Below are 54,373 nucleotides of genomic sequence, written 5' to 3'. Positions count from 1 at the left end.
GAACGCCAGCTTCACCCTGGACTACGTGGTCCACAACACCGCCTGGGTGCCGGGCCACTTCCACCTGCAGGTGGCGAGCCTCGTCACCCTCACCGCCATGGGCTCCCTCTACTGGCTCCTCCCCAACCTCACGGGCAAGCCCATCGCTGACGGGCAGAGGCGGCTCGGCCTGGCGGTGGTGTGGCTCTGGTTCCTCGGCATGATGCTGATGGCGGTGGGCCTCCATTGGGCGGGGCTTCTGGGGGTCCCCCGGCGGGCCCATATCGCCCAGGTGCCGGACGCCTACCCCCAGGCCGCCCTCCCCATGGTCTTCAACGCGGTGGCGGGCATCGTCTTGCTGGTGGCCCTCCTCCTCTTCGTCTACGGCTTCTTCAGCGTCCTTTTGGGCCGGGAAAGGCGCCCCGAGCTCGCCCACGCTCCCCTTCCCTTTGCCGAGGTCCTCTCCGGCCCCGAGGACCGGAGGCTCGTCCGGGCCATGGACCGCATCGGGTTCTGGTTTGCCCTGGCCGCGGTCCTGGTGGTGCTGGCCTATGGGCCCACCCTGGTCCAGCTCTTCAGCCATATGAACCCGGTCCCCGGCCTAAGGCTCTGGTAGGGAAGCCGGGTGTCCCTTGATCCCCTCCCTCTGGGAGGGGGAGACTTTTGAGGATGAGGCTTCTTTCCCGCGCTCCCCAGGTGGCGGCCTTAGAGCTTCTGCCCTTCCTCCTCCAGTTCCTGGGCTTGGGCCTCTCCGAGAGCCTAGGGCCGGGGCTTTGCGGGAGCGCCCTCGGAGTCTCGGAGGCCCAGGCCGTCCGGTACGGACTCGTCTCCGAATACTACGTTTACGGGCAAGTCTTCTTGGGGTTTCTCGCCCTGAAGGCCACCTACGCCTTTGGGCTCCTCCTCCTCCACTTCATGTACCCCGAGGAGGACCCGCCCTTCGCCCCCCTGGTCGGGAAGGCGGGCGTGGGGCTTTCCCTAGCCTTTCTTCTCCTTTTCGCCCTCACCCGGACCCTTCCCCTTCCTTTCCCCACCGCCCAAGGCCCCGCCCTCCTCGCCCCAGCCCCCCTGGACCCCCTTTCCCTTCTCATGGTGTTGCCCGAGCCTTTTTTGCTTAGGCTTTTCTGGAGGTAGCGGCCGTGAGACTTCCCCCCTTGGTCTACCTGCTGGGCCTCGTGAGCTTCCTCATGGACGTGGCCAGCGAGATGGTCTACCCCCTCCTCCCCCTCTTCCTTTCGGGCCTGGGGGCAGGGCCTGGGGTCATCGGCCTGGTGGAGGGCGTGGCCGAGGCCACGGCGAGCCTGTTCAAGGTGGTGGGGGGGAGGGTTTCGGACCGGCTAGGAAGGAGGCGGCCCCTCCTCCTTTTGGGCTACGGCCTACCCGCCCTCTTCCGCCCCATCCTGGCCCTGGCGCAAAGCCCCTGGCAGGTGCTCCTCTACCGCTTCTTAGACCGCACGGGGAAGGGCCTCCGCACCGCCCCCAGGGACGCCCTCATCGCCGAAAGCGTCCCTAGGGAGGCCTTGGGCCGGGCCTACGGCCTCCACCGGGGCCTGGACACCCTGGGAGCCACCCTCGGCCCCCTCCTGGCCTTTCTCCTCCTGCCCTGGGTGGGGGTGCGGGGGGTGTTCTGGCTTTCTGCCGTCCCCGCCCTCCTCGCTGCCTCCCTTCTCCTCGCCTTGCGGGAGCCTCCGAGGCCCCAAAGGGTCCTTCCCCCTTTGCGGCTTTCCCGGATGGACCGGGGCTACCGCCGGTTCCTTCTGGTCTCGGGCCTTTTTGCCCTGGCCCTTTCCTCCAACGCCTTTGTGCTGCTGCGGCTTAAAGGGCTGGGCCTCGAGGAGCGGGCGGTCACCTTGGCCTACACCCTTTACAACCTGCTTTACGCCCTCCTCTCCTACCCCCTTGGCGGCCTGGCGGACCGGGTGGGGCTGAGGCGGGTGGTGGCCCTGGGGTATGGCCTCTACGCCCTGGTCTACCTGGGCTTCGCCCTGGCGCCCTCGGCCCCCTTTGGGGTGGCCTTCCTCCTCCTTTACGCCCTCTACTCTGCGGCCTTTGAAGGGGCGAGCCGGGCCTACCTGGCCACCTTGGTGCCCGCGGAGGAAAGGGCGAGCGCCATTGGCCTCTACCATACCCTCACGGGGCTTCTCCTCCTCCCGGCAAGCCTCCTCTTCGGCCTCCTGTGGCAAGCCCTGGGCCCCCGGGCCGCCTTCGGCACGGGGGCGGGCCTCGCCCTCCTGGCCCTTCTCCTCTTCCTGGTTGACGGGGGGAAGCGGGCCGCCTATCCTGGGTAAGGCCTTCGGGGTGGACCCGGGGCCTCTGAGGAGGAAGGGGCCTTAGCGCCTTCCCCCCTGACGGAGGAGAAGATGCCCATCGCCAAAGAAGAGAAGGAGAAGATCATCCAGGAGTTCGCCCGCTTCCCCGGGGACACGGGGAGCACCGAGGTCCAGGTGGCCTTGCTCACCTTGAGGATCAACCGCCTTTCCGAGCACCTCAAGGCCCACAAGCACGACCATCACTCCCACCGGGGCCTCCTCATGCTGGTGGGAAAGCGGCGGAGGCTCCTCCGCTATCTGGAGCGGGAAGACCCCGAGCGGTACAGGGCCCTGGTTGAGAAGTTGGGCCTTAGGAAGTAAACTGAAGGGCAGGTCGGGGGCGGGGCCATAGGGCTCCGCCCTTCGCTTGAGGAGCGCCATGCCGCAAGCCACACCCCACACCCCAGCAGGCTATCGCTACGAGACGGAGATCGCCGGGCGCAGGCTGGTCCTGGAGACGGGCAAGTACGCCAAGCAGGCCTCGGGTTCGGTCCTGGTGCGCTACGGGGACACGGTGGTCCTCGCCACGGCCCAGGCCTCGGAAAGGCCGGTGGAGGCGGACTTCCTCCCCCTCACGGTGGAGTTTGAGGAGCGCCACTACGCGGCCGGCAAGATCCCGGGAAGCTTCATGCGCCGGGAGGGCCGCCCGGGGGAGAAGGCCATCCTCTCGGCCCGCATGACGGACCGCCCCATAAGGCCCCTCTTCCCCAAGGGCTTCCGCCACGAGGTGCAGGTGATCGTCACCGTGCTCTCCGCCGACCAGAAAAACCCCCCGGACATCCTGGGCCCCATCGCGGCGAGCGCCGCCCTGATGCTTTCCGAGATCCCTTGGGAAGGGCCCATCGCCGCTGTGCGCGTGGGGCTCCTTGGGGGCCAGCTGGTCCTGAACCCCACCCTCGAGGCGCTGGAGGAGAGCGCCCTGGACCTGGTGGTGGCGGGAAGCCGGGAGGCCATCCTCATGGTGGAGGCCGGGGCCAGGGAGGTGGACGAGGAGCTCCTGGTCCAGGCCCTGGAGTTCGCCCACCAAAAGATGCAGCCCATCCTGGAGCTAGAGGAGCAGATGGCCCGGGACCTGGCCAAGCCCAAGATGGCCTGGACGCCCCCGGAGAGCCTCTCCGAGGAGGCGAAGGAGGCCCTTTACCGGCTGGCCCTGGAGCGGGGCCTCTCCCAGGTGCTCCAGACCGCGAGCAAGGGGGAGCGAAGCCGGGCCCTTTCGGCCTTCGCCGAGGCCCTGATCGCCGAGGCCCTGCCCAAGAAGGAGGACGGCACCCCGGACGAGAGCCAAAAGCCCCTCTACCAAAGCGCCTTTGAGGAGGTGGTGCGGAAGGAGCTCAGGCGCCTCGTTCTGGAGGAGGGCCGGCGGGCGGATGGCCGGGGCCCCCAGGACCTGAGGCCCATCTGGATAGAGGTGGATGTCCTGCCCCGGGCCCATGGCTCCGCCGTCTTCACCCGGGGGGAGACCCAGGTGCTGGGCACCGTGACCCTGGGCACAGGCCGGGACGAGCAGATCATTGACGACCTGGGCATAGACGAAACGGAGAAGTTCCTGGTGCACTACAACTTCCCCCCCTTCTCCACCGGGGAGGTGAAGCGCCTCCGGGGCCCCTCGAGGCGGGAGGTGGGCCACGGGAACCTGGCCAAGCGGGCCCTCAAGGCGGTGATGCCCGAGGAGGACGCCTTCCCCTACACGGTGCGGGTGGTGGGGGACGTCCTGGAGTCCAACGGCTCTAGCTCCATGGCCACCGTTTGCGCCGGGTGCCTCGCCCTGATGGACGCGGGAGTGCCCATCCGGGCCCCCGTGGCCGGGGTGGCCATGGGCCTTGTCTGGGAGGGGAACCGGGCGGTGGTCCTCACGGACATCCTGGGCCTGGAGGACGCCCTTGGGGACATGGACTTCAAGGTAGCGGGCACCCGCAAGGGCGTCACCGCCCTGCAGATGGACAACAAGGTGGGCGGGCTTCCCCGCGAGGTGCTCAAGGAGGCCCTGCTTCAGGCGAGGGAGGCCAGGCTCAAGATCCTGGACCTGATGGAGACGGTCCTCCCCGCCCCCCGCCCCGAGCTCAAGCCCTTCGCCCCCAGGATCCTCGCCCTCAAGGTCCCCGTGGAGAAGATCGGCCTGGTCATCGGCCCCGGGGGCAAGAACGTCCGGGCCCTAGAGGAGCTCGGGGTAGAGGTGGACATCGCGGAGGACGGAACGGTGCGCATCTACTCCAGCGACCTCGAGGCGGCCGAGAAGGCCAAAAGGCGCATAGAGGAGCTCACCCGCGAGGCCAAGGTGGGCGAGGTCTACGAGGGCACGGTCACCCGGATCACCCCCTTCGGGGCCTTCATCAGCCTCTTCCCCGGCACCGAAGGGCTTCTCCACATCAGCCAGATCGCCCCGGGCCGGGTGGAGCGGGTGGAGGACCACTTGAAGGTGGGGGACGTGATCAAGGTCAAGGTCCACCGGATTGACGAAAAGGGCAAGATTGACCTGATCCGCCCCGAGCTGGAGGGCAAGATCCCCCCGAGGCGGCGCTAACCCCGGGGGCTTGCCGAAACCCACCCGGACCCGCCGGGAAAAGGAGGCCTATGGAGAACCAGGAACGGAGACCCAGAAAAAGGCGGCGCCGGCGCCCGCACGAGGGGCAGCCCCCTGGGGGGGGAGGCCCAGACCCCGTGGAGATCATCCCCCTAGGGGGGATGGGGGAAATCGGCAAGAACATCACCGCCTTCCGCTACCGGGACGAGATCTTCGTCCTGGACGGAGGCTTGGCCTTCCCCGGCGAGGGGATGCCGGGGGTGGATCTCCTCATTCCCCGGGTGGACTACCTCCTGGAGCACCGCCACCTCATCAAGGCCTGGGTGCTGACCCACGGCCACGAGGACCACATCGGGGGGCTTCCCTTCCTCCTCCCCATGGTCTTCGGCAAGGAGAGCCCCGTGCCCATCTACGGGGCCCGGCTCACCCTGGGGCTTCTTCGGGGCAAGCTGGAGGAGTTCGGGCTAAGGCCAGGGAGCTTCCAGCTCAAGGAGGTCTCCCCCGACGACCGCATCCAGGTCGGTCGGTACTTTACCCTGGATTTATTCCGGATGACTCACTCCATCCCCGACAACTCCGGGGTGGTCATCCGCACCCCCATCGGCACCATCGTGCACACGGGGGACTTCAAGCTGGACCCCACCCCCATTGACGGCCAGGTCTCCCATCTGGCCAAGGTGGCCCAGGCGGGGGCGGAGGGGGTCTTGCTCCTCATCGCCGACGCCACCAACGCGGAGAGGCCGGGGTACACCCCGAGCGAGATGGAGATCGCCAAGGAGCTGGACCGGGTCATCGGCCGCGCCCCGGGTAGGGTCTTCGTCACCACCTTCGCCAGCCACATCCACCGCATCCAGTCGGTGATCTGGGCGGCGGAGAAGTACGGGCGCAAGGTGGCCATGGAGGGGCGGAGCATGGTGCGGTTCAGCCGGATCGCCATGGAGCTGGGCTACCTCAAGGTGAGGGAGCGGCTTTACACCCTCGAGGAGGTCATGGACCTTCCCGACCACCAGGTCCTGATCCTGGCCACGGGGAGCCAAGGCCAGCCCATGTCCGTCCTCCACCGCCTGGCCTTTGAGGGGCACGCCAAGATGGCCATCAAACCCGGGGACACGGTGATCCTCTCCAGTAGCCCCATCCCCGGCAACGAGGAGGCGGTGAACCGGGTCATCAACCGCCTGTACGCCCTGGGCGCCTATGTCCTCTACCCCCCCACCTACCGGGTCCACGCCTCGGGCCATGCCTCCCAGGAGGAGCTGAAGCTGATCCTGAACCTCACCACGCCCAAGTTCTTCCTCCCCTGGCACGGCGAGGTGCGCCACCAGATCAACCTCAAGTGGCTGGCGGAGGGGATGAGCCGCCCCCCGGAGAAGACCCTGATCGGGGAGAACGGGGCCATCTACCGCCTCACCCGCGACACCTTTGACAAGGTGGGGAGCGTGCCCCATGGGGTCCTCTACGTGGACGGCCTGGGGGTGGGGGACATCACCGAGGAGATCCTGGCCGACCGCCGCCATATGGCGGAGGAAGGGCTCGTGGTCATCACCGCCCTGGCGGGGGAGGACCCGGTGGTGGAGGTGGTCTCCCGGGGCTTCGTCAAGGCGGGGGAGAGGCTTCTTGGCGAGGTGCGCCGGATGGCCCTCGAGGCCCTCCTCTCCGGAATCCGGGAGAAAAAGCCCCTGGAGCGCATCCGGGACGACATCTACTACCCGGTGAAGAAGTTCTTGAAGAAGGCCACAGGCCGCGACCCCATGATCCTTCCGGTGGTCATAGAGGGCTGAGGCCGCCTTGCCCAGGCGCCCGCCCCCCTTGCCGAGGGGAGGGGGTTCCGGATACCCTGGGGCCATGCTCCAGTACCCCGAGCTTCCCCTGGAAAGCCCCCTCATAGACGCCGAGCTCCCCGACCCCCGGGGCGGGCGCTATAGGCTTTCCCAGTTCCCGGAGCCCCTTTTGGCCGTGGTCTTCATGTGCAACCACTGCCCCTACGTGAAGGGCTCCATCGGCGAGCTCGTAGCCCTGGCGGAACGGTACCGGGGCAGGGTGGCCTTCGTGGGCATCAACCCCAACGACTACGAGCGCTACCCCGAGGACCGCCCCGAGGCCATGGTGGCCTTTGCCGAGGCGCACAAGATCCCCTTCCCCTACCTTCTGGACGAGACCCAGGAGGTGGCCAAGGCCTACCGGGCCCTGCGCACCCCCGAGGTCTTCCTCTTTGACGAGAGGAGGCGGCTCCGCTACCACGGCCGGGTGAACGACAGCCCCAAGTTTCCCGAAAAGGTGCAAAGCCACGACCTCGAGGCCGCCATAGAGGCCCTCCTCCAGAGCCAGGAGCCTCCCCTCAAGGAGGCCCCCGCCATCGGCTGCACCATCAAGTGGCGGCCCGGCCATGAGCCCGAGGTGAGGGTGGGCTAGCCCTTTTGGTAGACTCGCTCTGGGCAGAGGCCCGGAGGCTTTATGCGCGTACTCGTCACGGGCGGTGCAGGGTTTATCGGAAGCCACATCGTGGAGGCCCTCCTCAAGGAGGGGGTGGAGGTGGCGGTCCTGGACAACCTCTCCACGGGCAGGCGGGAAAACCTCCCCCCAGGCGTGCCCTTTTTCGGGGTGGACCTTAGGGACAAGGAGGGGGTGGAGCGGACCTTCCGGGAGTTCCGCCCCACCCACGTCTCCCACCAGGCGGCCCAGGCCTCGGTGAAGGTGAGCGTGGAAAACCCCTTCCTGGACTTTGAGGTGAACCTCCTCGGGGGGATGAACCTCCTCGAGGCCTGCCGCCGCTATGGCGTGGAGAAGCTCGTCTTCGCCTCCACGGGCGGGGCCATCTACGGGGAGGTGCCCGAGGGGGAGAGGGCCGAGGAAACCTGGCCCCCCCGCCCCAAGAGCCCCTACGCCGCCAGCAAGGCCGCCTTTGAGCTTTACCTTTCCGCTTACGGGCAGAACTACGGCCTAAAGTGGGCCTCCCTGCGCTACGGCAACGTCTACGGGCCCAGGCAGGACCCCCACGGGGAGGCGGGGGTGGTGGCCATCTTCGCCGAGCGGGTGCGGAAGGGCGAACCCGTGACCCTCTACGCCCGAAGGACCCCGGGGGACGAGGGGTGCGTGCGGGACTACATCTACGTGGAAGACGTGGCCCGAGCCCACACCCTGGCCCTCTTCTCCTTGGAGGGAGTCTACAACGTGGGCACCGGGGAGGGGCACACCACGCGGGAGGTCCTCAAGGCCGTGGCGGAGGCCGCCGGGAAGATTTCGGAGGTGATCCATGCTCCGCCGCGACCCGGGGACCTGGAAAGGAGCGTCCTCTCCCCCCTCAAGCTCATGGCCCACGGCTGGAAACCCCAGGTAGGCTTTCAGGAGGGGATCCGCCGTACCGTGGAGCACTTCCGGGGGCATTGACCTACCCCACCCCGGTATTCCACAATGGGCCCCATGAGCGTGCGGTGGTTCAACCCTACCTGGTTCGCCGCGGTCATGGGGGGAAGCGGGACGGCCTTGGTCCTCAAGGCCTTCGGCCTCCTCCCCCTGGCCCTTGTGGCCTACCTCCTCACGGGCCTCCTCTTCACCCTGAGCCTGGCCTTCTTCCTGGGAAAACTCCTCCGCTACCCCGGCCAGGTCTGGCAGGAACTCCACCACCCCCTGCTTTCCCAGCTTTACGCTACCTTCCCCCTGGCCTTCCTCCTCTTCGGCCTGGCGAGCCTAAGGGTAGGGGAGCATCCGGGCCTGGCCCTTACCCTCTTCGCCCTGGGAGCCCCCCTCACCCTCCTTACCAGTCTCCTCATCGGCTATCTGGTCTTCACCCGGCTCCGCTTGCCCTTTGAGGCGGCCAACGGCACCTGGTTTATCCCCCCGGTCTCGGCCATCGTCGTCCCCCTGGCAGGAGGACCGCTTCTCCCCCTCATGGGCCCCTGGGCCAGAGAGGTCTACTTCTGGCTCCTCATGTTCTTGGGGCTTGGCCTGGTCCTCTTCCTCTGGGTGGGAGCCACCCTCCTGGGCCGCCTCTATGTCCACGAGCCCCCAGCCCCCGAGCTCGTGCCTTCCCTCTTCATCGGCCTGGCCCCGGTGGGGGTGGGGATCCTAGCCCCCCTGTCCCTCCTTCAGGGAGCCAAGGAGGCCGGGCTTTTCCCGGGGAGCCTCGAGGCCTTCCTCCTCTTCGGCACCGTCCTTTGGGGCCTTGGGGGGTGGTGGCTCCTCCTGGCCTTGGCCCTCCTCCTGGGGAACCTCCTCCTGCACCCCACCCGCCTGGCCTTCCAGCCGGGGTTATGGGGTCTCGTCTTCCCCCTGGCCGCCTTCACCCTAGCCACCCACAGCCTCGCCGAGGGGCTAAAGAGTGTCCTCTTCCACCTCCTGGCCTGGGGGCTTTTCCTGTTGCTTTTGGGGTTTTACCTGCCTCTTCTCCTCCGCACCCTTTTGGCCTTCCTCCGGCTGGAGGTGCTGCAGCCAGCGCCGCGCCAGGCGCACCCGGGCCCGGAGGCCCGCTAGGGCCTTCCGGTCCTCCTTCAGCCGCTTCTTGGCCCGGGAAAGGGCCTCGGCCCTGGCCTTTGGCCCCACGCCCCCCAGGACCTCCCTTCGGGCGAAGAAGGCCTCGAGGTCCATCCAGGCGAGAAGCTCCTCCTGCTCTACCCCCAATCGCTCGGGCTTGAGGCCCGGCAGGGCCCCCCGCACCCTCCGGTAGGCCTCGGGAAGGGGAACCCCCTTCCGCACCAGGAGGTCCACCGCCTCCGAGGCCAAGACCTCGGGGGAGAGCTCCTCCAGGAGAAGCTCGGGCACGAACCGACCCTCCTCTAAGGCCGCCCGGGTAAGGTCCAAAGCCGCTTCCCCCGCCTCCAGCATCCCGGCCAAGGGCTCCAAGACCCCGGTGGAGTGGTCGTTCAGGTCGGTAAAGGGGGTGTTGTGGTTGAGGAAGGCCAAAGGCCCCGCCCCACCCAGAAGCCTGCCCGCGTAGATGCGGGCGTGCTCCAGGACCACGGGGTTCTGCTTCTGCGGCATTAAGCTGGAGCCCTGGGAAAGCCCCTCCCCCACCACAAAGGCCCCCCGCCCCGCCCAGGACAGGAGGTCGCTGAGGAGGCGGCTTAGGCTCGCCCCCAAGCCCCCTAGGGCAAAGGCCAGCTCCAGGGCGTAGTCCCCCGAGGCCACCGCGTCCAGGGTGTGCTCCACCGGCCCGTCAAACCCCAGGAGGGCGGCGAGGCGGTTCCGGTCCACGGGGTAGGGGCTCCCCGCCAGGGCGCTGGCCCCCAGGGGAGAGCGGTTCACGTGGGCCAGCGCCAGGAAAAGCCGCCTTGTGTCCCGCGACAGCAGGGCCTCCACCCCCAGAAGGTAGTGGTCCAAGGTGGAGGGCTGGGCCGGGCGGTGGTGGGTGTAGAGGACCACGGGCACGGCCCATACCCGCTCCGCCATGCGGATGGCTTCCCGCCTTAGGCGGAGGAGGTCGGCGAGAAGGGCCAGGGTCCGGTCCCGAAGGTAGGCCCGGAAGACGGTGAGGTCCAGGTCGTTCCGGGAAAGCCCCTGGCGCACGGCCCCCGCCACCTCCTCCCCCCAGTGCTCCGAGAGCTGGGCCTGGATGGAGAAGAAGACGTCCTCCACCTCCCCGGTGAAGCTGGGAAGGGGCAGGGTGCGGAGCTCCCTCAGGGCGGCCACCGCCTCCCGGGCGTGGGGGAGGCCAAGCCGAGCGAGCTCCAGGGCATAGGCGGTAAGGGCGTCAAAGAAGTGGGGCACCAGGACCTCCCGGGCAAAGCGATAGTGCCTTAAGAGGACAAAACGGCGGAAAGCCCCGTGCCAGCGCACGCCTTCATCCTAAGGGACTTGCGGGGAGGAAAAGGGTGTGGTATCTTCCTCCCACGATCCGCCAGGAAGGGGGAAAGCATGAAGCGCAGGGAGTTCCTGAAGAAGCTTGGCGTGGGTTCCTTGGCGGCCCTGGGGATGCCCTACGTGGCCACCGCCCAGGCGCGGACGGTGAAGCTCGCCACCCTCCTACCCCTCACCGGCCCCTTCGCCTTCGCCGGAAACGCCGGACGGGAGGGGTTTGTGGACGGGGTGGACTACGTGAACGAGGTCCTGGGAGGCATCGCCGGGCGCAGGCTGGAGCTCATCGTGGAGGACACGGGCTACGACGTGGCCAAGGGAACGGCGGCCTTCAACCGGGTCCTCTCCCGGGAGAGGGCCGACGAGCTCCTCTTCGTCTACGGGGACTCCACCGGCCTCTCCAAAGCCCTGGCTCCGGAGATCGCCAGGATCGGCCTCCCCTACTCCGCCACCAGTTTCGCCAACGAGCTCGCCGACCCCAAGACCTACCCCACCATCTTCGTCTTTGGCCCCACCTACAACGACATGGTGGAGGCACTGCTGCGCCAGGTGCGCCTGCAGAAGGGCCGGGCCCGGATCGCCCTCGTCTACTCCAACACCGAGTTCGGCCGGGACCCCATCCCCTACGCCAAGGAGCGGGCCAAGGCCCTGGGGATGGAGGTGGTGCACGAGGAGGTCACCCCTCCCGCCTTCACCGACGCCACCCCTGTGGTGCTCAACCTCCGCCGGGCCAACCCCGACTTCGTCCTCCTCCAGGGCTACGCCCTTTCCGCCGAGCCCCTGATCCTGCGGACGGCGCGGGAGCAAGGCCTCGAGGCCCGGTTCATGGGCACCTACTACTCCGCAGAGCTTGCCCTCATCCAGCGGGCGGGCCCCGCCGCCGAGGGCTTTACCGTCACCTACCACAACGCCTACTGGTACGACACCCTGGTGCCCGCGGTGGACGAGATGCGCAAGTTCCGGCAGCGGAAGGGCCGGGACGCCTCGTACCGCCCCACCTACTACATGGGGAGCCTGGCCGTGGCCCTGGCCGTGGCGGAGGCCATGCGCCGGGCAGCCCAGGCGGGGAAGCTCACCCGCGCCGGGCTGGTGGAGCAGCTGGAGAAGCTTGGGGACTACAACGCCATGGGCCTGACCCGGGGCTTCCAGTTCGTGAACCACCGCATCCCCTACACCAAGCTCTACCGGGCGAGCGTCAAGGACGGCCGGTTCAACGCCATCACCGACTGGCTCAAGCTGGCCTAGGCCCACCCTCCCAACCCCAGGGGGAAAGCCGTGTCCGACCTCCTGCCCTACCTCGTGGGCGGCCTGGCCAACGGAGCCCTCTACGGCCTCCTGGCCCTGGGCTTCGTCCTCGTCTACCGGGCCACCAGCGTGGTGAACTTCGCCGTGGGGGAGTTCCTTCTGGTGGGGGCCTACCTCACCTACACCTTCGCCCTCCTCTTGCCCCTCCCCCTCGCCCTCCTCGCCGCCTTGCCCCTGGCCTTCCTCTTCGGGCTTGTGGTGGAGCGGGGCTTTGTGCGGCCTTTGCTCGGCCGGAATGTGGTGGCGGTGATCATGGCCACCATCGGCCTGGCGGCCGCTCTGGACGGGGCGGTGCAACTCCTTTGGGGTCCGGACCTCAAGTACCTCTCGGGAGGCCTGCCCAACCTGGGGTTTCAGGCCGGGGGAGTGTTCGTCTCCTCCCGGGCCGTCTGGAACCTGCTCCTGGCCCTTCCCCTGGGCCTCGGCCTCCTCTTTGCCTTAAAGCGGAGCCGCTATGGCGTCCTGGTCCGGGCCATCTCCGAGCGGGAGGTGGCGGCCTTGGCCCTCGGCATCCCCACGGCCCGCATCCTGGCGGGGGTCTGGGGGGTGTCCGCCCTCCTCGCCACCCTCGCCGGGGCCCTTCTCGCCGTGGCCAGCGGGGTGGGGTACAACCTGGTCTTCTTCGGCCTCAAGGTCTTCCCCGTGGCCATCCTGGGGGGGCTGGACTCGGTGGGCGGGGCCTTGGTGGCGGGGTTTTTGCTGGGGGTCCTCGAGGCCCTGGCCCAGCGCTACCTGGAGCCCGTCCTCCCCGGCTTTACCGAGGCCCTGCCCTTCCTGGTGGTGCTCCTCGTCCTCCTCGTGAGGCCCTACGGCCTCTTCGGCGAGCGGCAGATTGAGAGGGTGTGATGCTTTCCGTGGCGAACCTCAAGGTGGTCTACCGCGGGGTGATCCTGGCCCTGGACGGGGTCTCCCTCGAGGTGGGCGAGGGGGAGGCCGTGGCCCTCCTGGGCCCAAACGGCGCCGGGAAAAGCTCCCTGGTCCGGGCGATCGCCGGCCTCCTCCCCAAGTTTGAGGGGCGGGTCCTGGACGGACAGGTGCGGCTCCTGGGCCAGGAGACCACCCACCTGGACCCGGTGAGGATCTCCTCCCTCGGCCTCACCGCCGTCCTGGAGGGGCGCCCCCTCTTCCGCTACCTGACCCCGGTGGAGAACCTGGTGGCGGCCGGCCACCGCCTCTCCCCCAGGGAGCTCAAAGAGGGAATGGAGGAGGTCTTTCAGCGCTTCCCCCGCCTCTACGAGCGCCGCCACGAGCAGGCGGGCTACCTCTCGGGGGGCGAGCAGCAGATGCTCCTCCTAGGCATGGCCCTCCTCACTCGGCCCAAGCTCCTTGTGGTGGACGAGCCCTCCTTGGGCCTCGCGCCCAGGCTCGTGGAGGAGGTGATGGCCACGCTAGACGCCCTCAGGCGGGAAAAGGGCCTAAGCCTCCTCCTGGTGGAGCAGAACGCCCGGGCGGCCCTGGCCGTGGCGGACCGGGTCTACGTGTTGGAAAGGGGCCGGGTGGTGTTTGAGGGGGACGCCAAGGCGGCGGCGGAGGACCAGGACGTGATGGAGTTCTACTTGGGAAAGGAGGAGGTGGGCTTCCGTCAGGCGAAGCGCTACCGGAGGAGGAAACGGTGGGTGTGATCCTCGAGGTCCAAGATCTCCACCTCTCCTTCAAGGGGGTAAAGGCCCTCGCAGGGGTGCGGTTTTCCGTGAGCGAGGGGGAGTTCTTCGCCGTCATTGGGCCCAACGGGGCCGGGAAGACCACCCTCTTAAACGTCCTCTCCGGGGTCTACGCCCCGGAGAAGGGGGAAGTGGTCTTCCTAGGCCAAAGCCTCAAGGGGAAGAGCCCCCAGGAGAGGGCCCGGATGGGCCTAGGCCGCACCTTTCAGGGGCTGGAGCTCTTCCGCGGGATGAGCGTCTTGGACAACGTGAAGCTGGGGGCGGAGCTCGCCCTTCCCACCTACCCCATGGCCCTGCCCCAGGCGGAGCGGGAATGGCGGGTTCGGGCCTGGGCCGAGGAGATCCTGGACTACCTCCACCTCTCCCCCTACCGCCATGCCCCAGCGGGAATGCTTCCCTACGGGCTTCAGAAGCGGGTAGAGGTGGCCAGGGCCCTCGCGGGCAGGCCCAAACTCCTCCTCCTGGACGAGCCCATGGCGGGGCTCGCCCTGGAGGAGAAGCAGGACCTAGCCCGTTTCCTCCTGGACGCCCGGGAGGAGTGGGGGGTGACCCTTCTCTGGGTGGAGCACGACCTGAGGGCCGTCTTGGAGCTTTCCGACCGGGTCTTGGTCCTCTCCTACGGAGAGGTCCTCTACTACGGCCCCCCGGAGGGGGTGCGGAAGGACCCGAAGGTGGTGGAGGCCTACCTGGGCCAAGGGTGAGGGAAGATGCGGGGAACCCTTCTGGAACACCTGGTTAGGCACGCCAAGGAACACCCCGAGGCCCCGGCCCTCCGGGTGAAGCGGCTCGGGGTGTGGCAGAAGACCTCCTGGCGGGCGCTTCTGGAGCGGACGCTTAGCCTCGCCGGGGGGCTTTCCGCTTTGGGTCTTAAGGAGGGCGAGGTGTTGGCCATCCTGGGCCACAACGCCCCCGAGTGGGTGGAGGCGGAGCTCGCCGCCCAGGTCCTGGGGGCCTTCCCCATGGGCATCTACGCCGACGCCATGCCCGAGGAGGTGGGCTACTTCCTGGAGTTCACCGGGGCCAGGGGCATCGTGGTCTCCGATGAGGAGCAGCTGGACAAGGTTTACCCCTACCTCCACCTGGTGGACTTCGTCCTGGTGTGGGAGGAGGCGGGGATGAGCCGCCACTTCCGGGGAAAGGTCCGGCGCTTTAGCCAGGCCTTCGGCGACCCCAAGGTGGGGGAGGAGGCCCTAAAGCGGCGCCAGCCGGAGGAGACCGTCCTCCTCGCCCCCACCTCGGGCACCACGGGGCGGAGCAAGCTCGCCCGGCTCTCCCACCAAAACCTCCTCGCGGGGCACGAAGCCTTGAGAAAGGCCCTGGGCTTCCAGAGGGGGGCCTTTGTCTTCAGCTACCTGCCCCTCCCCTGGATCGGGGAGCAGATGCTCACCGTGGTCCAGGCCCTGGTGGAGGGCGCCACCGTCCACTTCCCCGAGGATCCCGCCACCCTGCGGGAGGACCTCAAGGAGGTCCAGCCCGACTTCTTCCTGGCCCCGCCGAGGCTTTGGGAGGACATGGCGAGCCTGATCCAAAGCCGGATGGCGGACGCCGACCCCTTGAAGCGCTTCTTCTTTCGCGTGGGGATGGGGGCTCTCCTGGAGGGGGCGAACCGGGAGTTCCGGGGGGAGAAGGTGGGGGCTTGGCTCAACCTGAAGCGGGCCCTCTTCTACCCTCTCCTCGCCAGGCCCTTAAGGGCGAGGCTTGGCCTCGCCGCCTGCCGCATCGCCGTCACCGGGGGGGCCCCTTTGGGCCCTGAGGTCTTCACCTTCTTCCGCGCCCTCGGCCTGGACATCCGCCAGGTCTACGGCCAGTCGGAGACGGCCGCGGCCACCACCGCCCACGCCGCCGGGGACGCCCCTCCGGAGACCGTGGGCCCGCCTTTGCCGGGGACGGAGGTGCGCCTGAGCGAGGAGGGGGAGATCCAGGTGCGGGGGCCCCAGGTCTTCCAGGGGTACTACAAGCAGGAGAGGGCCACGGCGGAAAGCTTCACCGAGGACGGTTTCTTTCGCACGGGGGATGCCGGCTTCTTTGATGAGCGGGGGCACCTGGTGATCCTCGGGCGGGTCAAGGAGGTGGGCGCCCTCCAGGACGGTACCCCCTTCGCCCCCCAGTTTCTGGAAAACCGCCTCAAGTACTCCCCCTATATCCGCGAGGCCATCGTCTTAGGGCACGGGCGGCCCTTCGTCGCCGCCCTCATAGAGCTGGATCCGGAGACCGTACAGAACTGGGCCAGGAGGCGAGGCCTCCCCTTCACCACCTACCAGTCCCTCACCGAGCGCCCCGAGGTCCGGGCCCTGATCGCCGAGGAGATCCGCATGGTCAACGAGACCCTTCCTGAGAAGCTCAAGATCCGGCGCTTCGCCCTCCTGCCCAAGGAGCTGCACCCGGACGACGAGGAGGTCACCCGCACCCGTAAGGTGCGCCGCCAGGTGGTGGAGGCCCGCTACGCCCCGGTGATCCAGGCCCTCTACGGGGCAGGGGGACAGGTGGGGGTGGTCCTGCCCATCCGCTACCTCGAGGGGGAAGGGAGGCTCGAGGCCACCCTCGAGGTCCAGGAGGTGTAGGGTGTACGCCCTCTCCAAGCGCCTCACCGACGCCTACAGCCGCCGCTTTGCCCGGGCGGTGCGGGAGACTTACCGGGAGGACGAGGCCTACGCCAGCACCCCCCTAGGCCGCCTCGCCCTCTACGGCTTTTTGGCCCTCCTTCTCCTCCTTCCCCTCCTCCTCGGCCCCTACCCCATGTACGTGGCCACCCTGGTAGGGATCGGGGCCCTTTCAGCCCTGGGCCTCCACCTCCTGGTGGGGGGAGCAGGGCAGATCTCCCTGGGCCACGCCGCCTTCATGGGGGTCGGGGCCTACGCGGCCAGCCACCTGGCGGGCCCCCTGGCCCCCTTGGGCATCCTCCTGGGTGGAGGGCTTGCCGCCTTCCTCGGCCTGGTCCTCGGCCTCCCCTCCCTCAGGATCAAGGGGGTGTACCTGGCCATCGCCACCCTGGCCTTCCAGTTCCTGGCGGACTACGCCTTCAAGAACTGGGAGGCGGTGACGGGGGGGATTAGGGGCCGCACCTTGCCCCCGCCCGAGCTCATGGGCCTCGTCCTGGACACCCCGGGGAGGCTTTGGTACCTGGTTCTCCTCTTCGCCCTCCCCCTCTTCTTCTACGCCAAACGCCTCCTCACCACCCGGGCCGGACGGGCCTTCCGGGCGGTCCGGGACAACGACCTCTCCGCCCGGGTGGCCGGGGTAGACCTCACCCGGACCAAGCTCTTCGCCTTCGCCCTCTCCGCCTTCTACGCCGGGGTGGCGGGGGGGCTCCTCGCGGGGCTCTACAAGGCGGTGACCCCGGAGTACTTCCCCCTTTCGGTGAGCGTTCAGTACCTGGCCATGGTGATCGTGGGGGGAGCGGGCACGGTCCTTGGGGCGGTGCTGGGGGCCTTCTTCGTCCTCCTCATCCCCGAGGTGCTGAATAGCTACGTGGGGGCCCTGGGGCCCCAGTACGCCGCCACCCTGGCCGCCTGGCGCAACGTGGCCTTCGGGCTTCTCATCCTCGCCTTCTTGATCCTGGAGCCCTTGGGCCTGGTGGGGCTTTGGGGCAGGCTCCGGGACTACTTCCGCACCTGGCCCCTTCCCTATTAGTACCCTTTGCTTTGGGTTCCTGCGCCAAAAACCTCGCGGGGAGTTTCCACCGGGGCCCCTCTTAGGGGCCGAGGCCCCGGAGGGCGCGCAGGGCCGGGGGCAACCCCAGCCCCAGGCCAAAGAGGAGGTGGGCCGGGGTGCGGTCCACCAGGGCGGCAAGCAGGGGCAGGGCCAGGGCGGTGGCCAGCACCGCCCCCTGGGGTCTCCGGAAGAGGCCATAGAGCCCTACAAAGAGGAGGAGGGCCAGGAGGAGGAGCCTGGGGTCCACGGCCAGGAGGACCCCCGCCAAAGGGGCCAAAACCCCTCCGCCCCGGAAGAGGAGCCAGGGGGTGAAGGCCTGCCCCCACACCGCCCCCACGCCCCCCACAAGCCCTCCCAAGGGGCTCCCCGCGGCCCCCTCCCCCAAGGCCACGCCCAAGGCCCCCTTGAAGAGGTCCAAAAAGAGCACCATGAGGCCGGGCACCGGGCCCAGGACCTGGAAGGCGCTCAGGAAGTCGGGGCCAAAGGAGCCCTCCCGCCGGAGGTCCTTCCCCCTCAGGGCGCCGAACCAAAAGGCCACGGGCAGGCTGCCCACCAAAAAGCCGAGGAGGAAGGCCAAGGCCATGGCGCCCCGGGAAGGCCTTAGCCGGAAGGGAGGGCCCGGCGCACCTGGTCCTGGAGGCGGAGGAGGGCGGCCTCGAGGCCGCGAAGCCTGAGGGGGGTAAGGAGCTCCTCCAGCCCCGCCCCGCGGTAGAAGCCTGGGGGGACGGCGAGGACCGCCTCCGGGGGCTCGCCCTCGAGGCCCTCCTTGAGGAGGCCGGCGAAGGCCTTCACCGTGGGGGCCTCGTCAGGTACGAGGAAGTGAAGGCGCACCCTCCCCTCCACCACCTCCGCCCTTAGGAAGAAGGGGGTCTGGCACTCGGGGACCCGCTCCAGCTCCACCTCCTGGGTGGGGGTGGGCACCCTCTTGGCGTAGTCCAGGAGCACCTGGGCCTTAAGCTCCTTGGGAAGGGAGCGGATCAGGTCCAGGGCCGCTTGCAGGCGTGCAGGCAGGCTCACCCCTTAAGCTTACCCCTTGGGAGGCCGGGTGGGGCGGAGCTCTATCTCGCTCACCAGGGCCCGCTCCGGCATCTCCAGGGCAAAGAGGATGGCTTGGGCCACATCCTCGGGCCAAAGCTTCCAGGAAGCCCCCGGGGTGTTCCCGGCGAACCCCGTGTCCACCGAGCCCGGGAGGAGGTTCACCACCCGCACTCCCTCCTCCCTCAGCTCCAGCATGGCCGCCCCCATAAGGCCCAGGAGGCCGAACTTGCTGGCGTTGTACGCCGCTCCGCCCTTGAAGGGGTGCTTGCCCGCCAGGCTCCCCACGTTCACCACCACCCCCGAGGCGCGCCTCAGGGCGGGAAGGGCGGCCTTAAGCCCCAAAAAGGGGCCCAGGAGGTTCACCTCCAAGACCTCCCGCACCTCCGCCTCGGAAAGCTCGGCCACGGGCTTCATAAGGCCGATGCCGGCGTTGTTCACCAGGGCGTAGAGGCCGCCGAAGGCCTCCTCCATCCGGGCCACCGCCCGCGCCCAGTCGTCCTGGTTGCGCACGTCCCCGGGAAGGGGCAGGGCCCCCTCTCCGAGCTCCGCCGCCAGGGCCCTCAGCCTCCCCTCGTCCCGGGCCAGGAGCCCCACGGCGTACCCCTTGGCGTGAAGGAGCCGGGCCGTGGCCTCCCCGATACCCCGGCTCGCCCCTGAGATGAGCACGGCGCGCATGGCCTCAGGATAGCCCATGCCGGGCCCGGATCTCCTTAAGGACTGCCCGCACCTTTTCCCGAAGCTCCTCCAGGCTTCCCGTGTTCTCCACCACCCAGGTGGCCCGTCCTCGTTTTTCCTCCTCAGGCCACATCGCCCGCTCCCGGGCCAGGACCTCCTCCGGCGAGAGGCCCGAGCGGGCCATCACCCGCCGCACCCGCTCCATTAGGGGCGCCGCCACCAACACCACCCCGTGGAGCCTCTCCTCCCAGCCCTTCTCAAAGAGGAGGGGGATTTCCAGGAAGACCAGGGGGGCCTCGAGGCGGGCGAGCTCCTCGGCAAGCAGCCGGCGGACCTCGGGGTGGATCAGGGCCTCCAGGGCCTGAAGCCGCTTTGGGTCGGCAAAGACGAGGCGGGCCAGGGCCCTCCTGTCCAGCTCCTCCCCCCGGAAGGCCTCGGGGAAAAGCCGCCTGAGCTCCCCCTTCCTAAGCTCCCGGGCCCGCTCTGCCAGGGCGTCGGCGTCCAAGACGGGGTAGCCCATCTCCCGAAGGAGGGCGGCCACGGTGCTCTTACCGCTCCCGATGTTCCCGGTGAGCCCGATAATGATGGGGTGCTTCGCCTCCTCGCCCATAGGGACTTCCCCTTTTATACCCCCAAGGGGGCCCTCCCCGTGGGGGGTGCGGTGCGGGACCTCCTCCTGGGGCGAAGGCCCTCGGACCTGGACTTCGTTGCGGAGGACCCGGAAAGGGCCGCGGAGGAGGCCAGGCGGCGCTATGGGGGTACCCTCCTGCCCCTGGACCCCAAGCGGGGGCAGTACCGCCTGGTGGCGGGAGGCCTGGTCCTGGACTTTGCCCCCCTGGAGGGGAGCCCGGAGGAGGACCTCCTGCGGCGCGACTACCGGGTCAACGCCCTCCTCTGGCTTAGGGGGAAGGTCTTCGGCCTGCCCGGAACCGCACAGGACCTAGAAAAACGCCTCCTCGTGCCCGTGCGGGAGGCCAACCTCTACCAGGACCACCTCCGGAGCCTCCGGGGGGTGCGCCTGGCCGCCACCTTAGGCCTGGGCCTCCCCGAGGGCACCCGGAAGGCCTTGGCCCGCCACGCCCGCTTCCTCCAGGCGCACCCCGAGGCCCTTCCGGCCAGGGAGCGGGTGCGGGAGGAGATTTCTCGCCTTCTCCTCTCCCCCAGGCCGGCCTTCGGGCTCCACGCCCTGGAAAGGACGGGGCTTCTGGGGGTCTTTCTCCCGGAGCTCGCCCTTCTCGTGGGCCTCCCGCAAGGAGGGGTGCACCACCTCTGCGCCTGGCGGCACACCCTTTCCGTGGTCTTCCACCTCCTCTGGCTCTGGCCCAAAGCCCCCCTCGAGGCCCGCCTGGCCGCCCTCTACCACGACGCGGGGAAGCCCCTCACCCGCCGCTTTGACCCCGAGGTGGGGCGGTTCCGCTTCCTGGGCCATGCGGAGGTGGGGGCGGAGATGGCGAGGGCCGCCCTCTCCTGGCTCCGGTTTCCCAAGGACGGGGTGGAAAGGGTCCAGGCCCTGGTGCGGCGCCACATGGACCGCCCCCCCGAGGAAAGGAAGGCCCTCCGCCGCTTCCTCTTAAAGCGCCGGGAACTCCTCCCCGACCTCCTCTACCTCATGGCCGCAGACCGCCTCGGGGCCAGGGGAGTGGAGGGCGAGGCCTGGACGCTCTTGGAGAACTTCCAGAACGCTTTGGAGGAGCCCCTCCCCACCAAGCCCCTCCTCTCGGGGGAGGAGGTCATGGCCCTCCTCCGCCTCTCCCCGGGTCCCGAGGTGGGCAGGGCCCTGGCCGCCCTCCTCGAGGCCCAGGCAGAGGGCCGGGTAACGACCCTGGAGGAGGCCCGGGCCTTTCTCCTATATTGGAGGGATGGAAGGCAGGCTCAGGCTCCGCGAGCCCCAGATCACCCCTATTGAGGGAGGCTTCCTCCTCACGGACCCCTACGGGGTCTACGAGCGGCCCGTGGCCCTCACCGAGGGGGGGCTTTTCCTGGTCTCCCTCATGGACGGGAGAACCCTGGAAGAGGTGCAGGAGGAGGTGTTCAAGGCCCACGGGGTTCTGGTGCCCAGAAAGGAGCTGGAAGACCTGGCGAAGGCCCTGGAGGAGGCGGGCCTCCTCCTCACCGAGAAGGTGGAGGCGCGGCTTCGGGAAGAGGAGGAAAAGCTAAAGGGGGAAAGGCCCATGCGCCTGGCGGGGCTCTCCTACCCCAAAGGGGAGAAGGAGGCCCGGGCCTACTTGGAGGCCTTCCGGGCGAGCTTTCCCGGGGAGGGGATGAGGGCTGAGGTTCTCCTCCTGCCCCACCTGGAGCCCGCCCGGGCGCCCGAGGTCTATGGGGCGGCCCTGGCCGTTTTGGAAAGCACCCCGGAGCCGGAAAGGATCTACCTGGTAGGGGTGGCCCACCGCCCCCTCCGGGAAAAGGCCGCAGCCCTCCCTGTCCCCTTCCACACCCCCTTCGGCCCCGCAGAACCCGACCTGCCTGCCCTCCAGGCCCTAGACGCCCTTCTCCCCTTTGAGCTCTTCAACACCCCCCTGGCCTTCCGGGAGGAGCACAGCCTGGAACTCCCCCTCTTCTTCCTCAAGGGGCGCTACGGAAAGAGCCGCCTCCTCCCCCTCCTGGTGGGGCAGCGGAGCCTCGAGCTCGGGGAGGCCCTCAAGGTGGTGCAGCGGGACTACCCCGGCCTGCTGGTGCTGGCCGTGGACCTCTCCCACGTGGGGCCAAGGTTTGGGGACGGGCCCCTGACCCGCTCCCTAGCGGCCGAGGCAAGGAGGCGGGACCTGGGCTTCCTGGAGAGGCTTTCCCAGGGGGAGCCCGAGGCCGCCTTGGCCTTCCTGGGGCCGAACCCCACGCGCATTGATGCGGTGGAGGCGGTGGCGAGCCTCGCCCCCCTCCTCCAGGGCCGGAAGGGGAAGGTCCTCGCCCACCGCCTGGACCTCGAGGTCCCCACCCTAAGCGCCGTGGGGGCGGGAACCCTGGTCCTCTAGCGGCGCCGCTTCCTGCGGGCCCGGCCGGGGGCTGGGCGGGGTTCCTCCCGGCCCTCCTTGGGCTGCCACTCGCCGAAGTACACGGTGTGCACCGTGGCCCGCTCGGGACGGGTGTCCCGGGCCTTGTCCTTGGGGGGTCCTACCACCTTGCGCATGTCCACCTCCTTGCCTTGGCCTTTTTTGGTCTTGGTCTTGGACCTCGCGGAGGCTTCCTCCACGTAGGGGACCAGGTCCACCTGCCTGAGCCTGGGGTTGGCGGAGGCGATGACCACCTCCATCTCGTCCCCCAAACGGATCCTTTGGCCCTTGGGGCCCAGGAGGGCCAGGGCCTCCTCGCTATAGGTGTAGGGCCCCAGAGCCTCGAGGCGCACCAGGCCCTCCACCCCGTTCCCCAGGGTGACGAAGGCCCCGAAGGCCGCAACCCCCGTCACCCGGCCAGAAAACCGCTCCCCCAGGTGCCTCTCGGCCCATCTGGCCATGTAGTACTTGGTGAGCTCCCGTTCGGCGGCCTCGGCCTTCCTTTCCATCTCGGAAGCGTGCTCGGCCACGGCGGGAAACTCCTGAAGCCAGCGCTCCTTCCGCCTCTTGGTGAGGGCGCGCCTCAGGGCCGCCTTCAGGACCCGGTGGACCACGAGGTCGGGGTAGCGGCGGATGGGGCTCGTAAAGTGGAGGTAGTGCTCCATGGCCAGGCCGAAGTGGCCCAGGTTCTCGGCCGCATAGCGGGCAAGCCTTAAGGAACGGAGGACAAGGTTGGCCACCACCGGTTCCTCGGGGCGGCCCTTGGCCTCCAGAAGGACCTTCTGCAGGGCTTGGGAGGAAACCGCCTCCGGCAGGGTGTACCCCAGGCGGGCGAGGGCCAGGCGGAGCCTCCCGTAGGCCTCCTCGAGGGGCTCCTCGTGCACCCGGTACAGCGCGGGTAGCCCCCGCCGCACCAGGTACTCGGCCACCAGGCGGTTGGCGAGGAGCATGAGCTCCTCAATCAGGCTCCTGGCCTTGGGCTCCGCCTGGGGGATGAGGTGCAGGGCGCCCTCCTCCACCTCCACCTTGACCTCGGGGAAGCTGAAGTCCAAGGCGCCTTGCTCCATGCGCTTCGCCCGCATCCTCTGGGTGAGCTCTAGGAGGAGGGAGAGGTCCTCCGCCAAAAAGGCGTGCTCCTCGGGGAGGCCCGACCCCTCGGCGAAGGCCTCCACCTCGGGGTAGGTAAGGCGGGCCACGCTCCTTATCACCCCTTCGGCGAAGCGGACCCGCTTCACCCTTAGGTCTTCGCTGAGGTCCACCAGGACGGAGAGGACCAGGCGGTCCTCCCTTGGCTTCAGGGAGCAGACCCCGTTGGAGAGCCTCTCGGGAAGCATGGGGAGGACGCGGCCTGGAAGGTAGACGCTCGTCCCCCTTAGGAAGGCCTCCTGGTCCAGAAGGCTCCCCTCCTTCACATAATGGGAGACGTCGGCGATGTGGACCCCGAGGCGGAACCCCTTGGGAAGGCGCTCCACGTGGATGGCGTCGTCAAAGTCCTTGGCGTCTACCCCATCTATGGTGAAGACCCGGAGGTGCCGGAAGTCCTCCCGCCTCCTAAGCTCCTCCTCGGGGATCGCCAGGGGGATGGCCTCGGCCTCCCTAAGGACCTCCTCGGGGAACGCGGCCCGGAGGCCGTACTTGGCGATCACCGCCTCGGTTTCCGTCTCCGGGGCCTCCCCCTCCCCCAAGTAGGCCAAAAACTCCCCAAAGGGGCGCCGGCCGTAGTGGACCCTCGCCACGATGCGGCTTCCCCGCTTGAGGCCCTCCAGCCCCTCGGGAAGAAGCCGGAGCTCGGGAAGCCCGGGCTCATCGGGAAGGAGGAGGGCGTACCCCTTGCGGAACTCCAGCCTCCCCACCACCTGCTCCCGGGCCCGCTTAAGGACCCGCTCCACCGCCCCCCAGGGCCTCCCGTCCCGGCCAGGGGGCATGAGCCGGGCCTCCACCAGATCGCCGGGCCAGGCCTCCCCCGTGTAGCCCGGGGGGATGAAGAGGTCCCCCTGGGGGAGGCGGACGAAGCCGTACCCGTCCCGGTGCAGGCTGAGGGGGCCCTGGACCCGGCTCGGCAAGCCGTACTGGCTCCCCCGCTTCTCCAAAAGGCCCTCCCGCACCAGGGCCCGGAGGTAGGCCTTGGCCTCCCGCTTGGCAAGACCAAACCGGTGGAGGATCTCCTCCAGCCGGTGGGGCCTGCCCGTCTTCTTGAAGAACTCCAGTAGGGTTTCCTGCATCCTTATGTAAGCAGGCCCTCGAGGGCCTTTTCCGTGGCCTCGAGGCTCTGGGAAAAGGCCAAAAGGGCCTCGTCCGCGTGCTCCTTGCCGATGATGAGGGGGGGCTCGAGGCGCACCACCTTGGGGTTATTCAGGCCGAAGGCGGTGAGGACGCCCCGCTCGGCGAGCTCGGCCACCACCAGCGCCCCGATGTCGGCGTCGGCGAACTCCACCCCGAGCATGAGCCCCCGGCCCCGCACCTCCTCAATGAGGCGGGGGAAGCGAGCCTGCAAGGCCCTAAGCCCCTCCATCAGGTAGGCCCCAAGCTCCAGGGCCCTCTTTGGCAGGTCCTCCTCCAGGGTGACCTCAATGGCCGCCAGGGCCGCGGCCGCCGCCAGGGGGTTTCCCCCGAAGGTGGAGGAGTGGAAGAGAGGGTTCTGCTTGAAGACCTCAAAGACCTCCCTCCTGCCCACACAGGCCCCGATGGGCATGACCCCACCCCCCAAGGCCTTGGCCAGGGTCATGAGGTCCGGGGCCACCCCCTCCCAGTCCACCCCGAAGAGCTTCCCGGTGCGGCCGAGGCCGGTTTGCACCTCGTCGGCGATCATGAGGACCCCCCTCTTGCGGGTGAGCTCCCGCACCCCCCGGAGGTACCCCTCGGGGGGCACCCGGATCCCCCCCTCCCCCTGGATGGGCTCCACGATGACCGCCGCGGTGTCCTCGTCTATGGCCGCCTCCAGGGCCTCTAGGTCCCCGTAGGGCACCACCTTGACCCCGGGGAGGAGGGGCCTCGCCGGGTCCTGGTACTCGGGCTTGGGGGTGAGGGAAAGGGCCCCCAGGGTTTTGCCATGGAACCCCCCTTGGGTGGTAACGATCCCCGGCTTGCCGGTGTAGGCCCGGGCGAGCTTGATGGCCGCCTCCACCGCCTCGGCCCCGGAGTTGCCGAAGAAGGCCATCTCCAGGCCCTCCGGGGTGATCTCCGCGAGCTTCGCGGCCAGCCTCGCCGTGGGCTCGGAGACCAGGACCCGGACGGACATGGGCATGCGGTCCAGCTGCCTTTTCACCGCCTCCACCACCTTCGGGTGGCGGTGGCCGAGGTTCAGGGTACCGTAGAGGCCCAGGAAGTCCAGGTAGCGCTTGCCGCTTTTGTCCCAGACGTAGGGCCCCTCCGCGTGGGACTCCACCCGGTCCAGCCCCGTAAAGCGGAGAAGGCTCGCAAGGCCAGGGTTGAGGTGGTGTTCAAAGAGCGCGAAGGCGTCCAGGTCCATGCCCCAATGCTACCCTAAGCGTAGCACATCCAGGAGTTTTAGGAGGTCCTCGGGGATGCGGGCCGCCCTCCCCCCCACCTGGCAGAGGTGCCGGGTGAGGCCCTCGGCCAGCAGGGCGCCCTCCCGCTCCACCCGGTAGCGGAAGAGGAGGGCCCGGGAGGAAAGCTCGGCCAGGCGGGTTTTCACCTCCACCACCTCCCCGAACCGGGCGGGGGCGCGGAAGGTGAGGCTGAGCTCCACCACCGGGAAGTAGACCCCCCGCGCCTCCACGAGGTGGTAGGGAAGCCCAGCGCGCTCCAGGAACTCCACCCGGGCCGCCTCGAGGTAGACGGCGTAGACCGAGTGGTGGACCACGCCCATCTGGTCCGTCTCGGCGTAGCGGACCTTTATGCGGGTGACGGTCTCCACGGCAGGAACTCTAGGCGCGGGAGGCGGCGCATCCGGACCTTCCGGGCAAGGGCGGAAAGGAGCCTCCGCTCGGCCTTGGCCAGGGCCTTAAGGGCCTCCCCCTCCTCTTGAAAGGCTTCCACGTAGACCGAAAGGACGCTCCCGTCCTTGGAAAGCCGCACCGCCTCCACGGTGAGGAGGAAGAGCCTGGGGTCCTCCAGGGCCTGGATCTCCTCGGCCAAGACGCGCTTGAGGCGCTCCTCCAGGTGGGCCCGGCCGTAGCTCACGCCCTCAGCTTACTCCCGGCCCAGCCCCTCCACCACCCGGGCCAGGGCCTGGGCCACCTCCATGGCCCCCGCCTCCGCCTCTACCATGACCCGGACCACGGGCTCCGTGCCCGAGGGGCGCACGTTCACCCGGCCCCTCCCCCCTAGGCGGGCCTCGGCCTCCCGGATGGCCTCCCCTAGCCTCGGGTCCGCCATCACCCTCCCCTTGTCGGCCACCCGCACGTTGAGGAGGACCTGGGGGTACAGGGGAAGCGCCTCGTACCAGTCGGCGAGGTCCCCGCCCATGGCCTTGAGGGCCTTCAGGGTGAGAAGGGCGGTGAGGAGGCCGTCGCCGGTGGTGTGGTGGCGGAGGAAGATCACGTGGCCCGAGGGCTCCCCCCCCAAGGCGAGGCCCGTCTCCTTGAGCTTCTCCAGGACGTACCGGTCCCCCACCGCCGCCCGGTGGAAGGCCAGGCCCCGCTCCCTCAGGGCCACCTCGAGGCCCATGTTGCTCATCACCGTCCCCACCACGCCCTTTTCCCCAAAGGCCAAGGCGGCGAGGTAGAGGATGTGGTCCCCGTGGAAGAGGCGCCCTTTCCGGTCTATCCCTTGCACCCGGTCCCCATCCCCGTCAAAGGCGAAGCCCAGGTCCAAGCCCAGCTCCACCACAAAGCGGGCGAGGGCCTCGGGGTGGGTGGAGCCGCAACCCCGGTTGATGTTCCTCCCGTCCGGGGTGTGGAAGAAGGCCATCACCTCGGCCCCTGCCTTCTGGAAAAGCTTGGGCCCGATGCGGAAGGTGGCCCCATGGGCGAGGTCCAGGCCGATCCTGAGCCCCGTGAGGTCGGGGGCGTGGGCGAGGAGGAAGTCCAGGTACATCCTTTCCGCCTCGCGGAAGTCCCCCACGGTGCCGATGCCCCGGGTGGGGTGGTCCTCCAGGAGAAGCCGCTCTATCTCCTCCTCGGCCTCGTCGGGGAGCTTCTCCCCGGTGGGGCCGAAGAACTTGATGCCGTTGTCCTGGTAGGGGTTGTGGCTCGCAGAGATCACCGCTCCCGCCGTGGCCCTCAGGGCCTGGGTCAGGTAGGCCACCCCCGGGGTGGGCAGCACCCCCAGGTGCTCCACCCTCACCCCCTGGCTCAGAAGCCCCGCCGCCAAGGCGGCCTCGAGGAGGTCGGAGGACTCCCGGGTATCCTTGGCGAGGAGGACCACGGGCCTAGGGCTTTGGGCTCGGAAGTAGGCCCCCGCCGCCTGGCCGAGCTTGAGGACGAACTCTGGGGTGAGGGGGGGCTTTCCCGCCTCGCCCCGCACCCCGTCGGTGCCGAAGTAGCGCCTCACGCCGGCCACTATACCAGGGCCAGGGGCGGGGGGTACCTTCGCCCAGGGGTAGCCTGATTTACCCGTCCCCAGGCCCAGGAGCTCCTGAGGCGGCTCAAGGAGCCCTGCAGGTGGTGCTCCGGTGGGCAACACCACCCTCGCCCTGCAGGTGGCCCAGTCCTTCGCCGATGAGCCCACCCTCAAGCAAGCCCCCTGGCTGGAAACCCAGTGAACCCCAGCCCACCGCCGGGTCCAGGGAGGGGAGGCCCTCCAGAGCCTTCCCCTCCCCCACTGGACCCTTTGCGGGCCTTCGGGTACACCCTCTCGGAGTACCTTTACTTCGGGGGCTACCCGTTCTCTACAGCGGCCAGCTGCTCTCCTATACGAGGCTAGGACAACTCCAAAACGCCGGGAACACGGTGACCCTGGCCCACTACCTGGAGCTTTTGGAGGGGGCGGGGCTCCTCGGTGCCCTCCAGAAGTACGCCGCCGAGCCCTTCCAGCACCGCGCCTCCAGCCCCAAGCTCCGCGCTCTGAACACGGGGCAGCACCGCAGTCCTGGGGCTTTCCTCGGAGAGGTGGACTTCGTGCTGAAAAAGGGAAAGCACCTCCTGGCCCTGCAGGACCAAAGCGCCCCCTCAAAGAGAACCAAGGGCCTGGAAGCCTTCACCCAGGCCTTAAGGGCGAAGGCACTTCTTTTGGGCCCAGGGGGCATTCCCTTGGAAACCTTCCTCCGGGAAAACCCCCTGGCCCTTCTTCAGGCTCCGGAGCCAACCCCTACCCCTTGGCCGAAAGCCAGTCCTCCCCCATCCCCACCTCCACCACGAGGGGCACGGCGAGGGGGTAGACCCCCTCCATGACCTCCTTCGCCAGGGCGGCCACCTCCTCGGCCCGGTCCTTGGGCGCTTCCAAGAGAAGCTCGTCGTGGACCTGGAGGAGCATCCGGGCCCCCGCCTCCCTCAGGCGGGGGAAGAGCTTTACCATGGCGAGCTTCATGAGGTCGGCGGCGGTGCCCTGGACGGGCATGTTGAAGGCCATACGCTCGGCGGCCTCCCGCACGCTTTTCACCCGGGCGGTGAGGTCGGGCACGTAGCGCCTGCGGCCGAAGAGGGTCTCCACGTAGCCCCGCTTTCTTCCCTCCTCCAGGGTCCGCTCAATCCAGGCCCGCACCTTGGGAAAGGTCTGGAAGTAGCGCTCAATGAAGGCCGCCGCCTCCTCGTAGGGGATGGAAAGCTCCTGGGAGAGCCGGTGGGCAGACATGCCGTAGAGGACCCCGAAGTTCACCGTCTTGGCCGCCCGGCGCATCAGGGAGTCCACCGCCTCCTTGGGCACGGCAAACATCCAGCTCGCCGTCTCGGTGTGGATATCCTGCCCCTCCTGGAAGACCCGGATCAGGTTTTCGTCCCCGGAGAGGTGGGCGAGGACCCTGAGCTCTATTTGGCTGTAGTCCAAGGCCAAAAGGAGCCACCTCTCTTCGGCCACGAAGGCCCGGCGGATCCGTTGGCCCAGCGGAGTGCGCACGGGGATGTTCTGCAGGTTGGGGTCGGAGCTAGAAAGCCTCCCCGTGGCCGTGGCCGTCTGGTTAAAGCGGGTGTGGAGGCGGCCCGTCTTGGGATGGACCAGGCCAGGAAGGGGATCAATGTAGGTGCTCTTGAGCTTGGTGAGCTCCCGGTACTCCAGGATCTTGCCCACGATGGGGTGGGCCTCGCGGAGGGCCTCCAGCACCGCGGCGCTCGTGGAGCGCTTGCCCGTCTTCTCCGTCTTGCCGATGGCGGGAAGCTTAAGCTCGTCAAAGAGGACCCGTTCCAGCTGGTCCCGGGAGTTCAGGTTGAAGGGATGGCCCGCCAGGCGGAAGGCCTCCTCCTCCACGCGGCGGACCTCGGCCTCCACCTCCAGGGAGAGGGCCTTCAGGTAGGGGACGTCCAGCCGGACCCCCGTGGCCTCCATGTGGGCGAGGACCCGGGAAAGGGGCCTCTCCAGCTCCTCGTAAAGCCAAAGAAGCTTCTCCTCCCCCTCCAGGCGCTCCCTAAGACGCCCGTAGAGCCTCTCGGCGAGGGCGGCCCGCTCCCCCGCCTCCGCCGTCCACTCCCCCCCGTACCGCCGCGCCACCCCCTCGGGGGTGGTGTTGGCGGGGTCCAGGAGGTAGGCGAGGAGCATGGGGTCGTGGGAAGGGGAAAGGTCCAGGCCCTCCCTCAGGGCCAAAACAGCCAGGTCCTTGGCGAGGAGAGCCTGGATCTCCTTCAGGTCCCTTAGCCCCGCCAAGGGGTCCAACGCCCGGTGCACCCGGCCCTCCTTGGAGGCAGCGAGGGCCTCCAGTTCCGCCCACATGGGCTCGGGCCGGGAAAGAAGGTAGCCCACGAAGGCCCCTTCGGGGGGTGGCCAGGGGGCCTCCTCCAGGGCCTTTGGCCCCTCCAGGAGGCCGAACTCGTGGAGGAGGCTTCCGAACTCCAGGCGCTCCAAGAAGGCCTTCAAGGCCTCCCGGTCGGGCTCCTGCCGCCGGGCGAAGTCCACCTCGAGGGGTAGGTCGGTGCGCACCCGGGAGAGGTCCTGGGAAAGCCTGAGGTCCTCCATGTGGGCGAGAATCGCCTCCCTTAGGGAGGGCTTCACCTGGTCCAGGTGCTTCAGGAGGTTCTCCAGGCTCCCCCACTCCCGGATGAGCCCTGCCGCCCTCTTCTCCCCTATGCCCTTGACCCCCGGGATGTTGTCCGAGGGGTCGCCGGCCAGGGCCCGGTAGTCCACCCACTGCTCCGGGCGGAGGCCGTAGCGCTCCATGAGCCACTCCGGGGTGATGAGGTACCCCTCGGGGTGAAGGATGGCGATGCGGTCGGAAACGAGCTGGTAGAGGTCCCGGTCGGCGGTGAGGATGCGGACCTCGTAGCCTTCCCTTTCCGCCTTCTTCGCCAGGGTGGCCAGGACGTCGTCGGCCTCGTACCCGGGGACCTCGAGGCGGGTGAGCCCCAGGAGGTCCACGAACTCCTTGATGAGGGCAAGCTGCCGGGGGAAGTCCTCGGGAGTGGGGGCCCGCCCCGCCTTGTAGCCCTCGTAGGCCTCGTGGCGGAAGGAGGGGGCCTTGGCGTCAAACACCACGACCACAGCGTCCCCGTCCTCCTTGAGCGCTTTGAGGAGGCTCTTGGCGAAGCCGTAGACCGCCTGCACCGGCTCGCCGCGGCTGGTGGTGAGGCCCTTGAGGGCGAAGAAGGTGCGGTAGGCCAGGTGGTGCCCATCCACCAGGAGCACCCGGCCCTTGGGCGCAAAGAGGGGCAGCATCGGCTCCATGCTACTCCAAGACCACCTTCCCCCGGGTGGCGTCTCGGAGGGCCTTTAGGAACCCTTCCCGCTCGGGCTCGGGGAGGAGGAGGGCGAAGCGCACCCCCTCCTGCGTGTAGGCCTCCTCGGCCTTTAAGGCGCGGGCCTGCAGGAGGCCGTGGACCCGGCCCACTTCGGCGAAGGGGACGTGGAAGGCCACCGCTACCCGCTCCACCAAGGGGACCTTGGGCGCACGGCGGAGGGCCTCCGCCGCCACGCCCCCGTAGGCCCGCACCAGCCCTCCGGCCCCAAGCTTGATGCCGCCGAAGTAGCGCACCACCAGCACCGCCACCCGGTCCAGCCCCTGGGCCTCTATGGCGTGGAGGATGGGCTTTCCCGCAGTGCCTGAGGGCTCGCCGTCGTCGGAAAAGCGGTAGAGGAGGCCGATTTTGTAGGCATAGCCGTTGTGGCTGGCCCCGGGATCCCGCTGGGCCTCCAGGAAGGCCAGGGCCTCCTCCTCCGAGGCCACGGGGGCCGCCTTGGCGAGGAAGCGGCTTTTCTGGAGGATCTCCTCGTGAACCACGGGGGCGGCCAGGGTGAGGCTCACGCTTCCCCCAAGGCCCGGCGGGCCGCCTCCTCCATGCCCCAAGGGTCCGGGAGGAAGCCCGTCCAGATCCGGAAGGCCAGTGCCCCCTGCCACGCCAGCATGGGGAGGCCGGTCTGGACCTTTAGGCCCCTTGCCCGCGCCTCCCGGAGGAAGCGGGTCCAAAGGGGGCGGTAGACCAGATCCACCGCCGCCCCTTCCCCGGGGAGAAGCTCCGGGGGAAGGGGGGTGGCCCCGGGGTCCTCGAGGCCCACCCGGGTGGCGTTCACGAGGAGCCGGGCCTCCTTGGCCCGCTCCAGGGGGACCGCTTCCAGGCCGAACTCCGCCGCCAGGGCCAGGGCCCTTTCAGGCGTGCGGTTCCAGACCCAGACCTCAAGGCCGGCCTCCCTCAAGGCCCAGGCCACCGCCCGCCCAGCCCCCCCCGCCCCTAGGACCAGAGCGGGGCCCTGGAGGGGAATCCCCCCGGCCCGGAGGGCTTCCACAAAACCTGGGGCGTCGGTGTTGAAGCCGAAGAGCCTCCCCTCCACCTGGAGCACCGTGTTCACCGCCCCGATGGCCAGGGCTTCGGGAGAGACCCAGTCCAGAAAGGCGAGGGCCCTCTCCTTCAGGGGAAGGGTGAGGTTCACGCCCCGAAAGGCCCGGCGCACCTCCCAAAAGCGGTCTTGAAGCGCCTCCACAGGGGTCTCCAGGGCCTCGTAGGTGCCCTTTAGGCCCAGGTGCTTCAGGGCGAAGGCGTGCATGGCGGGGGAGAGGGAGTGGGCCACAGGGTAGCCCAGGACGGCGAGGCGAAGCATCCCCTTCAGGATAGCGTACCCACCGGGGCAAAGCGTATAGAATGGAAGCGGTGAAGAGGCTCCTTGCCCTCTGGCTTCTCCTCTCCCTGGCCCTGGGGAGAACCTACCTGGTGCCCGTCCAAGGGGAGATAGACCCCGCCCTGGCCGTCTTCGTGGACCAGGCCCTCACCCGGGCCGAGCGGGAGGGGGCGAGCGGGGTGGCCCTCCTCATTGACACCCCCGGGGGGCGGGTGGACGCCGCCATCAAGATCTCGGACCGCATCCTCCAGTCCCCCCTCCCCACCCTGGCCGTGGTGCAAAACGCCTTCTCGGCCGGGGCCCTCATCGCCCTATCCTGCCGCCAGATCGCCATGCTCCCCGGCTCCGAGATCGGGGCCGCCCTCCCCGTGGTGGCCCTCCCCTTGCAAAGGCCTGAGGCCGCAGACCAAAAGGTGGTCTCCGCCCTCAAGGGCAAGTTCCGCGCCGTGGCCGAGGCCCGGGGCCGCCCCACCCAGTTGGCCGAGGCCATGGTGGACCCCGAGGTGGAAATCCCGGGGCTTTCCGCCAAGGGGGAGCCCCTCACCCTCTCGGCCGACAAGGCGGTGGAGCTCAAGGTGGCGGACTTCAAGGCGGGAAGCCTCTCCGAGGCCCTGGCCCAGGCGGGCCTAAGCGCCGAGGTGGAGCGCTTGGAGCCAGGGCCCAGGGTGCGGCTTGCCCGCTTCCTCACCAGTTCCAGCGTGGCCGGGGTGCTCCTCGCCTTGGGGATCCTTCTCCTCCTGCTGGAGTTCTTCACCCCGGGAACCCTCCTCCCCGCCACCCTCGGCCTCGTCGCCCTGGGGCTCTACTTCTTCGGGGGGTATCTGGCCGGGCTTTCGGGGATCCTGGAGATCCTCCTCTTCTTCGCCGGGGTGCTTCTCCTCCTCGCCGAGGCCTTCCTCCTGCCGGGGTTCGGGCTTCCCGGGGCCTTGGGAATCGGGCTCGTGCTGGCCTCCGTTTACCTCACCTTTGGCGCCCAGAGCTTAGCGGTAGGGGCCTACGCCGTTTTGGTTTTGGGCCTTGGCCTCCTCCTCCTCTTCCGCCTCTTTCCCCGAAGCCGGGTAGGGCGGGCCTTGGTCCTGGAGAGCGCCATCTCGGAGACCGCGCCGCCCAAAGGGGAGCTCGAGGCCCTGCTTGGGGCCATCGGGGAAGCCCTGAGCGACCTAAGGCCCGCAGGGGTGGCCCGGTTTGGGGATCGGCGGGTGGACGTGGTGACCGAAGGGGAGTACCTTCCCCGGGGCACCTTGGTCCGGGTGGTCAAGGTGGAAGGCCCCCGGGTGGTGGTGCGGGCTTTTAAGGAGGAGTAGTATGACTGCCGTGGGCCTTCTTTTCCTCGCGGGACTGGTTCTTATCCTGGTCTTCCTCTTTTTTTCCTTCATTCCCGTAGGCCTCTGGGTCACAGCCTTCTTCGCCGGGGTGCGGGTTCCCCTCACGAGCCTGGTGGCCATGCGGTTAAGACGGGTCCCCCCGGCCAAGATCATCTTCCCCATGATCAAGGCCACGAAGGCGGGCATCCCCGTGGAGCTCAACCGCCTCGAGGCCCAGTACCTGGCGGGAGGCAACGTGGACCGGGTGGTGGACGCCCTCATCGCCGCAGACAAGGCGGGGATCAAGCTTACCTTTGACCGCGCCGCGGCCATAGACCTGGCGGGGCGGGACGTGCTGGAGGCGGTCCGGGTGTCCGTCAACCCCAAGGTCATCACCACGCCCCAGGTAGCGGGCATGGCCAAGGACGGGATCCAGCTCTTGGTCACCGCCCGGGTGACGGTGCGGGCCAACATTGACCGCCTCGTGGGCGGAGCGGGCGAGGAAACGGTCCTGGCCCGGGTGGGCGAGGGGATCGTGGCCTCCATCGGGAGCGCAGAAAGCCACAAGGAGGTGCTGGAGCAGCCCGACCGCATCAGCAAGACCGTGCTGTCCAAAGGGCTGGACGCCGGCACGGCCTTTGAGATCCTCTCCGTGGACATCGCCGAGGTGGACGTGGGCCGGAACATCGGGGCCCAGCTCCGCACCGACCAGGCGGAGGCCGACAAAAAGGTGGCCCAGGCCAAGGCCGAGGAGCGGAGGGCCATGGCGGTGGCGGCGGAGCAGGAGAACCGGGCCTTGGTGGAGGCCATGCGGGCCAAGCTGGTGGAGGCCCAGGCCCAGGTGCCCTTGGCCCTGGCCGAGGCCCTAAGGGCGGGGCGGCTTGGGGTCATGGACTACTACCGCCTCAAGAACATCGAGGCCGACACCGACATGCGGGAGTCCATCAGCCGGGCGGCCAAGCCCGAGGGTGAGGAATGAGCCTAGACGACCTCCTTGGGCTCCTCTTTCTCCTCTTCTTCGTCATCCTGCCCGCCCTTCAGGGCCTAAGCCGCCGGGGCCGCCCCCCCACCCTTCCGGAGGACCTCCCCCTGCCCGAGCCTTTCCCCAAACCCAAAAGCCGCCCCCGGCCCAAGCCCAAGCCCCTCCCCTCCCCCGAGCCCAAGCGGGCGGAGGCCCCATCCCGTCCGACCCTTCCCCCTCCTTCCGAGCGGAGGGTCCTCGAGGCCCGCCCACAGGAACCCCAAGAGGAGCCCCCTCCGAAGCCGGCCCGCAAAAAGCTCCTGCGCACAGACCGGGAGAGCATCTTGAAAGGGGTGATATGGCACGAGATCCTGAAGCGGCCCAAAGGCTTTTGATCCCCCTAAAGCCCGAGGAGGCCCTGGCCTTTTTGGGCCAGGCGGACCGGAACCTGAAGAGGCTCCGCGCCCTCTTCCGCGAGGCTTTTGGCGACCGCCTGAGGCTCGTGGCGCGGGGGGACCAGGTGGAGCTCCTAGGGGACGAGGAGGCGGTGCGGGTGGCCGAGCGGGTGGTCCGCGACCTCCTCGCCCTCCTTCGCCAGGGGGCGGAGCTGGACGAGGCCACCCTGGAGCAGGCGGTGGCCCTGGCCCAGGAGGGGCAGGGCCTCTACCAGGCCACCGACCCGGAGGCGGAGCCCGCCCTCCCGGGGCGCCTCCGCCCCAAAACCCCGGGGCAGAAGCGGTACGTGGAGGCCATCGCCCGGCACGACATCACCTTCGGCATCGGGCCCGCAGGCACGGGCAAAACCTACCTGGCCGTGGCCATGGCGGTGAGCCACCTCAGGGCGCGCAAGGTGAAGCGCATCGTCCTCACCCGGCCCGCCGTGGAAGCCGGGGAGAAGCTGGGCTTCCTCCCCGGGGACATCCAGGCCAAGGTGGACCCCTACCTTAGGCCCCTCTACGATGCCCTCTTTGACATGATTGACGCCGAGCGTTTTGAGCAATATCTCCAATCTGGAATCATTGAGGTGGCGCCTTTGGCGTTCATGAGGGGTAGAACCTTAAATGATGCTTTCATCATCCTGGACGAGGCCCAAAACACCACCCCGGAGCAGATGAAGATGTTCCTCACCCGCATGGGCTTCAGCTCCAAGATGGTCATCACGGGGGACATCACCCAGATCGACCTGCCCAAACACCAAAAGTCGGGCCTTGTGGAGGCCACCCGCATCCTGAAGGGGATAGAGGGCATCGCCTTCATCTACTTTAAGGAGTCGGACGTGGTGCGCCACCCCTTGGTGGCCCGGATCATCAAGGCCTACGAGGAGGCCGAGCGTGGTGGCGGTGGTGGCCAATAAACGGCCCCCCAAGGGTCTTGTTCCCCGGCTAAAAAAGGCCCTCCAGGCCCTGATGGAGGAGCTTGGGGTAGGGGACAAGGCGGTCACGGTGATCCTCACCGGGGACCGGAGGCTACGGGCCCTCAAGCGGGCGTGGTGGGGGGAGGATGAGGCCACGGACGTCCTCTCCTTCCCCCATTACGAGCCCGAAGACCCCTTCCTCCCCCCGCACCTTGGGGACATCTGGATCAGCCTGGACACCGCAGGAAAGCAGGCGAAGGCCCGGGGAGCCCCCTTGGAGGAGGAGGTGCTGGTGCTTTCGGCCCACGGGCTATGGCACCTCCTGGGCCACGACCACGCGAAGGAGGAGGATTGGGAGGGCTTCCGCCGCGTCCAAGAGAGGATCCTCACGCTGTAAAGGGGATCCTCCGCTCCTTCGCCTACGCCCTCCAGGGCCTGGCCTACGCCTGGCGGGTGCAGCGCAACTTCCGCCTCGAGGCCTACCTGGGGCTTCTGGCCCTCCTCCTGGCCCTCTGGCTCGGGGTGGACCCCCTCCCCGTCCTTCTCCTCGCCGCCCTCGTTCTCTCCCTGGAGCTCGTGAACACCGCCCTCGAGGCCCTCACCGACCTGGCAAGCCCCGTCTACCACCCCCTGGCCAAGCAGGCCAAGGACACGGCGGCGGCCGCCGTCCTGCTGGCAAGCCTCCTCGCCCTCCTCGTGGGCCTCCGCCTCTTCCTGCCCCCCCTTTTCCGCCACCTTGGGCTAAGCTAGGGGCATGGACCACGAAGAGCGGGAGCTGATCCTGGAACTCTTTCCAGGCACCTCCCCTGACCTTCTCCCCCTTGGGGAGATCCTCTACTACCGGGACGAGGAGGGGCGGGTGGTGATCCTGGAGAAGGGACCGCCTGAGCTTCGCCTCGCCCTCGAGCCCCTCCCCGGCCACGTGGCCGGCCCCCAGGTCTGCGAGGCCTGCCGCCGCCACCTCTCGGGAAGCGCCCTGGGCTTCTTCCGCCACCCCGTGGGGGGGAGGGAGACCCATCTGCGCTACCTGGTCCTGTGCCAGGACACGGCGGCCTGCGCGGGCCACGCCGAGCCGGAGCGTTTGAGGGAAATCCTCCTTCGGGGTATACTCACCTGAGAAGGGGGCCCTTGGGCCAAGGAGGTCGGCTTTGGCCGGCCTCCATGACTTACGAGGTGAGCTATGGCGCGCGAAGTAAAGCTGACCAAGGCCGGCTACGAGCGGCTCATGAAACAGCTGGAGCAGGAGAGGGAGCGCCTTCAGGAGGCCACCAAGATCCTGCAGGAGCTCATGGAGTCCAGCGACGATTACGATGACTCGGGCCTGGAGGCGGCCAAGCAGGAGAAGGCCCGGATTGAGGCCCGGATTGACAGCTTAGAGGACGTGCTGTCCCGGGCGGTGATCCTCGAGGAGGGCTCGGGCGAGGTCATCGGCCTGGGCTCCGTGGTGGAGCTGGAGGACCCGGCCACCGGGGAGCGGCTGGAGGTGCAGGTGGTCTCCCCTGCCGAGGCGAGCGTTCTGGAAACCCCCATGAAGATCTCCGACGCCTCCCCCATGGGCAAGGCCCTCCTGGGCCACCGGGTAGGGGATGTCCTCGCCCTGGACACCCCTAGGGGCAGGAAGGAGTTCCGGGTGGTGGCGGTCCACGGGTAAGCCCCCACCTGGGCTTGCCTCGAGGCGGAGACCCCAAGCGATGAACGAGCAGACGCGCCAGCGCCTACTCAACCTGGAAGCCCTGGTGGAGGCGGGCTTCGCGCCTTACCCCTACCGCTTCCCCAAAACCCAAAGCGCCCAAAAGATCCTGAAGGCCAAGGCCGGGGCCCCTCCGGAGGCGGAGTGGCCCGAGGAGGAGGTGGCCATCGCCGGAAGGATCGTGGCCCTGAGGCGCATGGGCAAGGTCACCTTCGCCCACCTCCTGGACGAGACAGGGCGGATCCAGCTCTACTTTCAGAAGGACCTCACCCCCCACTACGAGCTCCTAAAGAGGCTGGACGTGGGGGATATCCTAGGGGTGAGGGGGTACCCCTTCACCACCAAGACGGGGGAGGTCACGGTGAAGGTCCTTGCCTGGACACCCCTCGTCAAAAGCCTCCACCCCCTCCCCGACAAGTGGCACGGCCTTAAGGACAAGGAGGTACGCTACCGCCAGCGCTATCTGGACCTCATGGTGAACCCGGAGGTGCGGGAGGTCTTTCGGAAGCGGGCGGAGATGGTGCGCTACATCCGGCGCTTCTTTGAGGATCGGGGCTTCTTGGAGGTGGAGACCCCCATCCTCCAGCCCACCACCGGCGGGGCCGAGGCCCGGCCCTTCAAGACCTACCACAACGCCTTAGACCACGAGTTCTACCTCCGCATCTCCCTGGAGCTCTACCTGAAGCGCCTTCTGGTGGGGGGCTACGAGAAGGTGTACGAGATCGGCCGGGTCTTCCGCAACGAGGGGATGGACCACAACCACAACCCCGAGTTCTCCATGCTGGAGGCCTACTGGGCCTACGCCGACTACCAGGACATGGCCAGCCTGGTGGAGGAGCTCCTCTCCGGCCTCGTTCTCCACCTTTTCGGCACCTACGAGGTGCCCTACCAGGGCCAAGTCCTCAACTTCCGGCCCCCCTTCCGCCGCATCTCCTTCGTGGAAAGCCTCAAGGAAGAAGCGGGCCTCCCCTTTGACCCCCTGGATTTGGATCGCCTCCGCCTCTGGGCCGATGCCCACCACCCAGAGCTCGCCCAGGTGCCGAGCTACAAGCTTCTGGACAAGCTCTTCGGGATCTACGTGGAGCCCAAGCTCCAGGACCCCACCTTCGTCCTGGACTTCCCCTTGGCCATCAGCCCCCTGGCCAAAAGGCACCGGGAGAAACCGGGCCTCACCGAGCGCTGGGACCTCTACGCCGGGGGGATGGAGCTTGCCCCCGCCTACTCCGAGCTCAACGACCCCCTGGACCAGAGGGAGCGCTTCCTGGAGCAGGCCAGGCGCCGCAAGGAAGGCGACGAGGAGGCCCCGGAGCCCGACGAGGACTTCCTCCTGGCCCTGGAGTACGGGATGCCCCCGGCGGCGGGGCTCGGCCTGGGGATAGACCGCCTGGCCATGCTCCTCACCGACCAGCCTTCCTTAAGGGACGTCCTCCTCTTCCCCCTCATGAAGCCCAAGCGGGAAGCCCCGGAAGAGGCTTGGGAAGGGGCGTAGTGGCGGAACGGGCCGCCTTGGCTAGCCTGGTCGTGGCCCTCCTGGTCCTGGGGCTCAAGGGGCTCGCCTACCTCCTTACGAGCTCCTTGGCCCTCCTCTCCGACGCCCTCGAGTCCACGGTGAACGTGGCCGCGGCCCTCCTAGCCCTCTTGGCCATCCGCTTCGCCCAACGTCCCCCGGACGCCACCCACCCCTTTGGCCACACCAAGGCGGAGTACTTCTCCGCCGTGCTGGAAGGCGTCCTGGTGGTGCTGGCCGCCCTCCTCATCGCCAGGGAGGCCCTTCCCCGCCTCCTCCATCCCACCCCCTTGGGGGACCTAGGCCCGGGGCTTGGGCTTGCCCTCCTGGCCTCCGGGCTCAACGGCCTCCTGGCCTACGTTCTCCTCCGGGAGGGAAGGCGCCTCCGCTCCCCCGCCCTCACCGCCGACGGTTACCACGTCCTCTCCGATGTCCTCACCTCCTTGGGGGTCCTCCTCGGAGTAGGGCTTGCCGGGCTCACGCGCCTCTGGGTGCTGGACCCCCTCCTCGCCCTCCTGGTGGCGGGGCACATCCTCCTCCTGGGCCTCCGCCTGGTGCGCCAGTCGGTGGGGGGCCTGATGGACGAGGGGCTTTCCCCAGAGGAGGTGGCCCGCATCCAGGCGGTGATCGCCAGGGAGCTTCAGGGAAAGGCCTTAGAGGTCCACGACCTGAGGACGCGGAAGGCGGGCCACCGGGCCTTCTTGGAGTTCCACCTGGTGGTGCCCGGAACGATGCCGGTGGCCGAGGCCCACCGGCTCTGCGACCGGCTGGAACGGACCTTGGAGGAGGCCTTCCCGGGGCTCGCGGTCACCATCCACGTGGAGCCGGAGAGCGAGCGCAAAGCCTGATACCACCCCTTGGGCCCGCATGGGGGCCCCGGTAGAACGTCCCCGCGAGGTTTTTTAGCGCAGGCACCCAAACCAAAGGTATGACGCCCTTTTCCCTTCCGGTAAAAAACCGTATACTGGAAGCAAGGGAGGGTCCATGCGCAGGAAACCCGACTGGCTCAGGGAGACCTACCGGAAGAGCCTGGAGAAGATGCCGGAGAGGCCCGTGGCCCACCGCACCCTCTCGGATATCGCCCCGGAGCCCCTCTACACGCCGGAGGACATCGGGGTCCTGGACCCGGAGTACGAGGAGAAGCGGGGCTACCCTGGGGAGTTCCCCTACACCCGGGGGGTCTACGGCTCCATGTACCGGTCCAAGCTCTGGACCATGCGCATGTTCGCCGGCTTCGGCACCGCCGAGCAGACGAACGAGCGCTTCAAGAAGCTGCTAAAAGCAGGGCAGACCGGGCTCTCCGTGGCCTTTGACCTTCCCACCCTCATGGGCTACGACTCCGACCACCCCCTGTCCAAGGGGGAGGTGGGGAAGTGCGGGGTGGCGGTCAGTAGCCTCGCCGACATGGAGGTCCTCTTTGAGGGGATCCACCTGGAGGAGGTCACCACCTCCATGACCATCAACTCCCCCGCCAACGCCATCTGGGCCATGTACCTGGCGGTGGCGAAGAAGCGGGGCTACGACTGGAAGAAGCTCGGGGGTACCATCCAGAACGATATCCTCAAGGAGTTCATTGCCCAGAAGGAGTTCATCTTTCCCCCTGAGCCCAGCGTGAAGCTGGTGATCGACACCTTTGAGTGGGGACCCAAGAACGTTCCTAAGTGGAACTTCATCTCCGTTTCGGGCTACCACATCCGGGAAGCGGGCTCCACAGCGGTGCAGGAGCTGGCCTGGACCCTGGCGGACGGCTTTGAGTACGTGGAGGCCGCCCTCAAGCGGGGCCTGGACGTGGACGAGTTCGCCCCCCGGATCAGCTTCTTCTTTGACGTGCACAACGACTTCTTTGAGGAGATTGCCAAGTTCCGGGCGGCGCGGCGGATCTGGGCCAAGGAGATGCGCTACCGCTATGGGGCCAAGAATCCCCAGAGCTGGATGCTCCGCACCCACGCCCAGACCGCCGGGGTCTCCCTCACTGCCCAGCAACCCCTGAACAACATCGCCCGGGTGGCCATCCAGGCCCTGGCGGCGGTCCTTGGGGGCACCAACAGCCTCCACACCGACGCCTACGACGAAGCCCTGGCCCTACCCACGGAGGAGAGCGCCACCATCGCCCTCCGCACCCAGCAGATCATCGCCTACGAGACCGGGGTCACCCACACCATAGACCCCCTGGCGGGGAGCTACTACGTGGAGTGGCTCACCGACGAGATGGAGCGGCAGGCCATGGCCATCATTGAGGAGATCCGCCGCATGGGGGGCGTGGTGCGGGCCATTGAGGAGGGGTACTTCCTCCGGGAGCTCGCCGAGGCCAGTTACCGCTACCAGCAGGAGGTGGAGCGCAAAGAGCGGATCATCGTGGGGGTAAACGCCTTCACCGACGAGATCCCCTTAAAAGTGCCCATCCAGCTCGTGGACCCGGAGGTGGAAAGGGTCCAGGCGGAGCGCCTTGCCCGGGTGCGGCGGGAGCGGGACCCCAGGCGGGTGGAGGAGGCCCTTCAGGGCCTTAGGCGGGCGGCCCTCGAGGGGCAGAACACCATGCCCCACTTCGTGGAGTGCGCCCTCGCCTACTGCACCCTGGGCGAGATGATGGACGTGCTGCGGGAGGTCTACGGTACCTACCAGGAGCCCGCATACGTGTAATACCACCCCATGCGGGCTTGGGCGGGTAGAACGCCCCTGCGAGGTTTTTTGGAGCGCAGGAACCAGAAGCAAAGGGTATAAGGAGGCAGACGTGGACAGGCGCATACGGGTGCTCATCGCCAAGCCCGGCCTGGACGGGCACGACCGCGGGGCCAAGGTGGTGGCCCGGGCCCTCCGGGATGCGGGCATGGAGGTGATCTACACGGGGCTCCGCCAGACCCCAGAAATGATCGTCTCCGCCGCCATTCAGGAGGACGTGGACGCGATTGGCCTCTCCATCCTCTCGGGGGCCCACATGCACTACTTCCGCGAGGTGAAGCGGCTTCTGGAGGAACGGGGGGCCTCGGACATCCTCGTCTTCGGCGGGGGCATCATCCCCGATGAGGACGTGCCCAAGCTGAAGGAGCTCGGGGTGGCCGCGGTCTTCGGCCCCGGGACCCTGACCCAGGAAATCGTGGACTTCCTCAAGAGGGCGGTACCCGAGCGCTGGAAAGCCCAGGGGCTGGCATGAAGGCCATCCAGCTCTACTACCCCCCCGAGTGGGCCCACTGCTACGGGTGCGGTTACCTGAACGCCCACGGCCTCCACGTCAAGACCTACTGGCACCCTGAGAGGGGAGAAAGCGAGACCCGCTTTACCCCCTCTCCCCACCACACCGCCCTCCCTGGCTTCGTCTACGGGGGGCTTTTGGCCTCCTTGGTGGACTGCCACTCCACCGCCACGGCGGCCGCCGCCAAGGCCCAGGCGGAGGGCCTCTCCCTGGAGGAAACCCCCTTGCGCTTCGTCACGGCGAGCCTGAAGGTGGACTACCTGAAGCCCACTCCCTTGGGGCCGGAGCTTCTTCTCGTGGGCCGGCCCCGGGAGGTGAAGGGGAGGAAGGTGGTGGTGGAGACCGGGCTCTACGCCGAAGGGGTCCTTACGGTGCGGGGGGAGGCGGTCCTGGTTCAGATGGGCGAGGGGTTTCGGCAAGCAGGCGCTCCACCGCTTGGATGAGGGCCCCCAGGCGCTCCGCCTGGGGGGAGGCGTGGAGGACAAGCTCCAGCCAGGCCTCCTCCAGGATCCCCTTCACCTCCGCTAGACCCGCCCCGCCCAGGGCCATGGCCCCCACCTGCACCCGGAGCCGGCGGTTCTCCTCCTCGGCCTGGCGCAGGTAGCGGCGAAGGAGCTGGAGTTCAAAGGAGGCCTGGTGCAGCCTCTCTTCCAGCTCGGCGATTCTCCGGTTTTCCTCCTCCCTTTTCGCCCGCAAGGGGGCTAGCCGCCTTTCCAGCTCCTCGTCCCAATGGAGCATGCTTTTAGGTTGCCCTCCCCTCCTAACCTAGCCTGCCAACTCTGCACATGAGAAGCCTTAAGGGACCTGGGGAAACCGCCCAGAGCGGGCCTCGAGGAGCCGCTCCAGGAGGAAGAGGGCGAGGGCTAACCCCAGGAGGTAAGGCCTGAGGGGAAGGAAAGCGGAGGCCGCCTGGGGGAGGTCCCCAAGGGAGAGGAACCTCCCCCCGCTCCCCTCGCTCAAGGCGCGGAGCACCGCCTCCCCGTCCCTAGGGGTCCACTCCCCCGGCAGGGGCAGCCTTAGGGGGATGCGCCGCTTCCCGTCCAGGAGAACCCCTTCCCCCTCCAGAAAGGCCTCGTACCGCAGGAAAGCGGTGGGCACCAGGGGCACCTCCCTCCCCCCCACCCGGGCCACAGGGGCCTCCAGCCTCCCCAGGACCACAAGCCTCACCCCGGGGCCCTCCGGGTAGGCGTGGAGGGCCAAGGCCTGCCGGGACCCTGCCAGATAGCGGGCGAGCCCGCCGAGAAAGGGGGCCGCCCCCTCCCAGCCCTGCCAGGAGCGGGAGAGGTCCGTGGCCAGGGCGGCCACCCTGCCCTCTCCCCTCTCCCCCAAGGCGAGCACCGCCCGCCCACCGCTATGCAGCACCACCTCGGCCCACGGCTCGGCCCGGGCCGGAAGGAGGACGGCTAGGGGAGGAAAGGCGAAGCCCTGCGCCAAGGGATGGGAAGCGGCCTCCACGGGAAAGCGCCCCTCCAGCCTCTCCCCCCGGAACACCTTCTGCCCCTCCCTGAGGAAGAGGCGGGGGAGGTCCTTGGGAAAGGCCGCCCGGTAGAACCGCCCCCCGCTCCTTTGGGCCAGCTCCTCCAGGAAGGGCGCATCCGCGTCCGGGCCCAGCGCCAGGGCGCTCACCTCCACCCCAGAGGCCGCCGCCAGGGAGAGGATGGGCTCCTTGGGGTCGGAGATCAGGCCATCCGTGAGGACCAGGACCGCCTTCCGCTCCACAGGGACCCCCTGGAGAAGACGGAGGGCCTCCCGGAAGGCCTGCCCAAGCACGGTCCCGCCCCCGGCCCGCACGGAAAGCAGGAGGCTTTCCGCCTCCTTCCTCCCCTGGGCCGTCATGGGCCGGGGCGGGAAGAGGACCCGGGAGCCGGAGCCGAACAGGACCACCCCCAGGTAGTCCTCGGGGGCGGCGCTCCGGACCAGCTCTAAGGCCCCAGTGACCGCCATATTGAGCTTCTCCCCCGCCATGCTCCCGGAAACGTCCAGGACCAGGACCAAAGCCGCCCCCTTGCGCCCCAGGGGCTTGAGCGGGAGCTCCTCCGGCAGCGCCCGGTCCCAGCCGCCAAAGAAGAGGCCCCTGGGGGTGGCGGTGAAGAGGAGGCCCCCTCCCTGCCGAAGGAAGTCCCGAAGGGCCTCGGGTGCGCCCTCGGGCAGGTCCGGCACCCCCACCCCCACGGCCACCAGGTCCACCTGGTCCGCCGCCAGGGGAAACCGCAAGGGGCCCTCCTCCACCTGGAAGCCCTGGGCCTCGAGGTAGCGGGCGAGGGCCGGGTCCCCCAGGACCCAGGCCTTGGCCCGGTCAGCCGGGGCCACCCTTACCCGGGCCTCGCTCCTTCCCCAAGGACCTTCCGCCACCGCCCTCACCTCGGCCTCTTCGGTGAGGGGAAAGGTGTAAGGGAAGGCCCTTCGGCCCGAAAGCCGGAGGGAGCGCTCCAGAATCCCCCCAGGTCCCTCTACCCGGAGGCGGGCCTCGGCAGGCACGGGGGCCTCGAGGACCACCCCTACCCCCACGGTCTCGCCGAAAAGGGGGTAGGGCGGGGGGACGAGGCGCAAGTCCACATGGGGTTTCGGGGGCACATAGAGGGCGTCCAGGGGAAAGGGCGGGGGGACGGGTTCCAAGAGGCCGTCCGAGACCAGGACCACCCGGCTCGGCCTGAGCCTGGCCGCCTCCCGGAAGGCCGCCCGCAGGTCCGTCCTCTCCCCCAGGTCCAGCCTCCTCGCCGTGGGCCCGGGGAGGAGCGCGGCCCGCTCGGCGAAGGCCAGGTAGAAGGCGTGGGGGGGAAGCCTAGCCGCCAGGGCGAAGACACTTTCCCTGGCGGACGGGGAGAAGTCTAAGAGGTAGACCACCCTCCCCGGTAGGGGCCAGCGGAGGTCCAGGAAGGCGAGGAGGAGGAGAAGGAGGACGAGGCCCCTAAGGAGAAAAACCCCGGGCACACCCCCATGCTACCCCGGCTCAGTCCATCCAGTGCCCGAGCTTCTCCTTCTTGGCCTGGAGGTAGCGCTCGTTAAAGGGGTTGTCCCCGGCCCGCAAGGGGAGGCGCTCCACGATCTCTATGCCGAAGCCAGAAAGGGCCCGGACCTTGCGGGGGTTGTTGGTGAGGAGGCGCATCTTCCGCACCCCGAGGTCATAGAGGATCTGGGCCCCCACCCCGTAGTCCCGGAGGTCCGGGGGAAAGCCCAGCACCAGGTTCGCCTCCACCGTGTCCAGGCCCCGGTCCTGGAGGGCATAGGCCCGGATCTTGTTCACGAGGCCGATCCCCCGCCCCTCCTGCCTCAGGTAGACCAGGACCCCCTTCCCCTCCTCGGCGATCCTCTCCAGGGCGAGGTCCCGCTGGAAGCCGCAGTCGCAGCGCAGGGAGTGGAGGGCGTCCCCGGTGAGGCACTCGGAGTGCATGCGCACCAAGACGGGCTCCTCCGGGTCCCAGCTCCCCATGACCAAGGCGGCGTGCTCCTCCCCCGTGAGGGTGTCCCGGTACCCCAGGATGCGGAACTCCCCAAAGCGGGTGGGAAGCAGGGCCTCCGCCTCCCGCCGCACATAAAGATCCCCCCGCTCCAGGCGGTAGCGGATGAGGTCGGCGATGGTCCCCACCCTGAGGCCGTGCCTCTGGGCGAAGGCCAAGAGGTCCGGCAGGCGGGCCATGGTGCCGTCCTCCTTGAGGATCTCAATGAGGCTCCCCACCGGGGTGAGCCCGGCGAGGCGCAGGAGGTCCACCGTGGCCTCCGTGTGCCCAGCGCGGCGAAGGACCCCGCCGGGCCTGGCCACCAGGGGAAAAACGTGCCCCGGGCGGCGGAAGTCCTGCGGGGTGGCCTCGAGGTCGGCGAGGAGCCTTATGGTGGCCGCCCGCTCCAAGGCGCTGATCCCCGTGCTCGTCCCCCGGGCATCCACGCTCACGGTGAAGCGCGTGCCCTGGGGGTCTTGGTTCCGCTCCACCATGAGGGGGAGGTCCAGGGCCCTGGCCCTTTCCTCCGTGAGGGCCACGCAGAGGAGGCCCCGGCACTCTCGGAGCATGAAGTTCACCCACTCCGGGGTCACGTGCTCCGCCGCCATGATGAGGTCGCCCTCGTTCTCCCGGTCCTCGTCGTCCACCAGGATCACCGGACGACCCCGGCGGAGCTCCTCCAGAAGCTCCTGAACGCTCGCGATGCCCTCCATCACGCCCTCCCCAAAAGCCTCGCCACGTAGCGGGCGATGAGGTCCACCTCCAGGTTCACCCTGTCCCCCGGCCCGAGCCCCCCCAGGTTGGTGACGGCGAGGGTGTGGGGGATGAGGGTAACCAAGAAGGCTTCCCCCTCGAGGCCCGCCACCGTCAAGGAAACCCCATTTAAGGCCACGCTTCCCTTCTCGGCGAGGTAGGGGGAAAGCCCCCTAGGAGGCAAGAAGACGAAGTCCCTCGCCCCTGGCGCCTCCCGCACCTCCACAAGCTCCGCCACCCCGTCCACATGGCCGGTGACGAAGTGCCCACCGAGGCGGTCCCCCACCTTCAGGGCCCGTTCCAGGTTAGGCCGGTGGCCCACCCGCCAGGTGGTGGGGGCGGTGCGCCTCAAGGTCTCCCGGGCTAGCTCCACCCAAAACCCCTCCCCGTCCACGGCCACCGCGGTGAGGCAGACCCCGTCCACGGCCACGGAGTCGCCCACCTCGAGGTCCTCAAGAACCCTCCTTGCCCCGATTCGGACCTTGAGGAAGGGCCCTTCCTCTACCTCCAGGATCTTTCCCGTCTCCTCCACCAGCCCGGTGAACATTCAGCCCTCCACGTAGGCCTCGAGCCACAGGTCCTCGCCCAGCCACTCCCGGCGGTGCAGGCGAAGCCTAAGGGCCTCGGCCATCCTCTCCAAGCGCAAGCCCTCCAGAAGACCCCTCCCCTCCCCCAGAAGCTTAGGGGCCAGGAAAAGGGCCACCTTGTCCACGAGGCCCCGGGCCACAAAGGCCCCGTACAGCCTGGGCCCTCCCTCCAGGAGCACCCCGTCTATCCCCTCGGCATAGAGGAAGGCCAAGGCCCCCTCCGGGCTCACCCCCTCCCCTTCCCGGGGAAGCTCCGCCACCCGGGCCCCCGCGGCCTCGAGGGCGCGAACCCTCTCCCTGGGGGCGCCTTTCCCCACCAGGACCAGGACCCGGGCAGGCTCCCCCCGGGGGCCAGGCCGGAAGAGGCGGGCCGTGGGGGGGGTGCGGGCCTCGGTGTCCAGGACCACCTTTAGGGGGTCGCGGAGGGGCGGGGGCTCCAGCATCAGGGGGAAGGGGCGGAAGTCGGGGTCGCGTACGGTAAGGGCGGGGTCGTCCCGGAGCACCGTCCCCACCCCTACCATCACCGCCGGGAGCCACTGTCGGTAAGCGTGGGCCACACGGCGGCTGGCCTCGGAGGAGATCCAGCGGGCGTCCCCCGAGGGGGCCGCCGCCTTCCCGTCCAGGGTGAGGGCCGCCTTGAGGAGGACGAAGGGGCGGCGCTTCCTCTGGGCGGTGAAGAAGGCCTCGTTCTGCTCCCGGGCCTCCCGCTCCAATAGCCCCACCTCCACCCGCACCCCGGCCTCCCGTAGCCGCTCCAGACCGCCCCGGGCCAGGGGGTTCTCGTCCCGGACCGCCACCACCACCCGGGCCACCCCGGCCCCGATCAGGGCCAGGGAGCAGGGAGGGGTGCGGCCGAAGTGGTCGCAGGGCTCGAGGGTCACGTAGGCCGTGGCCCCCCGCGCCGCCTCCCCCGCCGCCTTTAGGGCAAAGACCTCCGCGTGGGCCTCGCCTGCCCTGGGGTGGTACCCCTCCCCAAGGATATGCCCCTCCTTGACCAAGACCGCCCCGACCAGGGGATTCGGGCTGGTGTGGCCCCGGGCCCTTTCGGCAAGCTGCAGGGCTCTTCGCAGAAAGCGCTCGTCCAAATGCAAAGGACCTCCTTCTCCCATCCGGACTTTCACCGTCGGCCCCGGAGTTTCACCGGGTCGGGCCCCCAAAGGGGCTTCGCGGGCTTTCACCGCCGGTGGGGACTTCCACCCCGCCCCGAAGGAGGTGCCAAAGGCACCAAAATCAGTTTAGCGGGCAAAGGGCAAAGGTGTGTGGCCCAGTCCCTACAGAGGGGCCTGGGAACGGGGGCGGGAACCCCTAGTGGGGGTGGTGAGGCGCCGGGGGTCCGCCCCTCCCGCCGCGAAAGGCCCAGGCGGCCACCAGGGTGGTGAGGGGGACAGCCAAGAGGAGCCCGAGGGAACCTAGGAGCATGGCCGTGATCTCGCCGGCAAAGGGCTCGGTGTTGAGGAGAAAGCGCAAGGGGGTGGGGTCCCTGGTGAGGAGGAGAAAGAGGGGCAAGGAGCCCGCTGCATAGGCCAGGATCAGGGTGTTCACCAGGCTGCCGATGTGGTCGTAGCCCACCTCCATGCCCCTCCGGTACAGCTCCTTGAGGCCAAAGCGGGGGTTGGCGTGGGCCAGAGCCTGGACCACGGCCGCCTGGGTCACGGTCACGTCCGTAAGGGCCCCCAAGGCCCCCACCACCACCCCCGCCAGGTAAAGGGAGAGCAGGTCCACCCCGCCCCACTGCTTCAGAAGGAGGGTTTCCTCCGAGGCCAGGCCGGTAAACCCCATGGCCCGGGCAAACAAAAGGCTTAGGAGGAGCACAAAGCCTGCGGCCAGGAGGGTGCCCGCAAGGGCCGCCGTGGTTTTGGGGTTGACCCCGTGCACCAGGTAGATGGTGAAGAGGAGCACCCCGAGGCTTCCCAAAAGGGCGTAGAAGAGCGGATTGCCCCCCGCGGCCACCCTGGGAACCACGAAATAGACCACGACCAAAAGGCTCAAAAAGGTGCCCAGGAGGCCCCGCATGCCCTTACCCCGGCCCACAAGGGCGGCGAGAAGGGCAAAGAGGGAAAGGAGCCCGAGGAGCCAAGGCATCCGGTCGGGCTCGGCCACGTAAAGCCGCCCCCCCTCCCGGTACAGAACCACCCGCATGCCCACCCTGAAGCCGCCCCCATCCGCAGGCAATAGGGCCTCCTTGATCTCCCCCTGGACCCTCACCTGGGCCACGCCCTTCCCCAGGTCCAGCCCCAGGATGCGCCCCAGGAGGTACCCCCCGGTCTCCTGGGCAAAGGCAGGAACAAGCCAAAGGAGAAGCAACGTCAGCGCACGCATGGGGCTACTCTATCGCAGGAGGATGAAAATTTCTTCTCAGGTTGTTATCCTCTAAGCATGGAGCGCTCCACAAGGCAAAGGCGGGCCATCCAGGCGGTCTTCCTCGAGGCAGACCGACCCCTCTCCCCAAGGGAGGTCCTGGCCCTAGCCCGAAGGCGGGTGCCCTCCCTGGGCTTGGCCACCGTCTACCGCACCCTCAAGGGCCTGGTGGAGGAGGGCTTCCTCACCCCGGTGGCCCTGCCCGGGGAACCCCCGAGGTACGAGCGGGCCGGAAGGGAGCACCACCACCACTTCCTCTGCCGCCACTGCGGACGGGTCTACGAGCTATGGGGCTGCGACCTGGCCATGGAAGGGGCCCTACCCCCGGGTTTCCAGGCGGAAGCCCACGAGGTGACGGTATACGGGCGCTGCCCCGAGTGCTACTCCCAGGCCGGGTAGAGGTCCACCGGTCCGGTCCAGCGAACCTCCTCCAGGGCCCGGTCGTGGCGAAGGAGGGCCGCCAGGCGGGCCCGGGAGTAAACCCGGTGGGGGTCCTTGGGAATGAAGGCGGTGACGATGTCCACCCGGCGGGGCGGGGTGTAGTCCAGGACCACGTGCAGGGGAAGCTTCAGCCGGGGAGGAAAGACCATGTACCCCAGAACCAGCATCCTCCCATCCTCGGGGTAGATGCAAAGCTCCCTTCCCCACTCTATTGCCCTGAGGACATCCAGCTCGGTAAAGCCCTCCTGGAGCATGTGCTTGGCCACGTGGGGGCCCAGGCGGTAGCGGCCCTCCTTGAGCAGGGGCAGGATATCCGTAAGGCGGCGAAGCTTCCTCATGGTCCCCTCTTGGGAGGCCAGTTTACGCCCTCTCCCTACCTGGGAAATGTGGCCCGGAAGAGGGCCCCTCCGGCGAGCCCGGCGAAGGCCACCGTGCGGGGACTGTCTGCCGGGGCCCCATGCGGGCTTGGGCCGGCATGGGGTGGTATCAGAAGCTTTGGGGGTCAAAAGGGCTCCCCGCCTCGCTCCTGAGGAGGGGAGTTTTTCGCCCCGCTGGCGGGCCCGGAGGGATTCGAACCCCCGACCTACCGCTTAGAAGGCGGCTGCTCTATCCCCTGAGCTACGGGCCCAAGAAAAGCGCCGGGGGAAAAACCCCGGCCTAATGGAGCGGGAGACGGGACTTGAACCCGCGACCCTCGGCTTGGAAGGCCGATGCTCTGCCAACTGAGCTACTCCCGCGTGGTCGGGGCGGCCCGATTTGAACGGGCGACCCCCTGCTCCCAAAGCAGGTGCGCTACCGGCCTGCGCTACGCCCCGGGGGCAAGGCCACCCACAGGCCACGATAACACCTTACGAAAACAGGGTCAAGGCATGGTATCATGGCCCCATGCGCTTAGGACCCCTAGAAATCCTCCTCATCCTCCTCGTCGTTCTCCTCCTCTTCGGAGCCAGGAAGCTCCCTGAGCTGGCCCGGGGCATCGGCCAGTCGGCCCGGGAGTTCAAGAAGGGGCTGCAGGAGGGAGAGGAGAAAAAGGAAGAGCCCAAGGCCTAGCCCACCCGCCCCGTCTACAGGCGCCTCAGGACCTCCTCGGCCTCCTTGTAGCCCGGCTTCAGCTTAAGGGCCTCCTGGCACTGGTAGCGGGCTCCTTCCTTGTCCCCAAGCCGCTCGTTGGCCAGGCAGAGGAGGTAGCGGTACTCCGCCCTCTTGGGCTCGAGGCGCACCGCCACGGTGAGGCGGCTCCGGGCCTTCTCGGGATCCCCCAAGGCCAAGTAGGCCTGGCCGAGGTAGTAGTAGGCGGCAGGGAAACGCAGGGGAGCCAGGGCCACGGCGTTCTCCAGGGCCACCCCCGCCTCCTTAGGCCGCCCCAAGGCCATATAGGCCTGGCCCAAGGTGTACCAACCCTCCGCGTCCAGGGGCTTCAGGCGGTGGCCCTCCTCCAAGACCCGGGCGGCCTCCTCCGCCTTTCCCTTTAAGAGGAGGGCCGAAGCGTAGCGCACCCGGAGGTCCGTGTTCTTGGGGGCCAGGCTCACCGCCTTGGCGTACTGGTCCAGCGCCTCGTCCAGGCGTCCCCGGGCCAGGTAGACCTCCGCCAGGGCCGAGCGCACCTCGGGGGTGTCCTCGAGGGCCAGCGCCTTCTTGAAGGCCTCCTCGGCCCTGTCCGCCTGGCCCAGGAAGGCGTAGACCAGCCCCCTTTGGGCAAAGAGGGGGGCGTAGCGGGGGTTCACCCTCTCCCCGTCCCGCAGGACGGAAAGCGCCTGCTCCAGGTAGGCCTTCCCCTTCTCCCGGTCCTCGGAGGCCCGGTAGAGGGCCAGGTAGGCCTCGGAGAGGACCATGTACCCCCCGATGTACCGAGGGTTTTTCGCCACCAGGCCCTTGGCGTTTTCCAGCGCCGGGTTGAGAAGGCCCATCTTTAGCTGGGCCCGGGCCAGCCAGTAGACGGCATCCGGGCTCTGGGGGTTTTCCTTCACCGCCCGCTCAAAGAGGGTGAGCGCGGCCTCGTACCGACCCAGGGCGTACAGCTGCACCCCGAGCTTCAGGGGGTCCTGCTGCGTCTGCCCCGGGGGGGGCGGGGGGGTTTGGGCCAGAACCGGACTCACCAACAGGCCTAAGGTCAAGAGAAACCAGCGCATCTTCTCTCCTCCTAAAGGACAAACCGCGTCAGGTCGGGGGAGGCGAAAACCGCCTCCAAGCGCTTCTCCACGTAGGCCCGGGTGATCTCCACCCGGCCCAGATCGGTCTGAAAGCTCACCTCCTCCAGGACCCGCTCCAGCACCGTGGCGAGCCTCCTCGCCCCGATGTCCTCGAGGTCCTGGTTCGCCCGATGGGCCGCCTGGGCGATGGCCCAAAGGGCCTCGTCCTCAAAGACGAGCTCGGTGCCGTCCGCCTTGAGAAGCTCGGTGTACTGGCGGATGAGGGAGTTCTCGGGCTCTTTGAGGATCCGGTAGAACTCCTCGGGGCCCAAGGGGGAAAGCTCTACCCGGATGGGAAAGCGCCCCTGGAGCTCGGGGATCAGATCCGAGGGCTTGGCCACGTGGAAGGCCCCGGCCGCGATGAAGAGGACGTGCTCCGTGGAAACGGGGCCGATGCGGGTGGAGACCACGGTGCCCTCCACGATGGGCAGGAGGTCCCGCTGCACCCCCTCCCCGGAGACGTCAGGCCCCACGGTGCCCTCGCGGCGGGCCACCTTGTCAATCTCGTCAATGAAGACGATCCCGTCCTCCTGGGCGCGCCGCCTGGCCTCCTCCTTGAGCTCCTCTTTGTCTATGAGGCGCTCCGCGTGCTGGTTCTTGAGGACCTCCCGGGCCTCCCTCACGGTCATGCGCTTGCGCACCGGCCGCCTGGGGAGAAGGCCTTTGAGCATCTCCCCCATGCCCCCAAACCCCTCCCCGCCTAGGACGCCCACGAAGGGCAAGGAGACCTCCTCCTCCACCTGCACCTCCACGGAGAGGCCGTCCAGGCGTCCCGAGCGCACCTCGGCGGGCGAGGTCCGAAGCAGGGTGGCGAGCTCCTCCTCGGCAAAGGCCAGGGCCCTCTCCTCCACCTGCTTCTTCATCTCCTCCAGCACGAGCTGGTAGCTCGCCTCCGCCAGGTCCCGGACGATGGCGTCCACGTCCCGGCCCACGTAGCCCACCTCGGTGAACTTGGTGGCCTCCACCTTCACGAAGGGTGCCCCGGCCAGGCGGGCCAGGCGCCTGGCGATCTCCGTCTTGCCCACCCCCGTGGGCCCGATCATGAGGATGTTCTTGGGGGTCACCTCCCGGGCCACCTCGGGAGGGAGCTTCTTGCGCCGGTAGCGGTTCCTCAGGGCCACCGCCACCGCGCGCTTGGCGGCCTCCTGGCCCACGATGTGCTTGGAGAGCTCCCTTACGATCTCTGCGGGCGTGAGGTTCATGCTTCCCCCAGGGTAAGGACCGTGATCTGGCCCGAGGTGTAGAGGTCCACCTCGGCGGCGATCCTTATGGCCTCCTCGGCGATTTCCTTAGCGGAAAGCCCCGAGTGGCGGTAAAGGGCCTTGGCGGCGGCGAGGGCGTAGGGGCCGCCCGAACCCACCGCCAAAAGGGGCTCCTCCGGGGCGATGACCTCGCCGCTTCCCGAAAGGAGGACCATGCTCTCCCGGTCGGCGGCCACGATCATGGCCTGGAGGTGGCGAAGAACCCGGTCCGTGCGCCAAAGCTTGGCCGTCTCCACCGCCCCCTTGAGGAGGTTCCCCTTGGCCTCCTTGAGCTTTTCCTCAAAACGCTCCAAAAGGGCCAAAGCGTCGGCCGCTCCTCCTGCAAAGCCCACCAGGACGCCCTCCCCCACCTCCAGCTTCCGCACCTTCACCGCCCCCCGCTTGAGGACGGTCTGGCCGAAGGTCACCTGGCCGTCCCCCGCAAGCGCGGTGGCCCCGTCCTTGCGCACGGCCAGGATGGTGGTGCCGTGGATCTCCACGGCGCCAAGATACTCCCGCCCCATGAGAAGGGCGTTAGGCGGAGCGGCGGAAGGCCTCCCAGGCCCCCCCCGCTCAAAGAGGACCCGCCCTTCCCTGAGGGCGGCCGGGACCACGCCGAAACCCTCCTTGAGGCCCTCCACGGCCTCGCTCAAGGTGTAAGGGAAGACCTCCACCCGGCGCAACCCTTCCGGGCGATAGCGCACGAGCCTTTCGGGAAAGGGGAAAGGTATCCCGGAGGAGTCGGCGTCGCTGAAGGCGGTGGCCTCCCCCCGGGCCAAGGAGCCGAAGAGGACCTCAGGGCGCTCCCCCAGGGCCCGCGCCGCCTCGGCCACCTCCTTGAGGCAGGCCTTAAGGTCAAAGCGGAAGACGCGGGTCCAAGCTTTTCCTCCACGAAGGCCAGGATCCTTTGGGCTAGGTCCAGGGCCTCTTCGGCCTCGAGGCGGGTGTAGCGCCGGGTGGGCGTCCGGGTAGCGGGTGGGGATGTAGCACTTGTCCAAGACCTTGGCGTCCTCGGGTACGTCCACATCCTCTGGAAGGTCGACCAGGGAGGCGAAAACAGTTAAAAAATAGCGCACACATCCGCACACTTCCTCTCCTCCACGCTCGCTTTGTCCAAAAGCACAAAAGCCCGCAAAAGGCGGCAAAAGAGGCAAAAGGGGGTAAAATGAACCCAGGAATGCCCAAGGGCGAAGCCGCAAAGCTCTACCTCGGCGTCCACGCCCGCTTGGTCTTCCCAGACCCCAAGGAGGAGAAGGCGGTCCTGGACCTCATGCGCCGCTTCTCGGCGGCGAAGCGCTTCGCCTACCAGCGCCTCCTGGAAGGGAAGTCCCGCGAGGAGCTCAAGCGGGC

55 protein-coding genes, 3 tRNA genes, 1 pseudogene and 1 riboswitch (1 of these 60 cut by a window edge) are annotated in these 54,373 nt (G+C 68.6%); of the genes and pseudogenes, 33 read left to right on the top strand and 26 right to left on the bottom strand.

The annotated features are described in order from the left end of the window. From H531_RS0108025 to H531_RS14795, 9 genes and pseudogenes are all read left to right on the top strand, one after another. On the top strand, nt 1-595 hold the end of the coding sequence (locus H531_RS0108025; RefSeq protein ID WP_022798836.1) for a cbb3-type cytochrome c oxidase subunit I. 1,094 nt of this gene lie to the left of the window's left edge; the window shows 595 of its 1,689 coding nt (coding positions 1,095-1,689); the start codon falls outside the window, past its left edge; its stop codon occupies nt 593-595. Nucleotides 596-648: 53 nt separating this feature from the next. After that, entirely contained in the window at nt 649-1,113 is a 465-nt protein-coding gene (locus H531_RS0108020) for a hypothetical protein (protein WP_028490735.1), read from the top strand. Between the two features lie 5 nt (nt 1,114-1,118). Continuing rightward, nucleotides 1,119-2,267, top strand: coding sequence for an MFS transporter (locus H531_RS0108015; RefSeq protein ID WP_022798835.1), 1,149 nt, complete (start codon nt 1,119-1,121; stop codon nt 2,265-2,267). 72 nt (nt 2,268-2,339) lie between these two features. Further along, on the top strand, nt 2,340-2,609 hold the full coding sequence (rpsO, locus tag H531_RS0108010; protein ID WP_022798834.1) for a 30S ribosomal protein S15: 270 nt from the start codon (nt 2,340-2,342) through the stop codon (nt 2,607-2,609). 58 nt (nt 2,610-2,667) lie between these two features. Further along, the gene (gene pnp, locus H531_RS0108005; protein ID WP_022798833.1) at nt 2,668-4,809 is read left to right on the top strand and encodes a polyribonucleotide nucleotidyltransferase; all 2,142 of its coding nucleotides are present in this window, start codon (nt 2,668-2,670) and stop codon (nt 4,807-4,809) included. Between the two features lie 50 nt (nt 4,810-4,859). Continuing rightward, nucleotides 4,860-6,587: a ribonuclease J gene (locus tag H531_RS0108000; protein WP_022798832.1), complete on the top strand. Its 1,728-nt coding sequence runs from the start codon at nt 4,860-4,862 to the stop codon at nt 6,585-6,587. Nucleotides 6,588-6,651: 64 nt separating this feature from the next. After that, the gene (locus H531_RS0107995; RefSeq protein WP_022798831.1) at nt 6,652-7,218 is read left to right on the top strand and encodes a thioredoxin family protein; all 567 of its coding nucleotides are present in this window, start codon (nt 6,652-6,654) and stop codon (nt 7,216-7,218) included. Between the two features lie 42 nt (nt 7,219-7,260). Next, nucleotides 7,261-8,193, top strand: a complete 933-nt coding sequence (locus tag H531_RS0107990; protein WP_022798830.1) for an SDR family oxidoreductase — start codon at nt 7,261-7,263, stop codon at nt 8,191-8,193. 24 nt (nt 8,194-8,217) lie between these two features. After that, nucleotides 8,218-9,144, top strand: a pseudogene (locus H531_RS14795) (SLAC1 family transporter); the annotation flags it as partial. Here the strand turns inward: H531_RS14795 and H531_RS0107975 are convergent. After that, nucleotides 9,118-10,578 (bottom strand): lyase family protein, encoded by a 1,461-nt coding sequence (locus H531_RS0107975; RefSeq protein WP_022798827.1) that lies wholly within the window; start codon nt 10,576-10,578, stop codon nt 9,118-9,120. The pseudogene H531_RS14795 and the gene H531_RS0107975 overlap by 27 nt on opposite strands. A 78-nt stretch (nt 10,579-10,656) precedes the next feature. Here H531_RS0107975 and H531_RS0107970 point away from each other — a divergent pair, with 78 nt between their 5' ends. From H531_RS0107970 to H531_RS0107945, 6 genes are read left to right on the top strand one after another with little or no spacing between them, the layout of a single operon-like run. After that, nucleotides 10,657-11,841 carry an ABC transporter substrate-binding protein gene (locus H531_RS0107970; protein WP_022798826.1) on the top strand — a complete coding sequence of 395 codons (1,185 nt, stop codon included), beginning with the start codon at nt 10,657-10,659 and terminating at the stop codon, nt 11,839-11,841. A gap of 30 nt (nt 11,842-11,871) precedes the next feature. After that, nucleotides 11,872-12,747 carry a branched-chain amino acid ABC transporter permease gene (locus tag H531_RS0107965; protein WP_022798825.1) on the top strand — a complete coding sequence of 292 codons (876 nt, stop codon included), beginning with the start codon at nt 11,872-11,874 and terminating at the stop codon, nt 12,745-12,747. Continuing rightward, nucleotides 12,747-13,523, top strand: coding sequence for an ABC transporter ATP-binding protein (locus tag H531_RS0107960; protein ID WP_022798824.1), 777 nt, complete (start codon nt 12,747-12,749; stop codon nt 13,521-13,523). Before H531_RS0107965 ends, H531_RS0107960 begins: the two co-directional genes overlap by 1 nt. Next, entirely contained in the window at nt 13,514-14,263 is a 750-nt protein-coding gene (locus H531_RS0107955; RefSeq protein WP_022798823.1) for an ABC transporter ATP-binding protein, read from the top strand. Before H531_RS0107960 ends, H531_RS0107955 begins: the two co-directional genes overlap by 10 nt. A gap of 6 nt (nt 14,264-14,269) precedes the next feature. Further along, nucleotides 14,270-16,123, top strand: a complete 1,854-nt coding sequence (locus H531_RS0107950; protein WP_022798822.1) for an AMP-binding protein — start codon at nt 14,270-14,272, stop codon at nt 16,121-16,123. Between the two features lies 1 nt (nt 16,124). Then, the gene (locus tag H531_RS0107945) at nt 16,125-17,192 is read left to right on the top strand and encodes a branched-chain amino acid ABC transporter permease (RefSeq protein WP_022798821.1); all 1,068 of its coding nucleotides are present in this window, start codon (nt 16,125-16,127) and stop codon (nt 17,190-17,192) included. 61 nt (nt 17,193-17,253) lie between these two features. On the opposite strand, the gene H531_RS0107940 is transcribed toward H531_RS0107945, so the two are convergent. From H531_RS0107940 to coaE, 4 genes are read right to left on the bottom strand one after another with little or no spacing between them, the layout of a single operon-like run. Continuing rightward, nucleotides 17,254-17,796, bottom strand: a complete 543-nt coding sequence (locus H531_RS0107940) for a glycerol-3-phosphate acyltransferase (RefSeq protein WP_022798820.1) — start codon at nt 17,794-17,796, stop codon at nt 17,254-17,256. Nucleotides 17,797-17,813: 17 nt separating this feature from the next. Continuing rightward, on the bottom strand, nt 17,814-18,230 hold the full coding sequence (locus H531_RS0107935; RefSeq protein ID WP_022798819.1) for a SufE family protein: 417 nt from the start codon (nt 18,228-18,230) through the stop codon (nt 17,814-17,816). A 9-nt stretch (nt 18,231-18,239) separates the two neighbouring features. Continuing rightward, entirely contained in the window at nt 18,240-18,926 is a 687-nt protein-coding gene (locus H531_RS0107930; protein WP_022798818.1) for an SDR family oxidoreductase, read from the bottom strand. Nucleotides 18,927-18,930: 4 nt separating this feature from the next. Further along, entirely contained in the window at nt 18,931-19,536 is a 606-nt protein-coding gene (gene coaE / locus H531_RS0107925) for a dephospho-CoA kinase (protein ID WP_022798817.1), read from the bottom strand. Here coaE and H531_RS0107920 point away from each other — a divergent pair. After that, nucleotides 19,516-20,832 carry an HD domain-containing protein gene (locus tag H531_RS0107920; RefSeq protein WP_022798816.1) on the top strand — a complete coding sequence of 439 codons (1,317 nt, stop codon included), beginning with the start codon at nt 19,516-19,518 and terminating at the stop codon, nt 20,830-20,832. The two genes, coaE and H531_RS0107920, sit on opposite strands and share 21 nt — an antisense overlap. Continuing rightward, nucleotides 20,786-21,898 (top strand): AmmeMemoRadiSam system protein B, encoded by a 1,113-nt coding sequence (amrB, locus tag H531_RS0107915; protein WP_022798815.1) that lies wholly within the window; start codon nt 20,786-20,788, stop codon nt 21,896-21,898. Before H531_RS0107920 ends, amrB begins: the two co-directional genes overlap by 47 nt. Here amrB and rnr read toward each other — a convergent pair. From rnr to aroE, 8 genes are all read right to left on the bottom strand, one after another. Then, complete coding sequence (rnr, locus tag H531_RS0107910) at nt 21,895-24,138, bottom strand: ribonuclease R (protein WP_022798814.1); 2,244 nt, start codon at nt 24,136-24,138, stop codon at nt 21,895-21,897. The two genes, amrB and rnr, sit on opposite strands and share 4 nt — an antisense overlap. Before the next feature lie 2 nt (nt 24,139-24,140). After that, the gene (locus tag H531_RS0107905) at nt 24,141-25,385 is read right to left on the bottom strand and encodes an aspartate aminotransferase family protein (protein ID WP_022798813.1); all 1,245 of its coding nucleotides are present in this window, start codon (nt 25,383-25,385) and stop codon (nt 24,141-24,143) included. Between the two features lie 9 nt (nt 25,386-25,394). Beyond that, on the bottom strand, nt 25,395-25,793 hold the full coding sequence (locus tag H531_RS0107900; RefSeq protein WP_022798812.1) for an acyl-CoA thioesterase: 399 nt from the start codon (nt 25,791-25,793) through the stop codon (nt 25,395-25,397). Beyond that, complete coding sequence (locus tag H531_RS0107895) at nt 25,772-26,059, bottom strand: ribosome-binding factor A (RefSeq protein ID WP_022798811.1); 288 nt, start codon at nt 26,057-26,059, stop codon at nt 25,772-25,774. Before H531_RS0107895 ends, H531_RS0107900 begins: the two co-directional genes overlap by 22 nt. A 9-nt stretch (nt 26,060-26,068) precedes the next feature. Beyond that, complete coding sequence (gene glmM, locus H531_RS0107890) at nt 26,069-27,370, bottom strand: phosphoglucosamine mutase (RefSeq protein WP_022798810.1); 1,302 nt, start codon at nt 27,368-27,370, stop codon at nt 26,069-26,071. Nucleotides 27,371-28,126: 756 nt separating this feature from the next. Further along, nucleotides 28,127-30,625: a DNA polymerase I gene (gene polA, locus H531_RS0107875; RefSeq protein ID WP_156860472.1), complete on the bottom strand. Its 2,499-nt coding sequence runs from the start codon at nt 30,623-30,625 to the stop codon at nt 28,127-28,129. 1 nt (nt 30,626) lies between these two features. Continuing rightward, nucleotides 30,627-31,202, bottom strand: a complete 576-nt coding sequence (locus tag H531_RS0107870) for an IMPACT family protein (RefSeq protein ID WP_022798806.1) — start codon at nt 31,200-31,202, stop codon at nt 30,627-30,629. After that, complete coding sequence (gene aroE, locus H531_RS0107865; RefSeq protein WP_022798805.1) at nt 31,199-31,993, bottom strand: shikimate dehydrogenase; 795 nt, start codon at nt 31,991-31,993, stop codon at nt 31,199-31,201. Before aroE ends, H531_RS0107870 begins: the two co-directional genes overlap by 4 nt. Before the next feature lie 41 nt (nt 31,994-32,034). On the opposite strand from aroE, the gene H531_RS0107860 reads away from it, so the two are divergent. From H531_RS0107860 to H531_RS0107800, 13 genes are all read left to right on the top strand, one after another. Then, complete coding sequence (locus H531_RS0107860) at nt 32,035-33,315, top strand: NfeD family protein (protein ID WP_211210532.1); 1,281 nt, start codon at nt 32,035-32,037, stop codon at nt 33,313-33,315. Between the two features lies 1 nt (nt 33,316). Beyond that, nucleotides 33,317-34,294, top strand: coding sequence for a flotillin-like protein FloA (gene floA, locus H531_RS0107855; RefSeq protein ID WP_022798803.1), 978 nt, complete (start codon nt 33,317-33,319; stop codon nt 34,292-34,294). Continuing rightward, entirely contained in the window at nt 34,291-34,671 is a 381-nt protein-coding gene (locus H531_RS0107850) for a hypothetical protein (RefSeq protein WP_022798802.1), read from the top strand. The genes floA and H531_RS0107850 overlap by 4 nt, the downstream gene beginning before the upstream one ends. Continuing rightward, complete coding sequence (locus tag H531_RS0107845) at nt 34,635-35,630, top strand: PhoH family protein (RefSeq protein WP_028490734.1); 996 nt, start codon at nt 34,635-34,637, stop codon at nt 35,628-35,630. Before H531_RS0107850 ends, H531_RS0107845 begins: the two co-directional genes overlap by 37 nt. Then, nucleotides 35,608-36,027, top strand: a complete 420-nt coding sequence (gene ybeY, locus H531_RS0107840; RefSeq protein ID WP_022798800.1) for an rRNA maturation RNase YbeY — start codon at nt 35,608-35,610, stop codon at nt 36,025-36,027. Before H531_RS0107845 ends, ybeY begins: the two co-directional genes overlap by 23 nt. Further along, nucleotides 35,982-36,380, top strand: a complete 399-nt coding sequence (locus H531_RS0107835) for a diacylglycerol kinase family protein (protein WP_022798799.1) — start codon at nt 35,982-35,984, stop codon at nt 36,378-36,380. Before ybeY ends, H531_RS0107835 begins: the two co-directional genes overlap by 46 nt. Before the next feature lie 4 nt (nt 36,381-36,384). Then, the gene (locus H531_RS0107830; RefSeq protein WP_022798798.1) at nt 36,385-36,747 is read left to right on the top strand and encodes a hypothetical protein; all 363 of its coding nucleotides are present in this window, start codon (nt 36,385-36,387) and stop codon (nt 36,745-36,747) included. Between the two features lie 63 nt (nt 36,748-36,810). Then, nucleotides 36,811-37,281, top strand: a complete 471-nt coding sequence (locus H531_RS0107825) for a GreA/GreB family elongation factor (RefSeq protein WP_022798797.1) — start codon at nt 36,811-36,813, stop codon at nt 37,279-37,281. Between the two features lie 40 nt (nt 37,282-37,321). Next, nucleotides 37,322-38,809, top strand: a complete 1,488-nt coding sequence (lysS, locus tag H531_RS0107820) for a lysine--tRNA ligase (RefSeq protein WP_022798796.1) — start codon at nt 37,322-37,324, stop codon at nt 38,807-38,809. Next, a complete protein-coding gene (locus H531_RS0107815; protein ID WP_022798795.1) occupies nt 38,809-39,675 on the top strand; it encodes a cation diffusion facilitator family transporter in 867 nt (288 codons plus the stop codon). Before lysS ends, H531_RS0107815 begins: the two co-directional genes overlap by 1 nt. A gap of 136 nt (nt 39,676-39,811) precedes the next feature. Next, on the top strand, nt 39,812-41,467 hold the full coding sequence (locus tag H531_RS0107810; RefSeq protein WP_022798794.1) for an acyl-CoA mutase large subunit family protein: 1,656 nt from the start codon (nt 39,812-39,814) through the stop codon (nt 41,465-41,467). A 91-nt stretch (nt 41,468-41,558) separates the two neighbouring features. Then, entirely contained in the window at nt 41,559-41,978 is a 420-nt protein-coding gene (locus tag H531_RS0107805) for a cobalamin B12-binding domain-containing protein (protein WP_022798793.1), read from the top strand. Next, a complete protein-coding gene (locus H531_RS0107800; RefSeq protein ID WP_022798792.1) occupies nt 41,975-42,460 on the top strand; it encodes a PaaI family thioesterase in 486 nt (161 codons plus the stop codon). The genes H531_RS0107805 and H531_RS0107800 overlap by 4 nt, the downstream gene beginning before the upstream one ends. On the opposite strand, the gene H531_RS0107795 is transcribed toward H531_RS0107800, so the two are convergent. The 6 genes from H531_RS0107795 to H531_RS0107770 all read right to left on the bottom strand — a co-directional run bounded on the left by H531_RS0107795 (nt 42,384) and on the right by H531_RS0107770 (nt 49,113). Beyond that, the gene (locus H531_RS0107795) at nt 42,384-42,755 is read right to left on the bottom strand and encodes a hypothetical protein (RefSeq protein WP_022798791.1); all 372 of its coding nucleotides are present in this window, start codon (nt 42,753-42,755) and stop codon (nt 42,384-42,386) included. The genes H531_RS0107800 and H531_RS0107795 overlap by 77 nt on opposite strands. A 57-nt stretch (nt 42,756-42,812) precedes the next feature. After that, entirely contained in the window at nt 42,813-44,948 is a 2,136-nt protein-coding gene (locus tag H531_RS0107790) for a vWA domain-containing protein (RefSeq protein WP_022798790.1), read from the bottom strand. Nucleotides 44,949-44,967: 19 nt separating this feature from the next. After that, complete coding sequence (locus tag H531_RS0107785) at nt 44,968-46,167, bottom strand: bifunctional 3,4-dihydroxy-2-butanone-4-phosphate synthase/GTP cyclohydrolase II (protein ID WP_028490733.1); 1,200 nt, start codon at nt 46,165-46,167, stop codon at nt 44,968-44,970. Next, nucleotides 46,167-46,754, bottom strand: a complete 588-nt coding sequence (locus tag H531_RS0107780; RefSeq protein ID WP_022798788.1) for a riboflavin synthase — start codon at nt 46,752-46,754, stop codon at nt 46,167-46,169. The genes H531_RS0107785 and H531_RS0107780 overlap by 1 nt, the downstream gene beginning before the upstream one ends. Then, a complete protein-coding gene (gene ribD / locus H531_RS0107775; protein ID WP_028490732.1) occupies nt 46,755-47,903 on the bottom strand; it encodes a bifunctional diaminohydroxyphosphoribosylaminopyrimidine deaminase/5-amino-6-(5-phosphoribosylamino)uracil reductase RibD in 1,149 nt (382 codons plus the stop codon). After that, nucleotides 47,888-48,009, bottom strand: a riboswitch (FMN riboswitch). (Overlaps the previous gene by 16 nt.) Nucleotides 48,010-48,099: 90 nt before the next feature. Then, on the bottom strand, nt 48,100-49,113 hold the full coding sequence (locus tag H531_RS0107770) for a YibE/F family protein (RefSeq protein ID WP_022798786.1): 1,014 nt from the start codon (nt 49,111-49,113) through the stop codon (nt 48,100-48,102). Between the two features lie 57 nt (nt 49,114-49,170). Between H531_RS0107770 and H531_RS0107765 the strand changes: the two genes are divergently transcribed. Beyond that, complete coding sequence (locus H531_RS0107765; protein WP_022798785.1) at nt 49,171-49,551, top strand: zinc uptake transcriptional regulator; 381 nt, start codon at nt 49,171-49,173, stop codon at nt 49,549-49,551. On the opposite strand, the gene H531_RS0107760 is transcribed toward H531_RS0107765, so the two are convergent. From H531_RS0107760 to H531_RS0107745, 4 genes are all read right to left on the bottom strand, one after another. After that, nucleotides 49,533-49,931, bottom strand: a complete 399-nt coding sequence (locus H531_RS0107760; RefSeq protein WP_022798784.1) for a hypothetical protein — start codon at nt 49,929-49,931, stop codon at nt 49,533-49,535. The genes H531_RS0107765 and H531_RS0107760 overlap by 19 nt on opposite strands. A gap of 214 nt (nt 49,932-50,145) precedes the next feature. Beyond that, nucleotides 50,146-50,221, bottom strand: a tRNA-Arg gene (locus H531_RS0107755). Between the two features lie 33 nt (nt 50,222-50,254). After that, nucleotides 50,255-50,330 (bottom strand) — tRNA-Gly (locus tag H531_RS0107750). A gap of 1 nt (nt 50,331) precedes the next feature. Beyond that, nucleotides 50,332-50,408: transfer RNA gene (locus tag H531_RS0107745), tRNA-Pro, on the bottom strand. Nucleotides 50,409-50,478: 70 nt separating this feature from the next. Here H531_RS0107745 and tatA point away from each other — a divergent pair. After that, nucleotides 50,479-50,643 (top strand): twin-arginine translocase TatA/TatE family subunit, encoded by a 165-nt coding sequence (gene tatA / locus H531_RS0107740; protein ID WP_022798783.1) that lies wholly within the window; start codon nt 50,479-50,481, stop codon nt 50,641-50,643. A gap of 14 nt (nt 50,644-50,657) precedes the next feature. On the opposite strand, the gene H531_RS0107735 is transcribed toward tatA, so the two are convergent. The 3 genes from H531_RS0107735 to hslV are packed head-to-tail and all read right to left on the bottom strand — an operon-like array spanning nt 50,658 to nt 53,547. Next, on the bottom strand, nt 50,658-51,722 hold the full coding sequence (locus H531_RS0107735) for a tetratricopeptide repeat protein (protein ID WP_022798782.1): 1,065 nt from the start codon (nt 51,720-51,722) through the stop codon (nt 50,658-50,660). 11 nt (nt 51,723-51,733) lie between these two features. Beyond that, nucleotides 51,734-52,984 (bottom strand): ATP-dependent protease ATPase subunit HslU, encoded by a 1,251-nt coding sequence (gene hslU, locus H531_RS0107730; protein ID WP_022798781.1) that lies wholly within the window; start codon nt 52,982-52,984, stop codon nt 51,734-51,736. After that, entirely contained in the window at nt 52,981-53,547 is a 567-nt protein-coding gene (gene hslV, locus H531_RS0107725) for an ATP-dependent protease subunit HslV (protein ID WP_156860474.1), read from the bottom strand. The genes hslU and hslV overlap by 4 nt, the downstream gene beginning before the upstream one ends. Nucleotides 53,548-54,188: 641 nt before the next feature. On the opposite strand from hslV, the gene H531_RS15345 reads away from it, so the two are divergent. After that, nucleotides 54,189-54,373 (top strand): SSO2105 N-terminal domain-containing protein (locus H531_RS15345; protein WP_500691335.1); only part of this gene is annotated, 185 nt, incomplete at its 3' end.

This window comes from Thermus islandicus DSM 21543 (assembly GCF_000421625.1).
Taxonomy (GTDB): domain Bacteria; phylum Deinococcota; class Deinococci; order Deinococcales; family Thermaceae; genus Thermus; species Thermus islandicus.
Note: the sequence above shows the minus strand (reverse complement) of the source record. Positions and strands in the feature narration are given on the sequence as shown.

Bases quoted from the DNA above. Each gene is read 5' to 3' on its own strand.
- H531_RS0108020 (WP_028490735.1), top strand. From the start codon at position 649: ATGAGGCTTCTTTCCCGCGCTCCCCAGGTGGCGGCCTTAGAGCTTCTG.
- rpsO (WP_022798834.1), top strand. From the start codon at position 2,340: ATGCCCATCGCCAAAGAAGAGAAGGAGAAGATCATCCAGGAGTTCGCC.
- pnp (WP_022798833.1), top strand. From the start codon at position 2,668: ATGCCGCAAGCCACACCCCACACCCCAGCAGGCTATCGCTACGAGACG.
- H531_RS0108000 (WP_022798832.1), top strand. From the start codon at position 4,860: ATGGAGAACCAGGAACGGAGACCCAGAAAAAGGCGGCGCCGGCGCCCG.
- H531_RS0107995 (WP_022798831.1), top strand. From the start codon at position 6,652: ATGCTCCAGTACCCCGAGCTTCCCCTGGAAAGCCCCCTCATAGACGCC.
- H531_RS0107990 (WP_022798830.1), top strand. From the start codon at position 7,261: ATGCGCGTACTCGTCACGGGCGGTGCAGGGTTTATCGGAAGCCACATC.
- H531_RS0107970 (WP_022798826.1), top strand. From the start codon at position 10,657: ATGAAGCGCAGGGAGTTCCTGAAGAAGCTTGGCGTGGGTTCCTTGGCG.
- H531_RS0107960 (WP_022798824.1), top strand. From the start codon at position 12,747: ATGCTTTCCGTGGCGAACCTCAAGGTGGTCTACCGCGGGGTGATCCTG.
- H531_RS0107950 (WP_022798822.1), top strand. From the start codon at position 14,270: ATGCGGGGAACCCTTCTGGAACACCTGGTTAGGCACGCCAAGGAACAC.
- H531_RS0107940 (WP_022798820.1), bottom strand. From the start codon at position 17,796: ATGGCCTTGGCCTTCCTCCTCGGCTTTTTGGTGGGCAGCCTGCCCGTG.
- H531_RS0107930 (WP_022798818.1), bottom strand. From the start codon at position 18,926: ATGCGCGCCGTGCTCATCTCAGGGGCGAGCCGGGGTATCGGGGAGGCC.
- coaE (WP_022798817.1), bottom strand. From the start codon at position 19,536: ATGGGCGAGGAGGCGAAGCACCCCATCATTATCGGGCTCACCGGGAAC.
- amrB (WP_022798815.1), top strand. From the start codon at position 20,786: ATGGAAGGCAGGCTCAGGCTCCGCGAGCCCCAGATCACCCCTATTGAG.
- rnr (WP_022798814.1), bottom strand. From the start codon at position 24,138: ATGCAGGAAACCCTACTGGAGTTCTTCAAGAAGACGGGCAGGCCCCAC.
- H531_RS0107905 (WP_022798813.1), bottom strand. From the start codon at position 25,385: ATGGACCTGGACGCCTTCGCGCTCTTTGAACACCACCTCAACCCTGGC.
- polA (WP_156860472.1), bottom strand. From the start codon at position 30,625: ATGGAGCCGATGCTGCCCCTCTTTGCGCCCAAGGGCCGGGTGCTCCTG.
- aroE (WP_022798805.1), bottom strand. From the start codon at position 31,993: ATGCTTCGCCTCGCCGTCCTGGGCTACCCTGTGGCCCACTCCCTCTCC.
- H531_RS0107860 (WP_211210532.1), top strand. From the start codon at position 32,035: ATGGAAGCGGTGAAGAGGCTCCTTGCCCTCTGGCTTCTCCTCTCCCTG.
- floA (WP_022798803.1), top strand. From the start codon at position 33,317: ATGACTGCCGTGGGCCTTCTTTTCCTCGCGGGACTGGTTCTTATCCTG.
- H531_RS0107850 (WP_022798802.1), top strand. From the start codon at position 34,291: ATGAGCCTAGACGACCTCCTTGGGCTCCTCTTTCTCCTCTTCTTCGTC.
- H531_RS0107845 (WP_028490734.1), top strand. From the start codon at position 34,635: ATGGCACGAGATCCTGAAGCGGCCCAAAGGCTTTTGATCCCCCTAAAG.
- H531_RS0107830 (WP_022798798.1), top strand. From the start codon at position 36,385: ATGGACCACGAAGAGCGGGAGCTGATCCTGGAACTCTTTCCAGGCACC.
- H531_RS0107825 (WP_022798797.1), top strand. From the start codon at position 36,811: ATGGCGCGCGAAGTAAAGCTGACCAAGGCCGGCTACGAGCGGCTCATG.
- lysS (WP_022798796.1), top strand. From the start codon at position 37,322: ATGAACGAGCAGACGCGCCAGCGCCTACTCAACCTGGAAGCCCTGGTG.
- H531_RS0107810 (WP_022798794.1), top strand. From the start codon at position 39,812: ATGCGCAGGAAACCCGACTGGCTCAGGGAGACCTACCGGAAGAGCCTG.
- H531_RS0107800 (WP_022798792.1), top strand. From the start codon at position 41,975: ATGAAGGCCATCCAGCTCTACTACCCCCCCGAGTGGGCCCACTGCTAC.
- H531_RS0107795 (WP_022798791.1), bottom strand. From the start codon at position 42,755: ATGCTCCATTGGGACGAGGAGCTGGAAAGGCGGCTAGCCCCCTTGCGG.
- H531_RS0107785 (WP_028490733.1), bottom strand. From the start codon at position 46,167: ATGGAGGGCATCGCGAGCGTTCAGGAGCTTCTGGAGGAGCTCCGCCGG.
- H531_RS0107780 (WP_022798788.1), bottom strand. From the start codon at position 46,754: ATGTTCACCGGGCTGGTGGAGGAGACGGGAAAGATCCTGGAGGTAGAG.
- ribD (WP_028490732.1), bottom strand. From the start codon at position 47,903: ATGGGAGAAGGAGGTCCTTTGCATTTGGACGAGCGCTTTCTGCGAAGA.
- H531_RS0107770 (WP_022798786.1), bottom strand. From the start codon at position 49,113: ATGCGTGCGCTGACGTTGCTTCTCCTTTGGCTTGTTCCTGCCTTTGCC.
- H531_RS0107765 (WP_022798785.1), top strand. From the start codon at position 49,171: ATGGAGCGCTCCACAAGGCAAAGGCGGGCCATCCAGGCGGTCTTCCTC.
- H531_RS0107760 (WP_022798784.1), bottom strand. From the start codon at position 49,931: ATGAGGAAGCTTCGCCGCCTTACGGATATCCTGCCCCTGCTCAAGGAG.
- tatA (WP_022798783.1), top strand. From the start codon at position 50,479: ATGCGCTTAGGACCCCTAGAAATCCTCCTCATCCTCCTCGTCGTTCTC.
- H531_RS0107735 (WP_022798782.1), bottom strand. From the start codon at position 51,722: ATGCGCTGGTTTCTCTTGACCTTAGGCCTGTTGGTGAGTCCGGTTCTG.
- hslU (WP_022798781.1), bottom strand. From the start codon at position 52,984: ATGAACCTCACGCCCGCAGAGATCGTAAGGGAGCTCTCCAAGCACATC.
- hslV (WP_156860474.1), bottom strand. From the start codon at position 53,547: ATGGGGCGGGAGTATCTTGGCGCCGTGGAGATCCACGGCACCACCATC.